General features: G+C 37.0%; 56 protein-coding genes and 1 tRNA gene (2 of these 57 only partly in view). 29 read left to right on the top strand and 28 right to left on the bottom strand.

The genetic code is table 11. The features are described 5' to 3' along the window. The 4 genes from AAY42_RS06795 to AAY42_RS06785 form a co-directional block, all read right to left on the bottom strand. Positions 1 to 1,822: the 5' portion of a DUF5916 domain-containing protein gene (locus tag AAY42_RS06795; protein ID WP_055393572.1), read on the bottom strand. Its footprint begins 377 nt before the window's first position; only the first 1,822 of its 2,199 coding nucleotides appear in the window; the start codon lies at positions 1,820 to 1,822; its stop codon lies beyond the left edge, outside the window. A gap of 273 nt (positions 1,823 to 2,095) precedes the next feature. After that, on the bottom strand, positions 2,096 to 2,269 hold the full coding sequence (locus AAY42_RS17940; protein WP_082433351.1) for a type II toxin-antitoxin system antitoxin: 174 nt from the start codon (positions 2,267 to 2,269) through the stop codon (positions 2,096 to 2,098). Between the two features lie 2 nt (positions 2,270 to 2,271). Further along, the gene (locus AAY42_RS06790) at positions 2,272 to 2,772 is read right to left on the bottom strand and encodes a DUF6141 family protein (protein ID WP_055393570.1); all 501 of its coding nucleotides are present in this window, start codon (positions 2,770 to 2,772) and stop codon (positions 2,272 to 2,274) included. A 1-nt stretch (position 2,773) separates the two neighbouring features. After that, positions 2,774 to 3,634 (bottom strand): SPFH domain-containing protein, encoded by an 861-nt coding sequence (locus AAY42_RS06785; protein WP_055393568.1) that lies wholly within the window; start codon positions 3,632 to 3,634, stop codon positions 2,774 to 2,776. Positions 3,635 to 3,783: 149 nt separating this feature from the next. Between AAY42_RS06785 and AAY42_RS06780 the strand changes: the two genes are divergently transcribed. Continuing rightward, the gene (locus tag AAY42_RS06780; RefSeq protein WP_055393566.1) at positions 3,784 to 4,551 is read left to right on the top strand and encodes a S1/P1 nuclease; all 768 of its coding nucleotides are present in this window, start codon (positions 3,784 to 3,786) and stop codon (positions 4,549 to 4,551) included. Positions 4,552 to 4,556: 5 nt separating this feature from the next. Here AAY42_RS06780 and AAY42_RS06775 read toward each other — a convergent pair whose 3' ends face one another. Then, complete coding sequence (locus tag AAY42_RS06775; protein WP_055393564.1) at positions 4,557 to 5,153, bottom strand: alpha-ketoglutarate-dependent dioxygenase AlkB family protein; 597 nt, start codon at positions 5,151 to 5,153, stop codon at positions 4,557 to 4,559. A 1-nt stretch (position 5,154) separates the two neighbouring features. Next, the gene (locus AAY42_RS06770) at positions 5,155 to 6,024 is read right to left on the bottom strand and encodes an AraC family transcriptional regulator (protein WP_082433562.1); all 870 of its coding nucleotides are present in this window, start codon (positions 6,022 to 6,024) and stop codon (positions 5,155 to 5,157) included. A gap of 207 nt (positions 6,025 to 6,231) precedes the next feature. Here AAY42_RS06770 and AAY42_RS06765 point away from each other — a divergent pair, with 207 nt between their 5' ends. Further along, on the top strand, positions 6,232 to 6,612 hold the full coding sequence (locus tag AAY42_RS06765) for a hypothetical protein (protein ID WP_055393561.1): 381 nt from the start codon (positions 6,232 to 6,234) through the stop codon (positions 6,610 to 6,612). A gap of 54 nt (positions 6,613 to 6,666) precedes the next feature. Here the strand turns inward: AAY42_RS06765 and AAY42_RS06760 are convergent, their stop codons facing one another. Together AAY42_RS06760 and AAY42_RS06755 are read right to left on the bottom strand one after the other, a co-directional pair. Next, the gene (locus tag AAY42_RS06760) at positions 6,667 to 7,302 is read right to left on the bottom strand and encodes an MOSC domain-containing protein (RefSeq protein WP_055393559.1); all 636 of its coding nucleotides are present in this window, start codon (positions 7,300 to 7,302) and stop codon (positions 6,667 to 6,669) included. Between the two features lie 61 nt (positions 7,303 to 7,363). After that, positions 7,364 to 7,711: a DUF6249 domain-containing protein gene (locus AAY42_RS06755; protein WP_055393557.1), complete on the bottom strand. Its 348-nt coding sequence runs from the start codon at positions 7,709 to 7,711 to the stop codon at positions 7,364 to 7,366. A 137-nt stretch (positions 7,712 to 7,848) separates the two neighbouring features. Between AAY42_RS06755 and AAY42_RS06750 the strand changes: the two genes are divergently transcribed. Further along, the gene (locus AAY42_RS06750; protein ID WP_055393555.1) at positions 7,849 to 8,433 is read left to right on the top strand and encodes an RNA polymerase sigma factor; all 585 of its coding nucleotides are present in this window, start codon (positions 7,849 to 7,851) and stop codon (positions 8,431 to 8,433) included. Then, positions 8,420 to 8,827 carry a hypothetical protein gene (locus AAY42_RS06745; protein WP_055393554.1) on the top strand — a complete coding sequence of 136 codons (408 nt, stop codon included), beginning with the start codon at positions 8,420 to 8,422 and terminating at the stop codon, positions 8,825 to 8,827. The genes AAY42_RS06750 and AAY42_RS06745 overlap by 14 nt, the downstream gene beginning before the upstream one ends. Positions 8,828 to 8,880: 53 nt before the next feature. On the opposite strand, the gene htpG is transcribed toward AAY42_RS06745, so the two are convergent. Next, complete coding sequence (htpG, locus tag AAY42_RS06740) at positions 8,881 to 10,767, bottom strand: molecular chaperone HtpG (RefSeq protein WP_055393552.1); 1,887 nt, start codon at positions 10,765 to 10,767, stop codon at positions 8,881 to 8,883. 334 nt (positions 10,768 to 11,101) lie between these two features. On the opposite strand from htpG, the gene AAY42_RS06735 reads away from it, so the two are divergent. The 3 genes from AAY42_RS06735 (at position 11,102) to AAY42_RS06725 (ending at position 14,175) form a co-directional block, all read left to right on the top strand. Further along, positions 11,102 to 11,758 carry a TetR family transcriptional regulator C-terminal domain-containing protein gene (locus tag AAY42_RS06735; protein ID WP_055393551.1) on the top strand — a complete coding sequence of 219 codons (657 nt, stop codon included), beginning with the start codon at positions 11,102 to 11,104 and terminating at the stop codon, positions 11,756 to 11,758. A 6-nt stretch (positions 11,759 to 11,764) separates the two neighbouring features. After that, a complete protein-coding gene (locus AAY42_RS06730; RefSeq protein ID WP_055393549.1) occupies positions 11,765 to 13,075 on the top strand; it encodes an ABC1 kinase family protein in 1,311 nt (436 codons plus the stop codon). A gap of 92 nt (positions 13,076 to 13,167) precedes the next feature. Beyond that, positions 13,168 to 14,175, top strand: a complete 1,008-nt coding sequence (locus AAY42_RS06725) for a 3-oxoacyl-ACP synthase III family protein (RefSeq protein WP_055393547.1) — start codon at positions 13,168 to 13,170, stop codon at positions 14,173 to 14,175. 98 nt (positions 14,176 to 14,273) lie between these two features. Here the strand turns inward: AAY42_RS06725 and AAY42_RS06720 are convergent, their stop codons facing one another. Next, the gene (locus tag AAY42_RS06720; RefSeq protein WP_055393546.1) at positions 14,274 to 16,730 is read right to left on the bottom strand and encodes a TonB-dependent receptor; all 2,457 of its coding nucleotides are present in this window, start codon (positions 16,728 to 16,730) and stop codon (positions 14,274 to 14,276) included. Between the two features lie 341 nt (positions 16,731 to 17,071). Here AAY42_RS06720 and AAY42_RS06715 point away from each other — a divergent pair, with 341 nt between their 5' ends. After that, on the top strand, positions 17,072 to 17,431 hold the full coding sequence (locus tag AAY42_RS06715) for a CoA-binding protein (RefSeq protein ID WP_055393544.1): 360 nt from the start codon (positions 17,072 to 17,074) through the stop codon (positions 17,429 to 17,431). Here AAY42_RS06715 and AAY42_RS06710 read toward each other — a convergent pair. Beyond that, the gene (locus AAY42_RS06710; RefSeq protein ID WP_055393542.1) at positions 17,415 to 18,890 is read right to left on the bottom strand and encodes a sodium:solute symporter; all 1,476 of its coding nucleotides are present in this window, start codon (positions 18,888 to 18,890) and stop codon (positions 17,415 to 17,417) included. The genes AAY42_RS06715 and AAY42_RS06710 overlap by 17 nt on opposite strands. 76 nt (positions 18,891 to 18,966) lie before the next feature. Here AAY42_RS06710 and recR point away from each other — a divergent pair, with 76 nt between their 5' ends. The 14 genes from recR (at position 18,967) to AAY42_RS06645 (ending at position 29,231) form a co-directional block, all read left to right on the top strand. Further along, positions 18,967 to 19,587 carry a recombination mediator RecR gene (recR, locus tag AAY42_RS06705; protein WP_055393540.1) on the top strand — a complete coding sequence of 207 codons (621 nt, stop codon included), beginning with the start codon at positions 18,967 to 18,969 and terminating at the stop codon, positions 19,585 to 19,587. Between the two features lie 93 nt (positions 19,588 to 19,680). Beyond that, on the top strand, positions 19,681 to 21,033 hold the full coding sequence (locus tag AAY42_RS06700) for a dihydrolipoamide acetyltransferase family protein (RefSeq protein ID WP_055393539.1): 1,353 nt from the start codon (positions 19,681 to 19,683) through the stop codon (positions 21,031 to 21,033). Between the two features lie 65 nt (positions 21,034 to 21,098). Next, positions 21,099 to 21,881 carry a carboxylesterase family protein gene (locus AAY42_RS06695; RefSeq protein WP_055393537.1) on the top strand — a complete coding sequence of 261 codons (783 nt, stop codon included), beginning with the start codon at positions 21,099 to 21,101 and terminating at the stop codon, positions 21,879 to 21,881. Positions 21,882 to 21,890: 9 nt separating this feature from the next. Beyond that, a complete protein-coding gene (locus AAY42_RS06690; RefSeq protein ID WP_055393535.1) occupies positions 21,891 to 22,667 on the top strand; it encodes a 3'-5' exonuclease in 777 nt (258 codons plus the stop codon). After that, positions 22,668 to 23,573, top strand: a complete 906-nt coding sequence (locus AAY42_RS06685) for a carboxypeptidase-like regulatory domain-containing protein (RefSeq protein ID WP_055393533.1) — start codon at positions 22,668 to 22,670, stop codon at positions 23,571 to 23,573. Between the two features lie 9 nt (positions 23,574 to 23,582). After that, complete coding sequence (locus tag AAY42_RS06680; protein ID WP_055393531.1) at positions 23,583 to 24,194, top strand: fumarylacetoacetate hydrolase family protein; 612 nt, start codon at positions 23,583 to 23,585, stop codon at positions 24,192 to 24,194. Beyond that, positions 24,194 to 24,532, top strand: a complete 339-nt coding sequence (locus AAY42_RS06675) for an Hpt domain-containing protein (protein ID WP_055393529.1) — start codon at positions 24,194 to 24,196, stop codon at positions 24,530 to 24,532. Before AAY42_RS06680 ends, AAY42_RS06675 begins: the two co-directional genes overlap by 1 nt. Then, on the top strand, positions 24,533 to 25,780 hold the full coding sequence (locus tag AAY42_RS06670; protein WP_055393528.1) for a competence/damage-inducible protein A: 1,248 nt from the start codon (positions 24,533 to 24,535) through the stop codon (positions 25,778 to 25,780). 73 nt (positions 25,781 to 25,853) lie between these two features. Continuing rightward, positions 25,854 to 26,081: a 50S ribosomal protein L28 gene (gene rpmB / locus AAY42_RS06665; protein ID WP_055393526.1), complete on the top strand. Its 228-nt coding sequence runs from the start codon at positions 25,854 to 25,856 to the stop codon at positions 26,079 to 26,081. 26 nt (positions 26,082 to 26,107) lie between these two features. Continuing rightward, entirely contained in the window at positions 26,108 to 26,290 is a 183-nt protein-coding gene (gene rpmG, locus AAY42_RS06660) for a 50S ribosomal protein L33 (RefSeq protein WP_031444791.1), read from the top strand. An 8-nt stretch (positions 26,291 to 26,298) separates the two neighbouring features. Then, positions 26,299 to 26,451 carry a DUF4295 domain-containing protein gene (locus tag AAY42_RS17935; protein WP_082433350.1) on the top strand — a complete coding sequence of 51 codons (153 nt, stop codon included), beginning with the start codon at positions 26,299 to 26,301 and terminating at the stop codon, positions 26,449 to 26,451. A 130-nt stretch (positions 26,452 to 26,581) separates the two neighbouring features. Beyond that, the gene (gene ftsY / locus AAY42_RS06655; RefSeq protein WP_055393524.1) at positions 26,582 to 27,538 is read left to right on the top strand and encodes a signal recognition particle-docking protein FtsY; all 957 of its coding nucleotides are present in this window, start codon (positions 26,582 to 26,584) and stop codon (positions 27,536 to 27,538) included. A gap of 66 nt (positions 27,539 to 27,604) precedes the next feature. Further along, a complete protein-coding gene (locus AAY42_RS06650; protein WP_055393522.1) occupies positions 27,605 to 28,378 on the top strand; it encodes a response regulator in 774 nt (257 codons plus the stop codon). A gap of 1 nt (position 28,379) precedes the next feature. After that, the gene (locus AAY42_RS06645; protein ID WP_055393521.1) at positions 28,380 to 29,231 is read left to right on the top strand and encodes a DUF2911 domain-containing protein; all 852 of its coding nucleotides are present in this window, start codon (positions 28,380 to 28,382) and stop codon (positions 29,229 to 29,231) included. On the opposite strand, the gene AAY42_RS06640 is transcribed toward AAY42_RS06645, so the two are convergent. Next, entirely contained in the window at positions 29,225 to 30,316 is a 1,092-nt protein-coding gene (locus tag AAY42_RS06640) for a serine hydrolase domain-containing protein (RefSeq protein WP_055397758.1), read from the bottom strand. The genes AAY42_RS06645 and AAY42_RS06640 overlap by 7 nt on opposite strands. Positions 30,317 to 30,442: 126 nt before the next feature. Here AAY42_RS06640 and rimO point away from each other — a divergent pair, with 126 nt between their 5' ends. Continuing rightward, positions 30,443 to 31,762 carry a 30S ribosomal protein S12 methylthiotransferase RimO gene (gene rimO, locus AAY42_RS06635; protein ID WP_055393519.1) on the top strand — a complete coding sequence of 440 codons (1,320 nt, stop codon included), beginning with the start codon at positions 30,443 to 30,445 and terminating at the stop codon, positions 31,760 to 31,762. 22 nt (positions 31,763 to 31,784) lie between these two features. Here the strand turns inward: rimO and aqpZ are convergent, their stop codons facing one another. From aqpZ to AAY42_RS06610, 5 genes are all read right to left on the bottom strand, one after another. Continuing rightward, positions 31,785 to 32,477 carry an aquaporin Z gene (gene aqpZ, locus AAY42_RS06630; protein ID WP_055393517.1) on the bottom strand — a complete coding sequence of 231 codons (693 nt, stop codon included), beginning with the start codon at positions 32,475 to 32,477 and terminating at the stop codon, positions 31,785 to 31,787. Positions 32,478 to 32,568: 91 nt separating this feature from the next. Then, on the bottom strand, positions 32,569 to 33,003 hold the full coding sequence (locus AAY42_RS06625; protein WP_055393515.1) for a BLUF domain-containing protein: 435 nt from the start codon (positions 33,001 to 33,003) through the stop codon (positions 32,569 to 32,571). 58 nt (positions 33,004 to 33,061) lie between these two features. Further along, a complete protein-coding gene (locus AAY42_RS06620; RefSeq protein WP_055393514.1) occupies positions 33,062 to 34,198 on the bottom strand; it encodes a serine hydrolase in 1,137 nt (378 codons plus the stop codon). 9 nt (positions 34,199 to 34,207) lie between these two features. Further along, positions 34,208 to 34,465 carry a hypothetical protein gene (locus AAY42_RS06615; RefSeq protein ID WP_055393512.1) on the bottom strand — a complete coding sequence of 86 codons (258 nt, stop codon included), beginning with the start codon at positions 34,463 to 34,465 and terminating at the stop codon, positions 34,208 to 34,210. 4 nt (positions 34,466 to 34,469) lie between these two features. Then, positions 34,470 to 34,922 (bottom strand): SRPBCC family protein, encoded by a 453-nt coding sequence (locus AAY42_RS06610; protein WP_055393511.1) that lies wholly within the window; start codon positions 34,920 to 34,922, stop codon positions 34,470 to 34,472. A gap of 65 nt (positions 34,923 to 34,987) precedes the next feature. On the opposite strand from AAY42_RS06610, the gene AAY42_RS06605 reads away from it, so the two are divergent. From AAY42_RS06605 to AAY42_RS06580, 6 genes are all read left to right on the top strand, one after another. Further along, positions 34,988 to 35,917: a peptidylprolyl isomerase gene (locus AAY42_RS06605; protein ID WP_082433349.1), complete on the top strand. Its 930-nt coding sequence runs from the start codon at positions 34,988 to 34,990 to the stop codon at positions 35,915 to 35,917. Continuing rightward, entirely contained in the window at positions 35,886 to 37,307 is a 1,422-nt protein-coding gene (locus AAY42_RS06600) for a peptidylprolyl isomerase (protein WP_082433348.1), read from the top strand. Before AAY42_RS06605 ends, AAY42_RS06600 begins: the two co-directional genes overlap by 32 nt. A gap of 4 nt (positions 37,308 to 37,311) precedes the next feature. After that, positions 37,312 to 38,265, top strand: coding sequence for an AAA family ATPase (locus AAY42_RS06595; protein ID WP_055393507.1), 954 nt, complete (start codon positions 37,312 to 37,314; stop codon positions 38,263 to 38,265). A gap of 102 nt (positions 38,266 to 38,367) precedes the next feature. Further along, entirely contained in the window at positions 38,368 to 40,638 is a 2,271-nt protein-coding gene (locus AAY42_RS06590) for an aconitate hydratase (protein ID WP_055393505.1), read from the top strand. Between the two features lie 76 nt (positions 40,639 to 40,714). Continuing rightward, positions 40,715 to 41,275, top strand: coding sequence for a TlpA family protein disulfide reductase (locus AAY42_RS06585; protein ID WP_055393503.1), 561 nt, complete (start codon positions 40,715 to 40,717; stop codon positions 41,273 to 41,275). A 42-nt stretch (positions 41,276 to 41,317) separates the two neighbouring features. Then, a complete protein-coding gene (locus AAY42_RS06580; protein ID WP_055393502.1) occupies positions 41,318 to 42,025 on the top strand; it encodes a hypothetical protein in 708 nt (235 codons plus the stop codon). Here the strand turns inward: AAY42_RS06580 and AAY42_RS06575 are convergent. The 11 genes from AAY42_RS06575 to AAY42_RS06525 form a co-directional block, all read right to left on the bottom strand. After that, a complete protein-coding gene (locus AAY42_RS06575) occupies positions 42,014 to 42,655 on the bottom strand; it encodes a carotenoid biosynthesis protein (RefSeq protein WP_055393500.1) in 642 nt (213 codons plus the stop codon). The two genes, AAY42_RS06580 and AAY42_RS06575, sit on opposite strands and share 12 nt — an antisense overlap. Further along, positions 42,633 to 44,123 (bottom strand): 1-hydroxycarotenoid 3,4-desaturase CrtD, encoded by a 1,491-nt coding sequence (gene crtD, locus AAY42_RS06570; RefSeq protein ID WP_175288737.1) that lies wholly within the window; start codon positions 44,121 to 44,123, stop codon positions 42,633 to 42,635. The genes AAY42_RS06575 and crtD overlap by 23 nt, the downstream gene beginning before the upstream one ends. After that, the gene (locus AAY42_RS06565) at positions 44,123 to 44,572 is read right to left on the bottom strand and encodes a sterol desaturase family protein (protein WP_055393497.1); all 450 of its coding nucleotides are present in this window, start codon (positions 44,570 to 44,572) and stop codon (positions 44,123 to 44,125) included. Before AAY42_RS06565 ends, crtD begins: the two co-directional genes overlap by 1 nt. Further along, on the bottom strand, positions 44,573 to 45,412 hold the full coding sequence (locus AAY42_RS06560) for a phytoene/squalene synthase family protein (protein ID WP_055393495.1): 840 nt from the start codon (positions 45,410 to 45,412) through the stop codon (positions 44,573 to 44,575). Between the two features lie 3 nt (positions 45,413 to 45,415). Continuing rightward, the gene (locus tag AAY42_RS06555) at positions 45,416 to 46,870 is read right to left on the bottom strand and encodes a phytoene desaturase family protein (protein WP_055393493.1); all 1,455 of its coding nucleotides are present in this window, start codon (positions 46,868 to 46,870) and stop codon (positions 45,416 to 45,418) included. A gap of 16 nt (positions 46,871 to 46,886) precedes the next feature. Further along, positions 46,887 to 47,786, bottom strand: a complete 900-nt coding sequence (locus AAY42_RS06550; RefSeq protein WP_055393491.1) for a MerR family transcriptional regulator — start codon at positions 47,784 to 47,786, stop codon at positions 46,887 to 46,889. 426 nt (positions 47,787 to 48,212) lie between these two features. Continuing rightward, positions 48,213 to 48,296 (bottom strand) — tRNA-Leu (locus tag AAY42_RS06545). 126 nt (positions 48,297 to 48,422) lie between these two features. Then, a complete protein-coding gene (locus AAY42_RS06540; protein WP_055393489.1) occupies positions 48,423 to 50,204 on the bottom strand; it encodes an alpha-L-fucosidase in 1,782 nt (593 codons plus the stop codon). A gap of 147 nt (positions 50,205 to 50,351) precedes the next feature. Continuing rightward, a complete protein-coding gene (locus AAY42_RS06535) occupies positions 50,352 to 53,657 on the bottom strand; it encodes a VCBS repeat-containing protein (protein ID WP_055393488.1) in 3,306 nt (1,101 codons plus the stop codon). Between the two features lie 74 nt (positions 53,658 to 53,731). After that, entirely contained in the window at positions 53,732 to 55,258 is a 1,527-nt protein-coding gene (locus AAY42_RS06530; RefSeq protein WP_055393486.1) for a RagB/SusD family nutrient uptake outer membrane protein, read from the bottom strand. 32 nt (positions 55,259 to 55,290) lie between these two features. Next, positions 55,291 to 57,671, bottom strand: the 3' portion of a protein-coding gene (locus AAY42_RS06525) for a SusC/RagA family TonB-linked outer membrane protein (protein WP_055393484.1). 673 nt of this gene lie beyond the right edge of the window; the window shows 2,381 of its 3,054 coding nt (coding positions 674–3,054); its start codon lies off the right edge, out of view; the stop codon is at positions 55,291 to 55,293.

Raw genomic sequence — 57,671 nt, 5'->3', positions numbered from 1 at the left:
CAAAACCATATGAAAAGACTTTCCTGCGGTCACTTTGAAATTCTACTTCAAAATTGGTGTAATAATACCCTTGGTCTGCTGGAAGTTCAAGAGCTCCATCCGTGTCTGTGGGGTCAAAAGAGTCGGTTAAAAAAGTGTATCGGTTAAACATTTTTATTTCAAATCGCTCCTGTGATTTCCACTGTGCCGCCCAACTTGAAAAAAATCTATAATCTGTATTTTTGTAATCCATCGTGGGCATCCAAATCACCTCTGGGTACAATTGAAACCCATGGAAATTTAGTTTCCCTTTTGCAGGCCAAAAATTGAACTCGGCAAAGGGTCTGGCTGCCACTATATCTTTTCTACGGACAAAGCCTAAATCTGCTCTATAGTCGTTGCCCACAAAATTGCCCCGTAAACCAAGGTTCATTTTTCTGGAATTGTATTGGAGGTCAACTCCACCTGTACTGTTATCATCACCAATTTCATGTGCAAAGGATTGATGATAAAAAAACTTTCCTACCCAGGTATTGTCTGAAGATGCCAAATTATAATCTAGACCGACCACCCGATTATATCTTTCAGTTTCTTCCAAAAAGTCATAGTCCTTAAAAGTTTCGCGGTTTACAAATATGAAGCTAAGGTTAGATCTTGAAAAAAGCTTTTTCTGCAATGCAAAAACAGTATTGTTATTGCTGGGAATCTCATTTTCCAAATCTTCCTCGGTCTGTATGTTCAACAGGCCCAAACGCCAATTTTCATTTAGTTTACCACTTAAACGGATTCCACCAATAATCCCATTTTCTATGGTTTCTTCATCCAAATCCTCTGCTATACCAATTCTTCTGGAGAAAAAAGGATTGGAATCCCTACTACTTCCAAATGTTCCAAATAGGTCATTATTATCAACAAAAAATTGTCTTCTTTCTGGAAGTGAAACTTCGAATCTGGTTAGGTTCGTGAAAAAATTATCCACTTCTACATTGGAAAAATCAGGATTTAAAGTTACATCCAAGTTCATCCCGTTTCCAATTGAAATTTTGGCATCGCCCCCAAAATTAATGTCATTTGTACTTTCACTGTTTTCATAATCTTTGAGCGACAACGCATTTACATAGGGTATTATCGCTATAGGGGTTCTAGATTTGCCCAGTGGTTTTTCAAAAACCATATCGCCCATAAAGGCAAGGTTAAAAATGATTTGGTTTTGAGGGACTTTCATCCATGTACTTGTTTCATTGGATTGTGTATCAAATCGATAACTATTCAACCTCCACTTGGTCTCTCCTTCCTTAAATTTAAATGATGTTAATGGAATTGCCCATTCGGTGATATAGTAGCCATCATAAATTTTTGATTCTCCCCGCCATTTAACATCCCACGATGTGGTAAAGTCCTCAATTTGGAAACCACCGCCTGATATTAGTGCTTCTCGCCGTACCCCATATGGATTTGAGCCAAACAAAAATGCATTGGTACCATCGTTGAAGGTGTCGAACATTAAACTTATATTGTCATTGCCACCAGCTCTGTAATCTCTTTCTAAAGAAGGAATCACATAATCAGCCCCTTCGGTTGAAAGTTTTATGCCCACATACAATGTGGTTTCGCTATATAAAAATTTCATGTCCGTTTGCTGTCTGGCCAAAATAGAGTCTGAAGGAAAGTACTGTTGAAAATCATGCGCGCTTTCCGCTGTCTGCCAAACGGATTCATCTAGAACTCCATCTATTTTAATGGGTTGGTCAATAAATTTTACAGTGAATTTTTTGTTGTCTGTTTGTGCGAAGAATAGAAAGGGTAGGAGTATTGTAATGAATACAAAACGAAATTTGGACATAGGATAGTTTGAGTTAGCTGCCCAAATTTAATAGGAAGCATAGTTAAAAAAATCCCAAAATTTCTCCAAACCTCTCTCTTTTATTGGATTAACAATAAAAAATGGAATGGATTGTCTTAAATGATATTAGCCTTCATTTTTTTTGAGCTTTTGGAACATTAGCGCAAGGGGTACAGCGGCAATATAAAATAGGATTTAGTGATTTCTGGATGGTGCCAATGTATTGGGCAGGGAAGTTTACTTCACATAGAGTATCCTAAAAAACGCGGGAATTTAATCATTGTCCAAGTTCTTTTTTTTTGGTTCCCGCTTTGCATCCTTTAAACTTTTCATAAGTATCCACTCTATTTGCCCATTGGTACTGCGAAATTCATCAGTAGCCCATTTTTCTATGGCCTTGAGCATATCTTCGTTGAGTCTAAGGGCAAATGCCTTTTTTTTACTCATTTTTAAGTCTTGAAGTACCTATTAATTATATTTTGAGCCTCATCGGATTTTTGCGTACCTACTAAAATATTTTCCCCATTTTTCAATACAACCTGTATTCCCATAGTACCCTTTGTGGTGTATGCCTTACTATTTTTTGAAGGAACAATTTTTATGCCCCACCCTCCATATTCGCTAATGGGACTGTATTCTCTTATATAGCATTCTTGAACATTGTACCAAGAGATTTTCTTAAAGTTTAAATGAAAGGGGATAAACCTGTAGTGTATACCGTTTTCGTCAATTTTTGTCCGTAGACTGAACAAATAAATTAATGCAAAAGCAAAAATAAGTGAGCCAGATACCACGGCCTGACCATAAAAATCATCTGGTTTTACCTTATCCACAGCTTTCCCCAGCACATACCAACGATAGAAAAAAAATACTAAAATACCAAGGACACTAAAGTTTATAAGCTGCATCCACCACTGATTGAATCGTTGTATTTCTGTGAACAATGTCATATTAATGATTAAGTGTTCCTGTATTTACAATTGGGGAAGCATCTTTATCCGAGCATAGCACTACCATTAGGTTGCTTACCATAGCAGCTTTGCGTTCTTCATCAAGATCAACAATTTCTTTTCTACTTAATTCTTCCAATGCCATTTCCACCATGCTTACCGCACCTTCAACAATTTTGTGTCGGGCAGCAACTATCGCTGTTGCTTGTTGCCGTTTTAGCATAGCGTTGGCAATTTCTTGAGCATAAGCAAGATAGCCGATTCTTGCTTCCAAAACTTCAATTCCGGCCATACCCAATCTTTCCTGTACTTCCTTTTCTAATGCTTCACTTACCTCGTTTAGACTGGAACGTAGCGTAATGTCTTCCTCAATACCTTCATCCGCAAAATTATCATAGGGGTACATACTTGCCAATTTTCTAACCGCTGCATCGGTTTGGACCCGCACAAAATTTTTGTAGTCATCAACATCAAAAGCCGCTTTATAGGTGTTAGTAACTCTCCAAACCAAGATTGTACTGATCATTACAGGGTTCCCCAGCTTGTCGTTTACTTTTAGCCGCTCACTATCAAAATTACTGGCCCGCAATGAGATTTTTCGTTTGGAATATAAAGGGTTTACCCAATAGAGACCGTTCTTTTTTACAGTGCCCACGTATTTCCCAAACAGCAAAAGAACCCGTGAGCTATTAGGGTTTACCAAAACCAAACCAAAGGCCATTACCAAACCAATAAAAATGGCGATAGTTGGCCATGCAGATTCTCCTAATATAATAGTGGCAATTCCTCCAAAAAATAAAGCTAAGGAGATAAAGAGCATGAAATAGCCATTTAAAGGAGTGATTATTTTCTCGTTCGTCATAATAATTGATTTAGTGATATTAAAATGATATCATAAATATATTATATTAAAATAATATTTCCAAATATGATCTTAGATTCCATTAAAATGCTTGTATTAATATATAAGTAATCAATTGCAGTTTTCTATTTTTGGAAAAAACATCAATAATGAAGAATCTCACCCTCCTTTTTTTGTTAATTCCAATAGTTGGATTTAGTAATTACTGGGGAAAAACAGGACATAGGGTCACCGGGCATATTGCCGAAAACCATTTAACAGGAAAAGCCAAACGGGCTTTGAATGATTTGTTGGATGGGCATAGCTTGGCATTTGTATCCACATTTGCAGATGAAATAAAGGCGGATCGCAGCTTTTCCAAGTTTTCCGCTTGGCATTATGTCAATTATCCACTGAATATGCGTTATGAAGATTCTGAAAAAAGTAAGTGGGGAGATTTAATTGTAGCCATAGAAAAATGTACTTCCATTGTCAAGAATGAAAATAGTCCTCGAGAAGATCGGGTATTTTATTTGAAAATGCTGGTTCATTTAATTGGGGACCTGCACCAGCCCATGCATGCGAGTAGGGCAGAGGACAAAGGAGGGAATGATATTCAATTGCAATGGTTTGGAGAAGGAACCAATCTTCATAGGGTTTGGGATAAAAATTTAATTGAATCCTATGGTATGACCTATACCGAACTTGCCACAGAGCTTGATATTGTTTCTAGAAAAGAACGAAAAAAAATACAGGAAGGGACCATCTACGATTGGGTTCAAGAATCCCACGAAATATGCGGAGAGATTTATGGTTCGGCAAAAGTTGGTGATAAGCTTGGTTACCAATACGGATACAAATACAATGATGTATTGTTTCAACAGTTGCAGCGTGGAGGGCTGAGGTTGGCCAAGATATTGAACGACCTTTTTGATTAAAAAATCTATTTAATTGCCCGAAAGGTCAGATTAATGCGTTCTCCAATTTTTTTGGCGGTTTTAGGAATTTGATGTTGCCAATGATGCTGTGTTTCTCCTTTCATGACCAAAAGACTGCCATGTTCCAATACTATTTTGTGCTTCAACGTTTTGTCTGAAATGTTTCTTAGATGAAAAAAACGTTCGGTCCCCAGACTAATTGAAGCAATTGGCGGATTTTCACCCAATTCCTTTTCATCATCTGAATGCCATCCATTGCTATCTTTCCCATCCCGGTAATAATTTAAAAGACAGGTTGAAAATTCTATCTGGATTTCTTTTTCAACCAATGTTTTTATTTGATGCAATTCTTGGGTATATGGATTTGGCCGCATGGTAATATTGGAATAGGTGTATGTTTTCCCATTATTTCCATAAAGGGCCGTTAATCGGGGTTGGGCATATGTTTTTCCAAAGACTGTAATTTCATCCTGTTGCCATGAAATGGTTTGTTTCAATAGATTGAAATATGTGGTGGCTTTTTCCGAAGAGAAGAAATTTGGGTAGTAAACAATATCGCTTTGAGGTAAATCCAGAATCATTTTTTCTGAAAATAACCCCATTCTATTTTAATACTGTTTTTAACTGATTTCTGTAATCCGAAGGATTTTGTCCCGTAAAAGCTTTGAAGGATTTATTAAAATGTGAAAAATTGTTGAATCCACAGTCATAACATACCTGTGTAATACTTATGGGTTGTTCTGCCAAAAGCTTGGAAGCGTGCACTAATCTATATTCATTTACAAATTGAACAAAGGTCTTGTTGGTAATTTTTTTAAAGTAACGGCAGAAGGATGGAACCGTCATGCTAACCATATCCGCAATCTGATCCAAGCTAATGTCTTCCTTAAAATTGGCCTTTACATGGTTAAAAACAATATTGATACGGTCGTTGTCCTTAACTTCGGTCTCCATTGAAAAACCTTCGGCATTCAATACATTTATTTCCTGTGATGTGGCCAACTGGTTAAGGATGTTTAGAATGGAAAGTAATCTTTGAAAATCGGTCTGGTATTCCAATATTTCCATTTTTTCACCAACCTTCATTTTGGTCTTTCCAGAGAAAGCTATTCCACCTTTGGAAATCTCGAGCAATTTCTGAATGTTCTTCATTTCTGGAATGTTGAAGAAATCATTCCCCAAGAAGTCAAGCTTCATTTGAACTATTGTTTCGCTCTTGTTTCCAGTAAGCTTGTCCGTAAAACCACAATGGGGTAGGTTGGAACCTATAAGAATAAGGTCTCCATTTCTATAATAGGAAACGTGACTGCCAATTTGCCTTTTTCCAGAACCGCCATTAACATAAACAAGTTCCAATTCTGGGTGGTAATGCCAACCGTTATTCTTGTTTTCTTGACTTTCACTAAACTTTTGATAAGTAAATGAATGTCCAAAATTTGGTGCAATTGCCTCAAAAGCAGGTTTTTGATTCATTGTTGCCATTTTCTATTAGTTATGTAAAGGTATACTGGGTTTTTAGATAGCATCTATGCAAAATTAACTAAAATATGTTCTATTTTAACCTTAATACTATATTAACATTGCCTGTGTGGTAATATTGCATAGAAACTGGAAAAAATTGTGGTGTTCCAAGGAATAATCCCATAGTACATTTGTCTTGTAATCTTAAAAACGAGTGTTATGAAATCAGTTTTAAATTATGTTACAGTAGCGGCATTCCTATTAGTATCTACAGTAGGGTTTGCAAATGGATCAGAAGGAACTTTTGGTAAAAGAGGTATTGCTAAAAGTGAGGTTGAGAAGAAGTTGATTGAGGTTAAGTTGGATCCTGTTTTTATTAAGAGAGGTGAAAAGATGTTCATGAATCTGTTGAATCTTTCCCAAGGGAGGGTGATTCTTAAAGTATATGATAGCCAAGATAGACTTATTTACAATGAATCAATTGAAGGTGAAATGGTTGTTGAAAAAGCGTTCAACTTTGAAAAAGCTTTTGAAGATGAGTACACCATCGTTGTAGTTGATAAGTTGGGAACTTATGAAAAGACTATCAGTGTAAAATAAAACGATTTGTTTAGTTAATTTCAGTGCAAGGGGGCCCATTTATATGGGCCTTTCTTATTGTAAGTGCTTTTTTAAACGATTCCTTTTATACTCGGGCAATGCCTCATTGGCGACTGCTAGCCTAATCAAATCCATATCCTTGGATCTTGAAAAAAGTAGTTTATAAAATTGTTGCACGGTCAATGTGTTTTCTGATTCCTGGACCAGTTCTAAATTGTCCCCAACTTTAACTTCTCCAACTTCCAATATTTTTATATACGCACCTGGAAATCCATGGTCAATGAATTGCTTTAATATTTCCTGTGTACCGAACCGAATTCCTAATTTATAACAGGGTTCTCGAGGTTGGGTAATTTGAACAAGGGCAGTACCTATCCTGTAAACGTTACCTATCCGTATTTTTGACTCGTCTAACCCTTCTACGGTTAGGTTTTCCCCAAACATTCCCCAATCCCATTTTAAATCAGGGTATTTTTCTTTCCAAAAGGGATACTGATTGGCAGAAAAAAGATAACACGCCTTATGTTCTCCACCATGGTGTTTACGGTCAATTATGGTATCCTTGAACACATCATTCTTTTCCAGGACTATAGAGGTTCTAACAGGATATTTGAAAATCCCGGTTTGTTCTTTTTTGCCGTTCCACAAAATTGAGGTGGCTTTGCCAAGGTTGGTGGAGATAACTTTCATATCTAAAAATAAAAAACCATCATAATTAAATGATGGTTTAAAATGCTTTTAACTAAAAATTTTATTCCTCCCGGTCCAATTTTTTGGTAAGGAAAAACCCTATCAATAAGCCTGTACCTGCCATTAGAAATATAGAACCTGGCATTGCAATATCATCATCAACATTGAAATTGCTCCAAAGAATACCGCCAATAATAACGCCAGCTCCTATTCCCATTAACAAAAGCGCTAGATTTAATATAAGGATTTTCCAAAAAGGAGCTGCTTTTTCACGTTTTCCTTTTACAAAAATACTGGCGTCTGCACCTTTTTCTATCAAAGCCATACGCTCTTTGTTTCTTGTGGAGAAATACAGGTAACAAATACCGAATATGACCAGAAACAAACTAATAAATACTAAAACCTCCATAAGTTGATTACTTTTTAATTGATTTCAAATTCTTTTCACTTATTAAGACGACGTTTTTTGTTTGTAGGTTACATTTATGTTGATTTTTATTAAAATATATGTAACCAAGCAAGATTTTTTCACGTCATATACCTTAAATGAGCCTAAACCAAGACCAACACTATATAGACAAAGTCCTAAATGGAAATGTTGGGTCTTTTGCCGTTTTGATCGACCGCTATAAACATATGGTGTATACCTTGGCAATGAAAATACTTAATACTAAAGAGGAAGCTGAGGAGGTTTCCCAAGACGTTTTTGTTAAAGCGTATCAGATGTTGCCCAGTTTTAAAGGGGATTCCAAATTTTCTACATGGCTGTATAGAATAGCGTATAACCGTAGCTTGGATTACCTAAAAAAACGGGGAAGAAGATTGACGACCAGTTCAATTGATACCGACAAGGACTATTATTTGGATAGTATGGATAATATTTTGGACCAAATGCAAAGGGAAGAACATAATGTAATTATTAAAAATGCGTTGGGCGAATTATCCGAAGTGGATACCGTTATTATAACATTACATTATTTTGAAGAGTTATCTTTAAAAGAAATTTCCAAAGTTGTAGGTCTAAAGGTAAATGCTGTTAAAGTACGTTTGTTTAGAAGTAGAAAACAGTTGGCGCAAATTTTACAGCATAAACTAGAACCTGAAATTATTGAAGGTTATGGAAGAAAATAGAGACAAGGAGTTAGACGTCTTTCTTAAAAAGAACATTAAGGGAATAAGATTGGAGGAGCCTTCTTCCAATTTTACAACGGATGTATTTTCTAAAATAGAGACCTTGCAAACCAAGGATGCTTATGTGCATAAACCATTAATTTCCAAATGGGGTTGGGGCCTTATTGGTCTTTTGGTTGTGGGAATAACCTTCTTTCTTTTTGATTCCGGGTCTTTACAGGAAAGTTGGTTCAAGTATTCAAAACTGGAATTTTTCACCAAGCTTTCTATTTTTGATAGTTTGAATTTTATTTCGAATACTATGGTATATGGGCTTATAGCACTGGTTATCTTTATCTATGTTCAAATTTTTATTTTAAAGCGTCATTTTTCAAGTACATATCAAATAAAATAAAAAACCGCTTCTTTAAAGGAAGCGGTCTTCAAAATATAATTCCAATCAAAGGATTATTTTATCATTTCGTAACTGCGCGAAATAAAATTGGTGAGTTCCTCTCCTTTTAACAATCCTTTGGATAGTCTTGCCAAATCAAGTGATTGATTGATCAATCGTTCTCGTTTTTTGGAAGTTTTAGTGTTCAAAATTTCGCCCACCAATTCGTGATTGGTGTTTACAATAAGATTATACATTTCTGGCATATTGCCCATGCCAAACATTCCACCGCCCCCAGTTTGCTGCATTTCCTTCATTCTACGCATAAACTCGGGTTCCGTTATTATAAACGGTGATGCAGTACTGTCCATGGCTTCCATTTGAATAGTGTACCCCTTATCAGCTACAACCGTTTCAATTTCACCTTTTAAAGTCTCCTTCTCTTCATCTGATAACTTGGAGATGGCAGTCTCCTCTTTTTTAATAAGGTTATCCACGTGATCGGCATCAACCCTGGCAAAAGAAAGTTTTTCCTTAGAAGTCTCCAGCTTTTGCATTAGATGTGAAATAATTGGAGAATCCATTAATAAGACTTCATAGCCCTTGGCCTTGGCAGCTTCAATATAGCTGTGTTGTGCGTCTTTGTCCGAAGCATAAAGCACTACCAGTTTTTCATCCTTATCGGTCTGGTTGTCCTTTATTTTAGCCTCCAATTCCTCATAGGTGAAGAACTTTCCATCAACAGTTGGGTAAAGTGCAAACTTATCTGCTTTTTCGAAGAATTTTTCTTCAGAAAGCATTCCATATTCAATTACTACCTTAATATCGTTCCACTTTTGTTCAAAGTCTTCACGGTTGCTTTTGAAAAGAGAACTCAATTTGTCCGCGACTTTTCTGGTGATATAGGAAGATATTTTCTTCACGGCCCCATCAGCTTGCAGATAAGATCTAGAAACATTCAATGGAATGTCTGGAGAATCTATGACTCCACGAAGCATGGTTAAAAACTCAGGTACAATTCCCTCTACATTATCAGTTACAAAAACCTGATTTTGATACAATTGGATTCTATCTTTTTGTATGTTGAGGTCGTTGGACAGTTTTGGGAAGTATAAGATTCCGGTGAGGTTAAAAGGATAGTCAACATTCAAGTGAATATTGAATAAAGGCTCTTCAAATTGCATGGGATACAATTCCCTGTAGAATCCTTTGTAGTCTTCATCTTTTAAATCTGCTGGTTGCTTCGTCCATGCTGGAGTTGGGTTGTTGACGATGTTATCCACTTCTTGTGTAGGTGCTTCATCTTCTTCTTTGGCACCTTCTGGTTTGGGAAGCGTTTCGGTTTTAGTCCCAAACTTAATGGGAATGGGCATGAACTTGTTATATTTCGTCAACAGCTCACTAATTTTAGAATCTTCTAAAAATTCAATAGAGTCCTCAGCTACATGCAGAATAATCTCCGTACCCCTGTCTTTTTTCTTTGCTTCTTTTAAGGTGAATTTCGGTGATCCATCACAACTCCAATGAACAGCTGGTTCATCTTTAAAACTTTTTGAGATGATTTCTACCTTGTCAGCTACCATGAAAGCGGAATAGAACCCAAGTCCAAAATGACCTATAATACCGGCATCTTTGCCAGCATCTTTATACTTGTCCAAAAACTCCTCGGCACCGGAAAAGGCAACCTCATTGATATACTTTTTGACTTCATCCTCTGTCATTCCAACACCTTGGTCCGTAATATGGATTCGTTTTTTATCCTTGTCAACTTTTACTTCAATCAGCGGATTGCCATATTCAACTTTGGCTTCACCAATAGAGGTAAGGTGTTTAAGTTTTAATGTTGCATCTGTAGCATTGGAAATTAGCTCTCTCAAGAAAATCTCGTGATCACTATAAAGGAACTTTTTAATTAAGGGAAATATGTTTTCTACTGAAACATTTATTTTACCTGTAGCCATTGTTTAATAATTTTCTTTTAGTTTTTTATGTATGACAAAAAAAGTACCATAACCTCAAATATGACAAACTGACATTGAAACCCATTTCTTGGAAATATATAACTTTAACATTTTTTTGTTTATTCTTTCTAAGTAATTGATAAACAAAATTGATATATTTGTATCGTTATGAAAATATTGCTGTGAAAAAGTAAATGTCATAACAAGTTTGTTTATTTATTGGTTAGGTTGTTGAAAACGCACTTTCGCCCGAAAGTGCGTTTTCCTTTAAACTTCTTAAGACTCTTAATCAATTTGTTATGTAAATTAGATTTCTTATTAAACAAAATATACTATGGCAAACACACCTAATTCTAAAGTAACCGAAGAAAAAATCATTAATTGGTTCATGAATACTGTCTTGGAACATGAGGCAATACCGAAATCAATTTTTAAATTCTGTAAAGAGAACAAAATCAAAGAAGAAGATTTTTACAATTATTTTGGATCTTTTGAAGGATTGCAGCATGCTATCTGGGAAAAATTTTATGGAAATACCATCTCTATCATGCAAAAGAATGAGGCATATGATGGTATGACAAATGAAGAAAAAATGCTGACCTTTTTCTTCACATTTTTTGAATCGTTGACACTGAATAGAAGTTATGTGCTTTTTGTACTCAAGGAGAGCAAAAATACCATGGATAAGATGGGTCAATTAAAAGGTTTGCGGAAAAACATTAAAGAATTTGCTTCCGAGCTTATTGAGGAACGGAATAGTGAGAAAAATTTAAAAATTCTCAATCAAAGCCCACAGCTATTTTCTGAAGGTGCATGGGTGCAATTCTTATTCCTTTTAAAATTTTGGATGGATGACAATTCCGCTGGTTTTGAAAAAACCGATATAGCCATTGAAAAATCCGTAACCACTATATTCCAAGTTTTTGAAAACACTCCTTTGGAGAAAATCATCGATTTTGGAAAATTCCTCTACAAAGAAAAATTTGCCTAACTATTTATGAAAACATTAGACAGCATTCCCACGGGAAAGATTGAAAGAGCCGGAAAACTGGTAAAGACAGGGGTTAAGATTGGTGGGAATTATGTAAAGTATTATGGAAAAAAATTGGTCAATTCCCAAACTGCCAAGGATGAGTTGGATCAAGATAATGCGGAAGATATTTATGATGGTCTAAAAAGCCTGAAAGGAAGCGCACTCAAGGTGGCCCAAATGCTCAGCATGGAAAAAAACTTGTTGCCAAGTGCCTATGTGGAAAAGTTTTCACTATCGCAATTCTCCGTGCCACCCCTTTCCGCTCCATTGGTACGGAAAACATTCAAAAAATATTTGAACAAATATCCAGAAGATATTTTTGACTCTTTTGACAAAGACTCCATTAATGCCGCAAGTATTGGACAGGTACATAAAGCAAAAAAAGGAGATAAGGATCTAGCGGTAAAAATTCAATATCCAGGAGTTGCAGATAGTATTAGCAGCGATTTGGCTATTGTAAAGCCCATAGCTATCAGAATGTTTAACCTAAAAGGGAAAGATTCAGAAAAATACTTTAAAGAGGTTGAAAACAAATTGGTAGAGGAAACCGATTATATTCTGGAGTTGGCACAGAGTGAAGAAATTACCCAGGCATGTGCAGTGATTCCTAATATGGAGTTCCCCAAATACTATAAAGCCCTTTCAAGTGAGCGTATCCTTACCATGGACTGGATGAAGGGAAAACACCTTAGTGAGTTTACCCAAATTGATTTTGATCAGCATCTTGGAAACAAGTTGGGTCAGGCGCTTTGGGATTTCTACATGTTTCAAATTCATAACCTGCGCAAAGTACATGCAGATCCACACCCCGGTAATTTTTTGGTAAGTACCAATGAAACGCTTATTGCAATAGATTTTGGTTGTATTAAGGAAATTCCTGATGAATTCTACATTCCTTATTTTGAGTTGGCAAAAGAAGATAACATTAATAATGATGTTGTTTTTATGGAAAAATTATACGAGCTGGAAATTTTGACCAAAACAGACTCAAACAAAGAGTTGGAGTTCTTTAAAGTACTTTTTAAAGAAATGCTTACCATATTCACTTCACCATTTAAAGAAGAGGAATTTGATTTTGGGGCAGACGAATTCTGGATTAAAATTGCAGAATTGAGTGAGCGCTATTCCAAAGACGAGCAGATAAGAAAAATGAATGGAAATAGAGGATCCAAACACTTTCTATATATGAACCGTACTTTTTTCGGACTTTATAATCTGCTTCACGATCTCAAAGCCAAGGTAAAAGTGAACGACTTTAGAAAGTATATGGACTAATTTTTTTGATATATTCCTCGTTCTTTGAATATATTTTTTACTTTTCCATGAAATAGCCTTTGCTTTTTTAATAATCAACAAGACAGAATAGTATGTATAACTCAAGAATATCGGGATTGGGATTTTATGTGCCTGAAAATGTGGTCACCAATGATGATTTATCAAAAATGATGGAGACCAATGACGAATGGATTCAGGAGCGTACGGGAATCAAGGAGCGAAGACATGTTGTTAAGGGAACTGATACTACTACCTCTATGGGCGTAAAGGCAGCTAAGGTTGCCATTGATCGCGCAGGTATTGATAAAGACGAAATTGACTTTATTGTTTTTGCCACCCTAAGTCCAGATTATTATTTTCCAGGACCTGGTGTTTTGGTGCAACGTGATCTGGGAATTAAAACCGTTGGTGCATTAGATGTTAGAAACCAATGCTCTGGATTTGTGTACGGGATTTCTGTTGCCGACCAATACATTAAGAGCGGTATGTACAAAAAAATTTTGGTCATAGGCTCTGAGCTGCATTCCCATGGTTTGGACATGACTACAAGGGGTAGGGGAGTCTCAGTAATTTTTGGTGATGGAGCTGGTGCAGCAATTTTAACAAGGGAAGAAGATACTTCAAAAGGAATTTTGTCCACTCACTTACATTCAGAAGGTCAGCATGCAGAGGAGCTTTCTCTGATTGCGCCAGGAATGGGAAAACGGTGGGTTACAGATATTATTGAGGAAAAAGACCCAGACGACACTTCGTATTTTCCGTATATGAACGGACAATTTGTTTTTAAAAATGCTGTAGTTCGATTTAGCGAAGTAATCATGGAGGGTTTGCAGGCCAACGATTTAACACCGGAAGATATTGATATGTTGATACCGCACCAGGCAAACTTGCGGATTGCACAATTCATCCAAAAGAAGTTTGGTCTCTCTAATGACCAAGTGTTTAATAACATAATGAAATATGGAAACACTACAGCTGCTTCTATTCCTATTGCGTTAACGGAAGCGTGGGAAGCTGGGAAGGTCAATAAAGGGGATTTGGTGGTTCTCGCCGCTTTTGGAAGTGGCTTTACATGGGGCAGCGCCATAATAAAATGGTAAAAAAACAAAACCCCTGTTCCATTTGGAACAGGGGTTTTTATTGATAGACCTTGACAACTTAACCAACCAACATGCCATCAAGGAACATCAAATTTTGTTTAGAGAAGACCTCCGCTAGATTGTTTGGTATTACTGTCTCTTCGTTTTCGTTGTTTAGCTCTATTTTTTCCACTTCCAAACCTGTAGGAAAGACCAGCATACAGATTATTGCTCTCCCAGTTAAAACCACCAACTTGTGGATAAGGTCGCTCTCCGTCAAAAGCAAATCGCATAGTTTTGAAGATGTCATTGTAGTTTAGGCTAATTGTACCTTTTCCTTGAGCAAAACTATACCTAGCACCCAGATTGACAAAATACATAGGTTCCATCGTAAATTGGAGGTTTCGGTTATCACCTCGGTAAAAACCGAACAACTGTAAAGTCAATTTTTTGTTTAGGTTAAAACTATTGTTCATCCGTAAATTCCAAGCGGTATTGTCTACCTCTACATCTTCAACAACAATATCGTCTTCGGTTGGGTTTGGATTGTCAGTACCCAAACTTTCAGTAATACCACGTTGGGTTTGTGAATAAAAATCAAAACTACCATTTATGCTCCACCATTTTACGGGTTTGTAATTGGCAGATAATTCAAAACCATAAGCGGAGGTATCATCAAAATTATCAAACGTCAAAATCAGTTTATTGAAATCCAATCGGTCCACATAAACCGCCCTGTTTATTTCATCTGAGATAGACCTATAGAATACGCCAGTGGTTATGCTACCTCCTTTAACTCGTTTTGTATAATTGACTTCATATGAGTTTGTAAACTGTGGCACCAAACTTGGGTTTCCAAAAGATGAAATAAGGGGAGTGGCCCATTCGCGTATGGGATTAACTTGTTGTAGCCCTGGTCTGTCCACACGTCTGCTATAACTGACCTGAAATTGGTCTTTTTCATTTGGATTATAAGTTAGAAATGCTGAAGGATACACTTGGGTATATTTATCCGTGAATGATCTAACCCTATTGGTATCCGCCTTAACTTCAACATCCTCAATTCTTGCTCCTACTTGGTATGACCATTTGTCTCGTGTTTGACCAAAGGTCACATAAGCAGAATAGATGTCCATTGAATAATCAAAATCTGTACTTGGCGTTGGAACCAGATTCCCTCCTTCATTAAATGATAGACCTGTTGAAGAATAATCCACATTGGTTTCAAAGATTCTTGATTCAAGACCGATTTCCAACTTTGAAATACTGTCCAGTGGATTCACATAATCTAAATTGGCAATGGTTTGGGTACGTTCCGTATCTACAAAATCCATATAATCAGGGAACAATGAAGCTCCGGTAGATCTAAAATCAGCATCTTGATCATTGTTAAATACGTTATGATCCACTTCCAATTCTATATTATGACCTTCTTTTTTGAAATCCAGTTTGTAATCAAAATTATATTGCTCACTTTGGTTTTCACTAACATCCGCAAAAAACTGTGTTAGATTTCTAGAGAGATCATCATTATAGGTTACTGCCGTAATTCCCTCACCCTTACCATCAAAAATGTTTTGATTGGTAAAAAATGAGATGGTGTTTTTATCGTTCAAATAAAAATCTACCCCAACTTTGTATAGGTGTGACTTATTGTTATTGAAAAAGTCAAATTCCTGAAGCGAGTTTTCATCAATTCTTAAAATGGTACCATCATTTACATATTTACCAATGTTGTTTCCATAGTTCCCATAAAAATTGAACTTTCCATTTCTATAATTCAAATCGATGGAACTATTGAATTTTGCTTCAATTGCTTGGGTAAGACCCGTTGTAATACTACCATTGAACCCAATATTTGCGTTTTTGTGTAATATTATATTGATAAGACCACTCATCCCCTCAGGATTATATTTAGCGGATGGGTTGGTAATCAACTCAATGGATTTTATAGATGTTGATGGTATTTGTTGAAGTAATTGGGCTACTGGAACATTGGATAATTTTCCATCCACCATCACCCTAACGTTTGAATTTCCCCGTAAAGAAATATCCCCGGTCTGTGAATCCACATTAACAGATGGTATGTTGTTCATAATGTCCGATGCAGTAGCTCCCGCGGTAGTAAGGTCTTTTCCAACGTTTATTACCTTGCGGTCCACACGTTGTTCAATGGTTGTACGCTCTGCAACTACTTCAACCTCTGAAAGTTCTTCGGTGTCTTCCAGTAAAGCAATGGTTCCAACATTTACTTTTTGGTTTTTTTTAGTAATGACCAATTTTTGTGAATGCGTTTTATACCCAATAAACTGTACTTCCAAAATGAACGAACCTTCGGGAAGTTTTTCAATTTGAAAATTCCCATCTTCAGTCGTAATCCCACCTGTAATGGTCTGTGTTCCATCTTCAGATTTAACTACAATGGCGGCATAGGCGACAGGTTGCTTATTTTGATCGTCCACTACGGTACCTGAAATAGAGCCAATGGGCGGTTCAGTGTTTGTTGAAGCGAAACTAAAACTTGTGGAAAAAAAAGTAAAATAAAGAAGCGCAAAAAGTGAGATTGCTCTTTTCATGAGTTAGATTGTTTTTTGATTGATTGAATTGTGCTTACAAGACGATAAAATTCTATTGATGTTACATTCAAAAGAAGCTTTAACATTTTTTAACAAAACGGTAAGGTGATATAATTTGTAAGCTGAAATGATTTTTGGGACAAAAGAGAATGAAAAAAGAAACCCTGACTCCCGATATAAACCGAAACGCCAGGGTTTTGTACATTGATAAGCTATACTAAACACTAACCATTAACTATAAAAAATACAGTCTTACCAATGATTATCTTTACTCATACAATAGACGAGTTTTTTTTGGAATAGTTACAATCTTTGATTTAGTTTAACATTTAAATTAACAAATGGTTAAGACACTTGTTTTGGGAGCATCTTTAAACCCAAATAGATATAGCAACATTGCAATTCATAGGTTGATTGAAAACAAGACCAAAACGGCTGCGTTCGGAATAAGGAAGGGGGTAGTTTCTGGAGTGCAAGTTAAGGACAACTTTACCGATTTTCAAAATATTGATACGATTACTTTATACTTGAACCCCAGCAGACAAGTAGAATATTATCAAAATATAATTGACCTAAACCCCAGAAGGGTGATTTTTAATCCCGGAACTGAAAACCCTGAGTTCTATAAATTATTGGAAGAAGCAGGAACTGAAGTTGAGATTGCCTGCACTCTAGTTTTGTTGGCTACGGGGCAATACTAGGTGTTTTCTCACGAATCAGCCACAGCCCAAAGAAAGTTAATAACCCATTTAAGGGAAGTAATTCATAGCCCAGAATATATCCTCCCAAATAGGTTGATGGAATATTTGCAACAATGACAATAATTATCACGCTAAGGATAGTAACCACTAAAACATATTTATCTTTTAATCTATGTTTTGTAAAAATTCCAAAAGCAAATAATCCCAGCAATGGACCATAAGTATATCCTGCAACGGTTAAAAGGTTATCAATTACATTTCTGCTCAAAATGTATTTAAAGGAAATAATGACTAAAACAAGCATGACGCTCATTGCAATATGAGTTCGCTTTCGCACTTTCTTTTGCTCTTCTTCATCTCGTTTTTCTACATTCAAAAAATCAACACAAAAAGAAGTGGTTAGTGAGGTCAATGCACTATCGGCACTACTGTAAGCCGCGGCAATGAGTCCCAACATAAAGGTAATGGCCAAGGAAATGCTTAAACCACCATTCAATGCTATTTCGGGAAACAATAAATCAGATTTTGGAGAACCATCCATTAAAGGAATCGATATTCCATTTTGTCCGGCATAAATGAACAGTAGGGCTCCGAGCAACATAAATAAGAATGTTACCCCAACCAAAACCAGACTAAATGAAACCATATTCTTCTGCGCATCTTTTAAGGATTTACAGGTAAGGTTTTTTTGCATCATATCTTGATCTAGTCCTGTCATACAAATGGTAATGAATATTCCGCCAATAAAAGATTTTACAAAGTGGTTTCGTTCCAGAAAACTGTCCAAAACAAGAAATGAATTATATTCTTTTAATTCTTCTGAGGCTAAAAACTCTCCAAAGCTCCAGCCCAATTCTTGGTTTATCAAAATAATGGATAAAACAACGGCCAAAATCATGAACAACGTTTGTAAGGTATCCGTCCAAACTATAGTTTTAATTCCACCCCTATTGGTATAGATCCAAATCAATGCTATTGAAATAACAACAGTTAGTTCAAAACGAATCCCCAAATCATCAAAAACAAATTGTTGCAATACTATGGCTACCAAATAAAGCCTAAAAGCAGCACCTAAAACCCTAGAAATAAAGAAGAAAAAAGCTCCAGTTTTATGGCTTACAGAGCCAAAACGGTCTAACAAATATTCGTATATGGAGGTCAGGTTGTGTTTGTAATACAGAGGTAGCAAAACATAGGCAACAACAAAATAGCCAACTAAAAAACCTAGAACTACTTGCATATAGCTAAACTCCGAAGCTTCTACCCATCCAGGAACCGAAATAAAGGTTACCCCTGATAATGAGGCCCCAACCATTCCAAAAGCAACCAAGTACCACGGAGATTGTTTGCCTGCCTTAAAAAAATCTGAGTTTGAGTCGTTTTTGCCTGTGAAGTATGAAATCAACATCAACACCAAAAAATAGGCGCCAATGAGCAAAAGAATCTGTGTTGCGGACATGAATGAAATTTGATTTGCAAAGTACAAAAGTAAATTGGTAACTGTAAAATCGTAATTTTGTTGGATAATTGGAGATATGGAATTTTCGTCAAAGCTTTTGGAGGATGCAGTGTATGAAATGTCGCAATTACCTGGAATTGGTAAACGAACTGCATTAAGATTGGTATTGCACCTTCTTAAACAGCCGGAACAGCGTACGGAACTATTGTCCAATGCACTGTCCCAATTAAGGAATTCAGTTAATTTCTGCTCTAGTTGCCATAATATTTCGGACACCGAACTTTGTGAAATTTGTTCCAACTCCAAGCGAGATGAAACCTTGGTGTGTGTTGTTGAGGATATTAGAGATGTTATGGCTATTGAAAATACATCACAGTATAATGGACTCTATCATGTGCTGGGTGGAAAAATATCCCCCATGGAAGGTGTTGGGCCGCAGGATTTAAACATTGTTTCGTTGATAAAACGGGTAAAAGAAGGAACTGTCAATGAGCTTATTTTTGCATTAAGCTCTACCATGGAAGGAGATACCACCAATTTTTACATATATAGACAATTAGAAGGTCTTGCCGTTACCACTTCCACAATTGCCAGAGGAATATCTATTGGAGATGAATTGGAATATGCGGATGAAGTGACTTTGGGTAGGAGCATTTTGAACAGGGTTCCTTTTGAAAGTTCAATAAAGGCAAGTTAGATAGCGTTAATAAATGAATAAAAACTAATAATAAGTATATTTCTTTAGTATTTTTGCAAAATATAAGTCGATAATACTTCGTTAAATAAGAATATGTCAAAATTTGAATTAAAATTACCGCAGATGGGAGAGAGTGTTGCAGAGGCAACATTGACTACTTGGCTAAAAGAAGTTGGCGAAACTATTGAGTTGGATGAGGCTATATTTGAAATTGCCACGGATAAGGTAGATTCGGAAGTGCCAAGTGAAGTTGAAGGTGTTTTGCTGGAAAAGAGATTCAACGTCGATGATATAATAAAAGTGGGTGAGGTGGTTGCCGTAATACAGACGGATGGAACAGAAGAAGTTACCGTTGCTTCCAATGGTACAGATTCTGTAGATGAGATTGAAGATGTTGTTGAAGATTCCGCAATTGCCATAGAAACTGAGATTACCCAAGTTCAAGAATCGGTTACTGCTTCAGCACAAGACTTTTCTAGTACAGAACGATTTTATTCACCATTGGTTAAAAATATTGCCAAGGAAGAAGGAATTTCAATGGACGAATTGGAAGCAATAATAGGAACTGGTAAAGAAGGTAGGGTAACCAAAAATGATATTAAGGCATTTTTAGAAAATCGCTCCACAAATGGGAGCATAACATCTATTTCCAAGGAAGAGAATATAGCGACAGTTCAAACGGAAACTGCCAAAATAACAACTGAGAACACTAAAGCGGTACCTGTTGCCGCATCAGCAGACGATGAAATAATTCCGTTAACACGAATGGGAAAATTGATTGCCCAACATATGGTTGACAGCATTTCGACTTCGGCACATGTTCAGAGCTTTGTTGAAGTAGACGTTACCAATTTAGTTAATTGGAGAAACAAGTTCAAAAAAGCTTTCGAAGAACGAGAGGGTGAAAAGTTGACTTTTACCCCAATCTTTATGGAAGCAGTGGCAACGGCATTAAAAAAATATCCATTGATGAACATTTCTTTGGATGGAGACAAGGTCATAAAAAAGAAAAACATCAATATTGGAATGGCGGCTGCCCTTCCTGATGGAAATTTAATTGTTCCTGTGATAAAAAATGCGGACCAACTCAATCTGGTGGGAATGGCCAAGACGGTTAATGATCTTGCAAATAGATCAAGGAACAACCAGTTAAAGCCAGATGAGGTAAAAGATGGTACATACACCGTTACCAATGTGGGTTCATTTGGCAGTGTTTTTGGGACTCCAATAATCAACCAACCACAAGTAGGCATTCTTGCCTTGGGAGCCATTCGGAAAATACCCTCTGTAATTGAAACAGATCAAGGCGAATATATTGGAATCCGCAGCAAAATGTTTCTTTCCCATAGTTATGACCATAGAGTCGTTAATGGTGCTTTAGGGGGAATGTTTGTAAAAACCGTTGCCGATTATCTCGAAGCTTGGGATATAAACAGGGAAATCTAGCATAAAAAACATTTGTAATCATTCCACTATTATTAACTTAGAGGTTTAAACAAATTCATTTGCAAATGAAGTTTATAACCTCCTTATGTGTGGCTTTACTTTTTCTATCCTATGGTAATATGAAGGCACAAGATCTTTCGGTCTATAAAAAAAAAGTCTTCGTAAAGAATGGTGATAAGATGCCTTATCGCATAGTATTTCCCAAAGATTACAATCCAAAAGAAAAGTACCCTTTGCTATTTGTGTTGCATGGCTCGGGTGAGCGGGGAGATGATAATGAGTCACAATTGGTTCATGGCTCAGACCTGTTCCTAAAGGAAGAGGTTAGAAACAACCATCGTGCTATTGTAGTTTTTCCGCAATGTGCTGCAGGCAGTTCATGGGCAAAAGTAGATGTGAAAGGAGACATTCCCAATAGGAAATTTGTTTTTTATGAAGATTCAGAGCCCACGAAAGATATGTTATTGTTGGAAGGATTAATAAAAGATATTAGAAAAACCTATAGGATTGATAAAAATAGGATCTATGTTGGTGGGCTATCAATGGGTGGTATGGGAACATTCGAATTGGTTCGAAGAAACCCCAAGCTATTTGCTGCCGCCTTTCCTATTTGTGGAGGGGCCAATCCAAAAATAAGTAAGAAACTCAGCAATTTGGATTGGTGGGTGTTTCACGGGGAAGCTGACAATGTGGTTCCAGAAAAGCTTTCGGCAACAATGGTTAAAGCAATGCAGGATATTGGAATCAATGTAAAATATTCAGTGTACCCAGAAGTAGGTCATAATAGTTGGGACAATGCCTTTTCAGAACCAGAATTATTAACATGGCTATTTTCTAAATCGCGCTAAAATTGTTTTATGGAATTAAAGCTGACAAAACCTATTTGTTTTTTCGATTTAGAAACCACCGGTATTAATGTGGCCAAAGATAGAATTGTAGAAATTTCAATACTCAAGGTTTTTCCAAACGGAAATAAAGAAAGTAAAACATGGTTGGTAAACCCAGAAATGGAAATACCCCCAGAAGTGGTCTTGGTACATGGTATTTCCAATGAAAAAGTGGCCAATGAGCCTACCTTCAAACAATTGTCCAAAGAAATCTATAAAATGATAAAGGACAGTGATTTGGCAGGGTTTAATTCAGATAGGTTTGACATTCCGCTCTTGGCAGAAGAAATGCTTCGTTCCGATGTGGATTTTGATATGAAGCACATGGTATCTGTTGATGTTCAAACCATCTTCCATAAAATGGAAAAACGGACCCTGGGCGCAGCGTATAAATTTTACTGTGATAAAAGTTTGGATGATGCCCATAGTGCAGAAGCGGATACTATGGCCACATACGAGGTCTTGCTGTCCCAACTGGATAGATATCCTGAATTGGAGAATAACGTAAAAAAACTATCTGAATTCACTACTCGAAAACAATCCCTGGATTTTGCCGGATTTATTGGTGTCAATGAAGATGAGCAGCCAACTTTCGCTTTTGGAAAGCATAAAGGAAAAACTGTGGATGAGGTCATGGAGAAAGAGCCGGGGTATTTTGGATGGATTTTAAATGCAGATTTTCCGCTCTATACAAAAAAAGTGCTCACAAAAATTAAGTTGAGTAAATTCGGAAATAAATTGGGGTAAATGCGTTTTTTTCTCCTGGTATTGCTTTTGCCTTTTGTATCATTTTCACAAAATATAGATTTTGATGGATACGTATTGGATGCAAAAACAAACGAACCAATTCCATATGTAAATATCAGTTTTTTAAATACGCTAAAAGGGACATCATCTGATGAGAAGGGGCATTATTTTTTGGAAATACAGAAAGAGTTTCTAGAGAAAGATGTTCATGTTTCATCACTAGGATACAAAGATGTTGTTATTAAGGCCTCTGATCTGTTTAATACTAAATTGATACTTCTGGATGCGGCGACTTTTGAGTTGGAAGAAGTTGTTGTGATGGACAATTTAAGCAATTCTCAAGTTCTCAATCCTATAGGAAGTAACAAGATTACCGGTGGTTTTAATTCATCATCAACCCCTTGGATATTAGCTTTGTATTTTCCGAATATGGATTCTTCAAAAAAGTATGTGGAAAAGGTTACTATTTTTTTCAGGAATAATACAGGTCAAACATTAAGTAGTTCTAAATTCAGACTTAGGTTATTCAATGTTGATTACACCCATAAAACTCCAAATGACGATTTGGTTCAGAAAAGTTTGATTTTAGATGTAAAGAAAAATCAAGAATATGTATCAATAGATCTTTCCCGATTGCGTATAAAAGTTCCTAAAGAAGGAATATACAATGGATTGGAGTGGTTGTTTATCCCATCAAATTGGTATAAAAAAATTAATAAAAATGAAGTAACTCAAAAAGAAATTTGGGAAGACAGATTTGCTCCAACTTTTGGTGGTATCTACACTAAAAATAGAGACTATAGATTTATGGTTTATGGAATGGGAGAATGGAATGATTTTACTATCAATTCTTTTTCCAATCAAGAAAAATTTATCCCGGCAATTAGCCTTAAAATATCAAAATAACGTTTGAATATGAAATTGATTTGTATTGGCAGAAACTATGCTGCCCATATTGAAGAGTTGCAGAATGAAAGACCAAAAGAACCTGTTGTTTTTATAAAACCAGATTCTGCAGTATTACCAAAAGAACAGGATTTTTACATCCCTGAATTTTCTGAGGAAATACATTACGAAGTAGAAGTGTTGGTCAAAATCAAGAAGGTTGGAAAGCATATATCAAAACAATTTGCCCATACTTATTATGATGAAATTGGTCTTGGAATAGATTTTACCGCAAGAGACCTTCAATCCAAGCTTAAAGCTAAAGGTTTGCCCTGGGAGAAAGCGAAGGGATTTGATGGTTCGGCCGTAGTAGGTAAGTGGAACCGTAAAGAAAAGTACGAAAATATTGATAAACTGGGGTTTTCCTTGTTAAAAAATGGGGAAAATGTTCAAAATGGAAGTACTTCCTTGATGCTGTGGAAGATAGATGAGTTAATTTCATACGTATCCACCTATTTTATGCTCAAAAAGGGGGATATTTTGTTTACAGGCACCCCGGCGGGGGTTGGTAAAGTAAGTCCAAATGACTACCTTTCTGGTATCCTCGAAGGAGAGAAGATGTTTGAAATTAATGTGAAATAATGATTTACAGCCTCGACAAAATAAATGAAATGGCAGAGGGAGACCAAGATTTTATAATCTCTGTAGTTTCTGTTTTTTTAGAAGAAGTCCCAATAGATTTAGAAGGTTTGGAAAAAGCCATAGACGAAGAGGATTTTGAAAATATATACAAACTGGCCCATAAAATTAAACCCAATGTAGATTTACTTGGGATGGAACAAACCCGTGCCATCGCACTGGAAATTGAAACTTTGGGTAAGAGTGATGCCAATATGGACGCGATCAAGGAGAATTTTCCCATGCTCAAAAAAGATGTGCACCAGGTTATCTCAGAACTCCAAAAAGATTTCGACCTATAGATGCAGGCAGAAATAATTACCATTGGGGATGAAATCCTCATTGGACAGATTGTAGATTCCAATTCTGCATTCATTTCCAAAGAACTTAATAAGATAGGTGTTGCCGTATATCAGATTACCTCGGTGCAAGATGACCGAAGTCATATTTTAGATGCTTTGGAAGTTGCGGGCAAAAGGTCATCAATAGTGATACTCACCGGGGGCTTAGGGCCTACCAAAGACGACATCACCAAGCATACGCTATGCCAGTTTTTTAACGATGAGCTGGTTCAAGATGATACTGTATTACAGCATATAGAGGAAATTTTTAAGAAGTATATTTCTACCCCCATATCAGATTTAAATAGAAAACAAGCTTTGGTGCCTGCAAAGGCTACGGTATTGCATAATGCCAATGGAACGGCACCAGGGCTATGGATGAAGAAAGGAAAAACAGCCTTTATTTCGTTACCAGGGGTGCCTTTTGAGATGAAAAACTTGATGAAGAATGAGGTGCTCCCTAAAATCATAAAAGAATACAAGCGTCCTCACATTTTTCACAAGACCATCATGACCTATGGTTTGGGTGAAAGTGCCATTGCCAACAAAATTGAGGAGTGGGAAAATAACCTCCCAAGCTTTATCAAATTTGCGTACTTGCCCAATTTGGGTAGGGTGCGTTTAAGACTTACTGCCAAAGGGGAGGACAGAGAGTTTCTACAAGCCACCATTAATATAGAGGTTAAAAAACTATATCCTCTAATCGGTGATATTATTGTGGGAGAGGAAGAAGATGAGTCCATAGAAAACCAGGTAGGTAAATATTTGACCCAAAAGCAAATGACCCTTGCAACAGCCGAAAGTTTTACTGGAGGCAAAATCGCACAACAAATAACTACTATCCCTGGCGCATCATCCTATTTCAAGGGTAGTGTGGTGAGCTATGCCACTGAAACAAAAATTAAAGTGTTGAATGTCCCAGAAGATTTGGTAAAAAAACATTCTGTGGTAAGCGAAGAAGTTGCTATTGCCATGGCTGAAAATGTAAAAAAGATACTGGGCACGGACTTCTCAATAGCTACAACAGGAAATGCTGGGCCAACAAAAGGGGATTCAGATGCTGAAGTGGGAACGACCTATATTGCCATTAGTACTCCAGAACATACTTTTGCGCAGAAATTCAATATGGGGAATCATAGAGAACGCATTGTCCAGAAGTCTGTAAACAAGGCATTTGAATTATTACTAAAAGAAATTCTAAAATTCTAAAAAAGAATTTTGTGCGTCCCATTAAAATGCTATAAATTTGCAGCCTCAATAAAATCACTCAAAAGTTAGGGAGATGTCTAAGATTTGTGAAGTTACAGGAAAAAAGGTGATGTTTGGAAACAACGTTTCCTTTTCCATCAATAAAACCAAAAGAAGATTCGATGTAAATATTTCCAAAAAGAAATTTTACATTCCGGAGGAAGATCGTTGGGTAACCCTAAACGTTTCAACTAGAGGTTTAAAGATTATCAATAAAAAAGGAATCTCTGCTGTTTTAAAGGATATCGATTCCAAAAAATAGTAGCCTAAGATTTTAAGTACGATACAATGGCAAAGAAAGGAAATAGAATTCAGGTTATTTTAGAGTGTACTGAGCACAAGGAGTCTGGTATGCCAGGTACTTCAAGGTACATTACAACCAAAAATAAAAAGAACACGCCAGATAGAATGGAGATCAAAAAATTCAATCCTATTCTTAAGCGTATGACTGTTCATAAAGAAATTAAATAAGTTAGGTCATGGCAAAGAAGACAGTAGCATCACTACAGAGTAGTTCAAAAAGATTGACAAAGGCCATTAAAATGGTAAAATCCCCAAAAACGGGAGCTTATACATTTGTTGAGTCAGTAATGTCGCCAGAATTGGTCAATGATTGGTTGAATAAAAATTAAATCAATCTTTGTTGTAAAAATTAAGGCCGCTTTAATAGCGGCTTTTTTTATTTCCCTACTTTGAAAATGGCTCCAACTTTAACAAAACTCCCCTTACTTTCCTATCTTTGAAGTGTATTGAAGTACAACTATGAGTTTATTTAAAAATATATTTTCTTCCGATAAAAAAGAGACCTTGGATAAGGGCCTTGAAAAGTCGAAAAGCAGTTTTTTTGGCAAATTGAGCAAGGCGGTAGCCGGAAAATCCAAAGTGGATGATGAGGTTTTGGATAACCTGGAGGAAGTCTTGGTAACTTCAGATGTTGGGGTTGACACAACTTTAAAAATTATTGACCGCATTGAGGCTCGGGTTTCCCGTGATAAATACCTGGGAACCGAGGAACTTAATGTTATTCTACGTGAGGAAATTGCTGGATTGCTCTCAGAAACCCATATAGGAGAGGATACTGAATTTTTGGTTCCCACGGATAAAAAACCTCATGTTATTATGGTAGTGGGTGTAAATGGAGTTGGTAAAACAACAACTATTGGAAAATTGGCACATCAGTTTAAGAATCAGGGGCTAAAAGTAGTTTTGGGAGCTGGAGATACGTTTAGGGCAGCAGCCATAGACCAATTGGAAGTTTGGGCAAAACGGGTCGACGTTCCCATAATAAAACAAAAAATGGGGAGTGACCCTGCATCAGTTGCTTTCGATACCTTGAATTCTGCCGTTGCAGATGACGCAGATGTGGTTTTGATAGATACGGCCGGTAGATTGCACAATAAGGTGAACTTGATGAATGAACTTTCCAAGGTGAAGCGGGTAATGCAAAAGGTAGTTGATGACGCCCCGCATGAAGTATTGCTGGTATTGGATGGTTCAACAGGGCAAAATGCATTTGAGCAGGCCAAGCAATTCACCAAGGCCACGGAGGTAAGTAGTTTGGCCGTAACCAAATTAGATGGGACCGCAAAAGGTGGGGTGGTCATTGGTATTTCAGACCAATTTCAAATACCCGTTAAATATATTGGAGTAGGCGAAGGTATAGAAGATCTCCAGGTCTTTAATAAATATGAATTTGTAGATTCGTTTTTTAAGATTTAGAGCTATCTAAGTAGTTTACATAATTTAAAGTGTTCCCTAAATTTATAATCTAAATATGGATGAGTTATGGGAAGAATACATCTGTTTGAGTTTGAGGACCAAAAATGGTTTCCAAAATTTTTAAGGGATTATGGTACGGATTTTCTACAATTTTTATCCAATAAGACAAAACTTTATAAACCTGCAATTCCAATTCTGGAAAAGGGTATTAAGGCTGATGGGTCTAGCACAATTGTGGATTTGGGCTCCGGTGGTGGAGGTGGATTACTCTGGTTGAATTCGGAACTGCTAAAAAACCACCCAGATTTAAAAATCATATTGACAGATTATTATCCGAATCTGAATGCCTTTGAGTATACTAAAAATCATGCAGATAACTTTGAGTTCATTACCACGGCCATTGATGCACGTAAAGTACCTGAAAGTTTAAAGGGGTTTCGGACTCAATTTTTATCCTTACATCATTTTAAACCAGATGATGCCAAGCAGATTTTACAAAATGCAGTAGATTCCCATAGCGTAATTGGCATTTTTGAAGCACAGGAACGAAGTGTTCCAAGCATATTGGCCATGTTGTTCTCGCCCATAAGTGTTTTGCTTACCACACTCTTTATTAGGCCATTTAAATTTGGACGTTTAATTTTTACCTACCTGATACCAATTGTGCCCTTATTTGTACTTTGGGATGGAGTAGTATCCTCCTTGCGTACCTATTCCGTGAAAGAAATGAAGGCGTTGGTAGATAGTTTAGAAAATAGTGAGTCTTATAACTGGGAAATTGATAGGGTAAAGTCAGGACCTGGAGTAGTTTTGTATCTTTTGGGAACAAAAAAGGATTGAGATGCTTTTCAGAACTCTAATTATTTTCCTTATATCATTTACTGTTAAAGTCACTGCTCAGATTACCCATCCAAAAGCCAGTCCATTTGCTACCGTAGAGCAGGAAATAGGATTGTCTGAAATTTCGGTAGAATATTCCCGTCCCGCAGCCAAAGGCCGAGAAATTTTTGGTGGATTGGTTCCTTATGGTCGCATATGGCGGGTTGGAGCCAATGAGTCTACAAAAATCACCGTTGATACGGATATGGTTGTCATGGAGAACATTCTGCCTAAAGGTACTTATGCCTTGTATGCTTTTCCAGAAGCTTTGGAGTGGCAAATGGTATTTCATACCAACACGTCACATTGGGGGGATGGACGTAAAAATTACAATCCCTCTGAAGATTTATTCCGAGTAAAGGTCAAACCACATAAAACGAAGTTTCATCAAGAAAACTTTTTAATTGCTTTTGATTCCATTACCCATAATTCTGCGAATATGACTTTGACCTGGGCAAACACCCAAGTAAACATTCCCTTTTCTGTGGATACCCATGCTCAAATGGAAAAGGAAATCTTAAGGCAAATAACTTCAAACCCAACCGCCCAAACTTATTATGAGGCTGCTCGTTATTTGCAAGAACAAGAAAAGGACTATGAACGTGCCTTAGCGTACTTAAACAAAGCGTTGGAGTTAGGAGGGGATACGTATTATTTCCATAGGGTAAAGTCTTTGGTAGAGGCAGCACTTGGTGATTATAGGTCGGCTATTAAATCTGCTGAAAAATCTTTGGAAATTTCCAAATCCCTTGAAAAAGATGAGTTTGTTAGAATGAATGAAAGAAATATTGTTAGATGGAGAAGACTCTACTGAATAAATGCATTCAACTTTTCCCAAAGTTCATTGTCAAAACTTGAAGGCCCCAATAGACCTTCACCAGCATCTTCCCCCATTCGGGCAATGACTAAACCTTGGCTTGGAACAATGAATAGTTTTTGGTCATTCTTGCCAAGTCCGGCATAAGTGTCGGAGGGTGCATTGGGAATCAGTTCACCTTGGAACTCTATTTGTAAAGATGGTGCCCTATAACTTCCCTTTCCATTTAGCCACCAGAGGTATCCATAGGATTGATTGAGATTTTGGGAGGTATTTTTCATCTCTGACAGATAGTCTGCATCCCCTAAAATAGTTTCCTCATCCCATTTTCCGTTATTTAAATTTAGCAATCCAAAGCGAGCCATACTGCGGGCAGTACTAAAGAAAACATTATTGGAGCCGTTTGTGGTCAACCAAAACCCGTCCATTCCAATTTTATCCCGTAGTTCTGCATTAAAGTAATCTTTCCATTCCATTCCGGAAGCACTGGAAACAACACTTTGCAGAAGGGTATAGGGGCCATTATGGTATGCCCAACGTGTGCCGGCATCAGCAATATAGGTAAGGCAATCGGATGTAACACAATCAAATTGCACATCATCCATACCGCTTGTCATGGTCAATTGATGCCAAATGGTAATCAAGTTTTCTTTTTCCAATGGGGTATCTGTCCAGCCTTCACCCAAATAGTCCGAAGTTTTATCGTCGATATCCAAAATGCCATCTTCTTGAGCCAAACCTACAGTAAATGCGGTCAAGGTTTTTCCTGCGGATGCCCAATACCAGCTCGTATTTTGGGTGTGGTCATCAAAATACCATTCCACAACCATTTTGCCATCCTTTAAAATGATAAACGCTTTGGTGTCCTTTTCATCCAAAAAATCAAAAAGGTCTTGTTCCGCACTTGCGTTCCATTCCAATTCTTCAATAGAGAATGTTTCCCATTCTACGGATTGGGAAGGAGGGAAGTAAAGATCTCCAATAATGGGGTCATCAATGATTTCTCCATTTCCGTCTCCTGAATCAGAGCAGTTCCAGAACAAAAAACTAAAAAGAAAAACGGCGAAAATTGAGCTTTTCATGATTCGGGATTTTAGCATTAGACTGTGGGTATGTGTAATAGTTTAACGCCGGATTTGGAAAAATATTCATGCAAATCGATGTAATGCTGGGTCTTGTTGTATTTTTGCACACTATTTATTGAACATATGCGGACAAAATCGCTTAAGAAGAACAAAATCAACGTAGTAACTTTAGGATGTAGCAAGAATGTTTACGATTCTGAAGTACTCATGGGCCAATTGCGTGCCAACAAGAAGGAGGTAGTACATGAAGGGGAAGGTAATGTGGTGGTGATTAACACTTGTGGATTTATTGCCAATGCCAAAGAGGAGAGCGTAAATACCATATTGGAATATGTTCAAAAGAAAGAGGCGGGTGATGTGGACAAGGTTTTTGTTACCGGGTGCTTGAGTGAACGTTATAAACCGGATTTAGAAAAGGAAATTCCAAATGTGGATGAGTATTTTGGGACCAGTGACCTACCTAATTTATTAAAAGCATTGGGTGCTGATTACAAACATGAGTTAATCGGGGAACGCTTAACTACAACCCCAAAAAATTATGCATATTTAAAGATTGCTGAAGGTTGTGATAGACCGTGTTCTTTCTGCGCCATTCCAATAATGCGGGGAAAGCATAGAAGCAAGCCTATCGAGGAATTGGTTTCAGAGTCTGAAAAGTTGGCTGCAAATGGGGTTAAAGAACTGATTTTGATTGCTCAAGACTTGACCTACTATGGTCTGGATCTGTATAAAAAAAGAAATTTGGCACAACTGCTTGAAGCCTTGGTAGCAGTTGACGGTATTGAGTGGATTCGATTGCACTATGCTTTCCCAACCGGGTTTCCAATGGATGTTCTGGAAGTGATGAGGAAGGAGCCTAAAATCTGTAATTATATTGATATTCCTTTACAGCATATAGCGGACCCCATTTTAAAAAGTATGCGTCGTGGAACCACCAAAGCAAAAACTACCAAATTGCTCAAAGATTTTAGAGCTGCTGTTCCGCAAATGACCATACGAACCACCTTGATTGTGGGATATCCCGGTGAAACCGAGGAAGATTTCCAAACCTTGAAAGATTGGGTTGCAGAAATGCGTTTTGAACGTCTGGGTTGCTTTACGTATAGTCATGAAGAAAACACACATGCCTATACACTTATAGATGATGTTCCCGAAGAGGTAAAGCAACAACGCGCCAATGAAATTATGGAGGTACAGTCACAAATTTCTTGGGAATTGAACCAAGGAAGGATTGGTAAAACATTTCGATGTATAATTGACCGAAAAGAAGGGAATTACTTTGTTGGCAGAACTGAATTTGATTCTCCAGATGTGGATAATGAAGTATTGATTGATGCTACCAAATACTATGTGAAAACTGGAGATTTTGTTAATATTGAAATCACGGAAGCTTCAGATTTTGATCTGTACGGAAAACCTGCAAAACAAACCCCGAGTATTTAGCTCGGGATTTAATCAATTAATTCTAATCGTTTGATTCAGGTGATAAGTATTTGTAAACCACACCTGCTATAATAGCGCCCAGAATAGGTGCTATCCAAAAAAGCCATAATTGGGGAATTGCCCATGAACCGTCTGCAAATAAGGCTTGACTGGTACTACGTGCAGGGTTTACGGACGTATTGGTTACTGGAATGCTTATTAAGTGGATAAGGGTCAATCCTAGACCAATGGCCAAACCTGCCATCCCTTTTGGAGCTTTTGAATGTGTTGCTCCTAAAATTATTATCAAGAACATAAAGGTCATTGCAACTTCGGTTATGAAAGCTGAAATCATATCATACCCTCCGGGAGAATGTTCGCCAAAACCATTTGCTGCAAACCCACCAGCTTCAAAACCAACTTTACCGCTTGCAATAGTATATAAAATCCCCGCTCCGGCAATAGCCCCCATTACTTGGGCAATAATGTAGGGAAGGAGGTCCTTTTTGTCAAAACGTCCGCCAATTGCCAAACCAATGGAAACTGCTGGGTTAAGGTGGCAGCCAGAAATATGCCCAATGGCATAGGCCATGGTTATAACGGTGAGCCCAAAAGCAAGGGCAACACCTACAAATCCAATACCCAATTCGGGAAAGGCAGCTGCCAAAACAGCACTTCCACATCCACCTAAAACAAGCCAAAGTGTACCGATAAACTCGGCAATCAATTTTTTCATAATCTTTCTAATTTAGTTAGTATATGTATTAGAAACAGATAGGGGAACAAAGTCACATAAGAAAATGGACTATGAGAGATTAAATATGGAGTTATGCTTTTTGGGAAACCTTAGCAAGGTCATCCATTAGTTTAAAAAGCTCATCTTGGGTATTCTTGGATATGTTCAAGTGATTTTCCCCAAAAATTGACATTGTTTGTATAATCGTGGTTTCAATAGTACTATTATTGAACATCAATTCGGCAATATTTTTCATGCCCCAATCTGGAAAGCGTCTTTTGGTCAAATCTTTTTTTTCAATCAATGCTAAAAGTTCATGTCTTTCGTCATGGGAAATTTTATCAACCATTTCATCTATGATATTAGCTTCACCCTCCATGTATTGTAGAAAACAATTGTTTTCGAAATACAAATAACCGCTTATTCCTTTTTTTTGATTATTGATTGTAGAGGTTGTGGAAAGATGTTTTAAATCATCTGTTCTAAACGATTTAAGAGCTTTGCTAATGTATAAAACGCATTTCATTGAATTTAATTTGTAAGATTATAACTACAAATTAAGATAATTATTATTTTGAGGGGAACTATCTGTCCCTGTTTAGCTCTAATTTGTAAATTTCCCTTCCCAATTGTGCTAAAAATGGTATTCCAATCTCATCATACTCATAAACATTGTCATTGAAAATTCCATCACTGTTGACCAAAATAGTAGCGGTAACCATAAAATCTACGTTGTTCTTGGTATCTTGAATGTAGGCACAATCCGTTAATGTGCCATAGGCGTATCCAACTTTATTATAGATTTTAATATGGTCAAGAATTGGTTCTTGACTATCACCAAAAACAAGAAATTTTACATAGCTATCATAATACTCCTCCTTGTCATATCCTAAATCCTTTGGAAGTGTATGCATTGCTTTTTTGAGGAACTCATGTTGGGCATTATTCAGGTTAAATCTTTTGTTTGTTGGAAAAACTTCGGGGAAAATAATTCGCTTAAGTAAATTATGTTGTGTTTCAATAGGATAATAGTTTTTTAAGGAGAAATCAAATGCCCCTACCAGTTGAGACCCATCGGCATAAAAACCTGTACCCTTCTCAATCTTATTCAATTTTAAAGGTTTGGGATATGTGTTTATGGAAACTGTACTGGTTGCCGTGGTAGAATCATTTAAGTAGATTACCAATGGTTTTGTAGTTGGGTCGTCCGCATTTGAGGTTGAAAGACGGTGGGCAATACGAATGGGACCTTCTGTTTTAGCAACTATACGTTTATTAAGTTCATCTTGTCCTAAAAACTCAATCAATCTATTGTTTGCAGCATTATCCGAAACAGCAAAGATTTCAGAAACCGCTTTAGCGAAAGTAGTTTCAATGGAATCTCCTTCAACATAAAATGTGGTATTCATGGAAAGTGAATCTACTTCGTTTAATTTTTCCAAGGTGGCCACGGCTGCTGGAAACTTTACTGTACTGGCCGGGTAGAAATAGTTGCTTTTGCTTACTTGAAAATCATAATCTGTAAAAAGAACACTGTCATTTACTCTATCAATCTGGGTATATCGTATCTGAACTTCATATTGCTCTAAACTGTCCATTACGGTTTTTATCAACGGACTATCCGAAGCCAATACCCTTTCCAAAGGGTTTCCATTTATTTCTTTGTTGCAGGAAAGAACTAATGGTCCAAATACCAGAAAGAAGAGTAATCGTTTTAACATAAACTCATTTTATTGTTCATCCAAGTATACTTGTCCTCTTTGTGGTTTCAGTATTTCTCTAACTTCTTTCACCTCAAATTCTGCTACAACCAAATAGGCAATACTATGCATGTCGGTTATATATTGAAAACCAGCTATGTCAAACTTCAATTCCTCAATAATTACAAATTCTGCCAGGTGTTTTGCATAATGTTCTGCGGTGCTAGCTGCACTGGGTCCTCGAAAATCCCAAATCAACTTAATTTTTCTATCTAATATTTTCTCCATTGCACTATAAACTTAAAACTGATGTGTTATGTTCCGCATATGCTTTAAAATCCTCTAAATATTTAATGGACTGTTTTTTAAAGGCGCCGGGCATTAAAAATCCCATTAGTTTCATTCCAAATCCAGAAAACTGGAACTCACTTTCAGAAATCCATTTGGTTTTCCCTTCAACTTCCTTAAAATAATTTTTTTGGATGTTATGCACACCTTTGGTGTCGTATGTGGTGTGAAGTTCTTCGGGAAGATTTCTTTTTATGATAGTTTCTACCATTTCCAATTCACGCTTACCCATTTTATATTTTAAATTCATTTGAGCACCTTCCTTGGTGGGTTGATTGGATAACAGTTCATAACTAACTAAACCTCTTTGCCAGTGTTTCATATTTTCTGGATTGTCCAATATTTTTAAGAATTCATTTCGAGGCAGATCGATGGTTATTTCAACGGTATACTTCATTTTGATTGGTTTTGCACTAATGTAAGAAATTATATGATTTGAAACAGTCTACTAAAAATCTGTTAATGAGAACAAAACCTTCTTGTTTGGCTTTAAGTAATTGTTACTTTTGCGGAATGCTTTTTTTACAAAAAAAGATATTTCTAATACCAGTACTCGGACTTTTTGTTTTTTCTTCCTGTGATTCATTGTTCAAGGAGAAAACAGAGAAGGAACCTTTGGCAAGAGTTGGCGAAACTTTTCTGTACAAGGAGGATATAGCTTCTTTTATTACTAACGATATGTCTGAGCAGGATAGTATCCTCTTTGTTACCAATTACATTAATAACTGGGCATCAAAACAGCTGTTGTTGTCCAAATCCAAAATCAATTTACCTGAGGAAAAATTAAAGGAGTATGATCTTTTGGTTGATGATTATCGTTCGGATCTATACACCAGGGCCTATGTTGAAGCATTGGTGCTTCAATCCCAGGATACGGCGATAACCACTTCCCAATTAAGAGAGTATTACGAGAAGGAAAAGGAAAATTTCAAGTTAAACGAGAAATTGGTCCAGTTGAGATTTGTTGGACTCCCCGGCCAATTCTTGGATAAAAATCAGGTAATAGAAAAAATAAAAGGCTGGGAAGAGACCGATAAAAGTTATCTGGATTCCATAGCGGTTCAATTTAAAAAAATCCATTTCAATGATTCCATTTGGGTAAGCGTTACTAGGGTCATGGAAGAAATACCACCGCTTACACCTCTCAATGAGGAAAAGTACTTAAAAAAATCACAATTTTTTGAATTACAGGATTCCATAGGGGTATATTTGGGAATGGTGACCGATGTGTTGGAAATTAACAGCACCGCCCCGTTTGATTATATTTCGCCTGATATTCGACAGCTTATCTTAAATAGGAGAAGATTGAATCATATCAGAAAACTGGAAACTGAAATAATTGACGAAGCAATACAGAAGAATGAATTTGAAGTATATGGAAAAGATGAATAGCAAAATATTGACCTTGGTATTTTTTGTGGCATTTGGTTTTATACAAGCACAAGATGTTGATGAGGCAGCACTGACCAAAAACGATTCCACAAACACAACTAAAAAGGTTAAACTGGATGGTATAGCTGCCGTAATCGGTGATTATGTAATCCTGGAGTCGGATATTGAAAAGACACTGATAGATTTAAGAAGTCAAGGCGCCTCAACAGAAGATATCACAAGGTGCAGTCTTTTGGGCAAGTTGATGGAAGATCGTCTTTATGCACACCAGGCGGTTCAGGATAGTTTGTTGGTATCTGATGACCAAGTGAATTCACAAAGTGATCGTCAAATACAACAACTAGTTTCCCAAGTTGGTTCAATGGAGAAAGTGTTGAAATTTTATAAAAAGCAGGACGTTGAGAGTTTTAGAACAGAGCTTTTTGAAATCAACAAGTTGCGCATGCTTTCAGAAAAAATGCAAGGGAACATTGTTGAGGAAATACAGGTTACTCCTGAAGAAGTTCGACAATTTTTCAATAAGATTCCAGAAGAAGAGAGACCCGTTTTTGGTGCAGAGCTGGAAATTGCTCAGATTATAAAAGAGCCTAAGGCTCCACAAGAAGAAAAACAAAAAGTGATAGATCGGTTAAAACAGATAAAGCAGGATGTTTTGGAAAACGATGCTAGTTTTAATGTTAAGGCGATTCTTTACTCACAGGACCCAGGATCTAAATCAAAAGGAGGGTTTTATAGTATGACAAGGGAAACCCCTTTTGTAAAGGAATTTAAAGATGTGGCCTTTAGTTTACAGGAAGGAGAAATTTCAGAACCTTTTGAGACCGATTTTGGATATCATATTATTTATGTTGAAAAAATTAGAGGTCAAGAAGTGGATTTACGTCATATTTTGATAGCCCCTGAAATACCTCAAAGTACAATGGACAAGGCTGTGAGGGAATTAGACACTATTCGTAAGCACCTTTTGGAAGGTAAGTACACGTTTGCCCAGGCGGCATTGAATTTTTCCGATGAAAAAGAAACGAAGTTTGATGGCGGATTACTTCGCAACCCGATTAACTTTGATTCTCGATTTGAGTTGACCAAAATGGACCCAACACTTTATAACCAGGTAAGGAATTTGAAAGATGAGGAAATTTCCAGACCTATTAAGGAAGATGATCCAAGAGGAGGAGCTCCTAAATTTAAGATTATGAAAATCTCCAATCGGTATGATGAACACAAAGCCGATTTTGCCCAAGATTACCTAAAAATCCAGGAACTTGCGCTAAGGGAAAAACAGTTCAAAACCATAAAGGAATGGATGGACGATCACATCGATGATACATATATTCATGTAAATTCAGAAAACAGGGAGTGTGATTTTGCTAACAACTGGATAAAGGAATAAGTGCATGTCAGATGTTGTTGCTGTTGAAAATCTTGTAAAAAAACATAAGGCCCTAAAGAAAGAGATTGCAAAGATTATTGTTGGTCAAGACAAAGTAATCGAGCAAATTTTACTTTCCATATACACGGGTGGACATTCGCTTTTAATTGGTGTTCCAGGACTTGCAAAGACCTTGATGGTAAACACTATTGCCCAAACTTTGGGATTGGATTTTAAAAGAATTCAATTTACCCCAGATTTAATGCCCAGCGATATTTTAGGTAGTGAGGTACTAGATCAAAATAGAAATTTTAAATTTATTAAGGGGCCGGTTTTTGGTAATATTATTTTAGCGGATGAAATCAATAGAACTCCTCCAAAAACCCAAGCAGCTCTTCTTGAGGCCATGCAAGAAAGAGCGGTTACCATTGCAGGACAGCAATATAAATTGGATATGCCCTATTTTGTACTTGCTACACAAAACCCTATTGAACAAGAAGGTACTTATCCACTTCCAGAGGCCCAATTGGACCGTTTTATGTTTGCTATAGAATTAAAATATCCCTCAATAGCAGAAGAAATACAAGTTGTTAAGTCCACAACTACTGATGAGAGTGCACAAATAAACACGCTGTTCAATGCCGATGAAATCATAGCTGTGCAACATTTAATACGAAGGATACCAGTACCAGACAACGTAATTGATTATGCGGTTAAGTTGGTCAATAAAACACGCCCTGGAATGGATGGTTCATTGGACTATGTCAATAATTATGTAGATTGGGGTGCAGGGCCAAGAGCATCCCAAAATTTGGTTTTGGGAGCCAAAGCGCATGCAGCAATCAATGGAAAGTTCTCTCCCGATATAGAAGATGTAAAAGCCATTTCCATGGGAATTCTTAAGCATAGAATATTAAAAAACTACAAAGCTGAGGCAGAAGGCATTTCTGAGGAAAATATTATTTCAGAATTGTTATAAATATCAAATCATTCCCATTTATTTAGGTTAATTCTAATTCCTTAATCGTAGGTATTTCACTAAATTTGCCTTATTACTGAAATCTTAAAATCCAATTGTAGAATGGCATTTGACATTGACATGATTAAAGGGGTTTACGCTTCAATGGGAGAGCGTATTGAAAAGGCCCGTGAATTAGTGGGAAGACCTTTGACCCTTTCAGAAAAAATATTGTACTCGCATTTATGGGAAGGAACACCTACCAAACAATTTTCAAGAGGTAAGGATTATGTTGATTTTGCCCCTGACAGGGTAGCTTGTCAAGATGCTACGGCCCAAATGGCGTTGCTACAGTTCATGCATGCCGGAAAACCTAAGGTGGCAGTGCCCACAACGGTACATTGCGATCATTTGATTCAAGCCAAAGTTGATGCAAAGACAGATTTAAAGAGAGCAAACGAAACCAGTAATGAAGTTTTTGACTTTTTGGAATCAGTCTCCAATAAGTATGGAATTGGTTTCTGGAAACCGGGAGCAGGGATTATTCACCAAGTGGTACTTGAAAATTATGCATTCCCTGGTGGAATGATGATAGGAACAGATTCCCACACGGTAAATGCCGGTGGATTGGGAATGGTTGCTATTGGTGTTGGAGGAGCAGATGCAGTGGATGTAATGGCAGGTATGGCTTGGGAATTGAAGTTCCCAAAATTGATTGGAGTAAAATTGACCGGAAAACTATCGGGTTGGACAGCGCCAAAAGATGTAATCTTAAAAGTGGCAGATATCCTCACAGCAAAGGGCGGTACAGGAGCCATTGTTGAATACTTTGGAGAAGGCGCAACATCAATGTCCTGTACTGGTAAAGGTACCATTTGTAACATGGGAGCAGAAGTTGGTGCAACCACATCTACTTTTGGGTATGATGAATCCATGGATCGCTATTTAAGAGCTACAGATCGTGCAGATGTAGCTGATGCAGCATTTGCAGTAAAAGAGCATTTAACTGCTGATGCTGAAGTGTATGCAAACCCAGATGACTATTTTGATCAGTTGATAGAAATTGATTTAAATACTTTGGAACCACATTTAAATGGACCTTTCACTCCAGATTTGGCAACACCAATTTCCAAGATGAGTGAGGCGGCCAGAGAAAATGATTGGCCATTAAACGTTGAGGTCGGTCTAATAGGTTCTTGTACCAATTCTTCTTATGAAGATATTTCAAGGGCAGCATCTTTGGCAAAGCAGGTTTCAGAAAAGAATCTAAAGATGAAATCGGAGTTTACCATAACTCCAGGTTCAGAACAAGTGAGATATACCATTGAAAGAGATGGTTTCATAAAGACCTTTAACAATGTAGGTGCTACTGTATTTGCAAATGCATGTGGGCCTTGTATTGGAATGTGGGACCGCTATGGGGACAAAGCTGCTGATGGTCCACGAAATACCATTGTGCATTCGTTCAATAGAAACTTTGCAAAACGTGCGGATGGTAATCCAAATACCCTAGCTTTTGTAGGATCTCCGGAGTTGGTGACCGCAATTGCGATATCTGGAAGGTTGGATTTTAATCCAATGACAGATAAGCTGATTAATGAAGATGGTGAAGAGGTATTATTAGATGAACCAAGAGGATATGAGTTGCCACCAGAAGGTTTTGCAGTTGAAGATGCCGGGTTTATTGCACCAATGGAGGATGGAAGTGGAGTACAAGTGGTAGTTTCACCAACATCCGAAAGATTACAGCTTTTAGATCCATTTGTTCCAATCACTCCTGAAAGCTTACAAGGCGTGAAATTACTGATTAAACCATTTGGAAAATGTACAACTGACCATATTTCCATGGCAGGCCCCTGGCTTCGCTATAGAGGACATTTAGATAACATCGCCAATAACACCCTAATTGGGGCGGTCAATGCTTTTAACAAGCAAACGAACTTTGTTAAAAACCAATTGACTGGAGAATACGGTGCTGTTCCAGATGCACAACGTGCCTATAAAAAGGAAGGAATACGAACTATTGTTGTGGGTGACCATAACTATGGGGAAGGTTCTTCACGGGAACATGCCGCAATGCAACCAAGACATTTGGGTGTTGCAGCTGTATTGGTAAAGTCGTTCGCAAGGATTCACGAGACCAATTTGAAGAAACAAGGTATGTTGGCCTTGACTTTTGTCAATGAAAGTGATTATGATTTAATTCAAGAAGACGATACCTTCAACTTTGTTGATATAACCGATTTTGCTCCTGGAAAACAATTGACCTTGGAAGTTGTGCATGCTGATGGAAGTACGGATACTATTAAAGTAAACCATACCTATAACGATTCGCAAATTGAATGGTTCAGGGAAGGTTCTGCTTTAAATGTCATTAAAAAGGAGAATGCATAGAACAGTTTTAAGATAATTCGAAAAAAACTCCTGATATTGCATCAGGAGTTTTTTAGTTTTAATCAAACCCATATAAATGAAAATAAATAAAAAGACCATATTGAATATTGCAGTGATGCTTTTTATACTTTCATTTTTTGTTACTCCAATGGGACATTATGGCAAGATTCTCCTGAACAGGATATTCTCATTCTCACCTCCGGTGATAGAAGAAGCCAACAGGGAAAAAATAGCGGATTATGATTGGAAGTTAAAAGATGCCGAATGGAACTTCTTTAATTTTGATAAATCAGAAGGCAATGTAGTTTTTATTAACCTTTGGGCGTCATGGCGCTTGCCTTGTGAAGCAGAGTTGGCAAGTATTCAAAAAATGTATGATAGGTATAAGGGAAAGATGGATTTCTATATCATAACCAATGAGAATAGACCACCAGTTGAAGAATTTATGGCAAAACATGGGTTTACCTTCCCAGTTACATACTTAATTATAGGTGAAAAAACACCGATTAACCCAGATGAGGTACCTTCGTCTTATTTGATAGATAAATCGGGTAATATTGTAATCTACAAGCAAAGAATTGCAGATTGGAATACCAGTAAAGTATATTCATTACTGGATAATTTAATTGCAAAATAACTGTATACAATTTTCACAAGGCAGGCTATTAACAGGTTTTAGATGTCTCAAGTAACTACTATAACATTATTTAAATACACATCTCTCAGGGATAAACTTTGGGCTTTTGGTATGATGCAATTTGCGCATGCTACCCTTAAAAAAGTACGGGGTTTACAATTTTATAAGCTATGGGGAAGTGGAAAAGAAGGGTTTAATCCATTACCTGATTGGAGTACATACGCTTTATTACAAGTTTGGGAAAGTGATAAGATGGCAAATCATTTTTTTGAAGAATCCCCATTAATGAAAAAATATGAGAAACACAGCAAAGAATACTGGAGCGTCTATTTAAAAAATAGTATTAGTAGAGGGAAGTGGTCTGGGGCTAATCCATTTCAGAAGAGTGAGGAAATAGATGATGGAAACCCTTTTGTCGTTGCAATAACCAGAGCAACCATAAAAACTCGATTGTTATATCGATTTTGGAAATACGTACCTATTTCCCAACAGCAACTACTTGAAAATAAGGGTCTCATTTATACAAAAGGATTTGGCGAAGTGCCCATAAAACAGATGGCTACCTTTAGTGTTTGGAAAGATCAGAAATCGTTGGATGGTTTTGCTTACCAAAGCAAACCGCATGCAAAGGCCATTGGATATACCCGGGAGCTAAAATGGTACAAAGAAGAATTGTTTTCACGTTTTCAACCCTATCGTTCTGTAGGTAGTTGGAATGGGAGAAACCCATTACCGAATTTAGATAACTGAGAGTAGGTAAAAGAACCCAAAGAATATTAAATGTGCCAAATAGAGATTGTATGAGACTGAAGTGTTCCCTTTTATTTTGGTCTTCCAAATTACTATATGCATTAACAATCCCATAATGAACCAGGTGACATAATTTTTAACGGGTACATGGCCTCCAAAATACCAGAAATTAAATTTGGGAGCATTTTGTTCCATGAAGAAATCCAAAAGGACCATTAATGAAGAAGACAGCATTAACTTTATCCAAATAGGTAATTTTAAAGGCTCGGTCATAGATGCAGTTATAAAGGCCAATAATGCCCAAAAACAACCAATAAGTAAAGGAACCCCATCCACCTTAGGTCCAAAATTTGAACCATAATAATATTCGCCAAAAAGTAAGCCGTAGTTCACACCAAGCCACTCAGAGAACATTCCCAAAAAAAAGAATGCTATAAACACCAGTATTTTTTTTTGGGTGTTCATAGGAAATGTCCATAAAAAGAGTATCAAGCATATGAAAAGATTCAATGGAGTTTTGGTTATAAACCAATCTTGATATCCTAAACTAACACCAATAATTCCCGATAGGTGAAAAAGCCAAATCAATCCTATGGCAATCCATATCTTATTCTTTATTAAAAATTTCATGTTCTACTGCTGGGGTTATGTCACTTATAATTTTTGCAGATAACAGACATAAAGGAATACCACCTCCTGGATGTACGGAACCTCCGCAAAAAAATAAGTTTTTAATTGTTGAACTAAAGTTGGGATGTCTTAAAAAAGCGGCAAATTTTGAATTGCTGGCAGCTCCATAAAGTGCTCCTCTATATGAGCTTGTATTGCTTTCAATATCCATTGGATCTAATACAAACTCTGAAACAATATGCTTTTCTATATCTATCTCGAGTATTTTATTGAGTTTTGCTATGATATTTTTCCTGCTTTGTTCTTTTAGGGCTGTCCAGTTTTGATTGTAATTACCGGGAGCGTTAATCATTACAAACCAATTTTCATGGCCTTTTGGAGCATCATTTGGTTCTTCCTTGCTGGTGATATTTATATAAACTGTTGGATCCTTGTAGAGTTTTTTTTCTTTAAAAATATGTTCAAACTCTTTTTGGTAGTTGGAAGTAAAAAATATATTGTGCAGATCTAATTCTTCAAAACTTTTGGAAATACCCCAATAAAAAATTAAAGCCGAGCTGGAACGTTCTTGTCGAAGTATTTTTTCTGGTTGCTTTTGTCCAGAGAGTAATTTTTTGAAAGTTGGATAAATATCCATATTGGAAACTACAACATCAGACGCATAATTTCCTTTAATAGATTTTACACCGCTAGCTTTTCCGTTATCTATTTTGATTTCTTCAATGGGCTCATTAAATTTAAACTCGACACCTATGTCTTCTGCTAGTTTAAAAAGCGATTGTGTTATTTGGTGCATTCCACCCTTTGGAAAATAAACACCATAATGCATTTCTAAATGTGGAATCATTGACATTATTCCAGGTGTCTGATAGGGTGACGAGCCATTATAAGTTGCATATCTATTGAACAATTGAACTAATTTGTTGCTCTTAAATACTTTTTTGTTGAAACTGTTCAATGATTGATTTATACCCAATTGGCCTATTTGAAAAATGGCTTTTATAGTATCTGTGGAGATATAGGTTCTTAATTTATGGAGTGAATTTTCTAAGAACAATGGTGCAGTTAAATCATATTTTTTACCGCTTTTAGAGAGATAATCTTTAATATGTTTTTGCGGCTCATCAAATGTTTTTGAAGCTTCTTCTATAAAAGCTTCTTTTTGAGCTTTTGCAGAAAATACGGTGCCATCATCCCAGAAATAATTACAAAGCACCTGTTTTTTGCTGTATTGAAAATAATCTTTTGGGTTTTTTTGGTGCAATTTAAAAAGCTCATCTATATATTGGGGCATGGTGAATAGGGAAGGGCCTAGGTCAAATCGATATTTCCCTAGTTTTTTATAATGAAGCTTTCCACCGGGGTAATTATTTGCTTCAATCACTAAAACCTCATATTTTTTGGCCCTTAATCGAATTGCAGTGGCAATTCCACCAATACCAGCACCAATTATAATGGCTTTTGCCATTATTTTTTAAAGTATTTGAAGGGCACGAAAAGCATTCCAAAACACTCCCCGTCTTCTTTGCCCAAATGTTTATGGTGCATTTTATGGGCTCTCCTAACTCCACGGGCATACCAATTATTGGCATTCCTAAATACTTTAAAACGTTGATGGATGAAGATATCATGTACCAAAAAATATGCTATTCCATATGCTAAAATACCAAGACCAATTGGCCATCCATACCAAAATGCTGTATTGTTGGCAACCATAATAAATGACATACTCACTACTGCATAAAAAATAAAAAAGAAATCATTACGCTCAAACCAGGAATCATGGTCTTTTTTATGGTGATCTTTATGCAGACTCCATAAAAAACCATGCATTACATATTTATGCGTAAACCATGCCATAAATTCCATCACGGAAAAGGTTCCAAAAAAGATAAGAATCCAAAGTGCAATTTTCATTTAGACCAATTGTAGTTTGTAATTAACATAGGACTTTGCCAAAAGCCCAAATTTTTGATAATTTGAAACACGAATCCGTTTGTTTTTTATTTCTAACGGAGGAGTGTTTTGAAGTTTATCAAGAAGCTTCCGGTAATACTTATAAGCTGTATAAACACCAAATTTAGCTTCTTGGGGCAGATTCACAATACCGGTATAGCCCATCGCAAAATCCGCTTTTATCTCATCTACGATTCTTTTCTTGGACTCTTCATCCAACTTCATCAAATCTGTATTGGGAAAGTAGCTTCGTTCCAACTCCTCATAATCGGCTTTTAAATCCCTAAGAAAGTTCACTTTTTGAAAGGCCGACCCCAAGGCCATTGCAGGCTCTTTCAACTCTTCATACTTTTCTTTATCGCCATTCACAAACACACAAAGACACATTAAGCCAACCACATCTGCCGACCCATATATATATTCCTTGTATTCTTCAATAGTGCTGTATTTCTTCTTGGAGAGATCCATTCGCATACTTTTCATAAATGCTTCCACTAAATGGTGAGGGATGTTGTATTTATGATAGGTATGTTGAAAAGAATTAAGGATTGGGTTCAAACTAATCTTGCTTGAAATGGCATCTTCCAGTGCTTTTTCAAATTTTCCGAAAAGCTCTTTTTTGTTGTATTCATGAAAGGTGTCAACAATCTCATCCGCAAAGCGAACAAACCCATAAATATTATAAATATCCTTTCTAATAGAGGTTGATAACATTTTGGTGGCTAAAGCAAATGAAGTACTATATGTTTCAGTAACAATTTTGCTGCAGTTGTAGGATACCTGATCAAAAATAGTTTTCATCTGCTAAGTCTTTTTAATTATCAAATCAGATACTAATTTTCCGGAAATCAAGGAAGGTGGGACACCAGGCCCCGGAACTGTAAGCTGACCTGTAAAAAACAAATTCTTCACTTTACTACTTCTAAGGTTGGGTCTTAAAAAGGCAGTTTGTTTTAGTGTATTTGCCATGCCATATGCATTGCCCTTATAAGAATTGTATTGTTCAATAAAGTCATTTACACAAAAGCTCTCTTTAAATATAATGGAATTTTTAACATCTTGCCCTGTGCGTTTTTCAAATCTATCCATAATAATGTCGAAGTATTGCTTCCTTAATTGGGGAGTATCTTCCAAGTCTGGAGCTATGGGAACAAGGAAAAATCCATTTTCACATCCATCGGGAGCCATTGATTTGTCTGTGATGGACGGAAAGTTTGCGTAAAATAATGGGTTACTGGGCCATTTGGGGTCGTCATAAATTTCTTGGGCGTGTTTTTCAAAATCGGTGTCAAAAAAGAGATTATGGTGTTCTAGGTTTTTTAATTTTTTATCAAAACCAATATAAAAAAGCAAGGAGGAAGGGGCATAGACTTTACTATCCCAATAGTTTTCAGAATATTGCTTGTATTTATCGTCCAAAAGAGTCTCCGAGTGGTGGTAATCAGCACCACTGATAACAAAATCTGCCACTACATTTTTACCATTGGTATGTATTCCAGATACTTTTCCTTCAGAAACCAAGATTTTGGTTACGTTATTCTCGGTATGTATTTTCACCCCTAATTCTTCCGCCAAATTCTTCATGGCCTTAATGATTTCATACATGCCCCCTTTTGGATGCCAAGTGCCTAGTCCAAAATCAGCAAAATTCATGAAACTATAAAAAGAAGGTGTCTTACTCGGTTTGGCTCCTAAAAAAAGTACAGGAAACTCTAAAGTTGAAATTAATTTTGGATTCTTGAATCTTTTGCGGACTTCTTGACTGATGGTCTTAAAAAATTGGTCTACTCTAAAAACGGTTTCCTTTGTAACCAATTCCAAGGGGGATAGACCGGGTTTTAAAACAACTTTATTTATAGCTATATCATAATTTTCTTGCGCCTTACCTATAAAATCCCTTAAATGGGAGCTACTACCTGACTCAATTCGCTCGAACTCCCTACAAATTTTATCCATTGAATCTTCAATGGTGATGATGTCGTCATCAAAAAAAATTTTATAGGCTGGGTTCAATTTATCCAGTTGGTAATAGTCTGAAGTTTTTTTACCAAAATCCGCGAAAAACTTATCAAAAATATCGGGCATCCAATACCAACTAGGCCCAATATCAAACGTAAATCCTTCTCTTTTTAATTGTCTTGCACGCCCACCAACGGTACTGTTTTTTTCAAAAACAGAGACATCATAACCAGCTTTTGCCATATAGCAGGAAGCAGATAGGGACGAAAAACCAGAACCTATGATGATTACTTTCTTCATTTTAAATCGTCTTCTCTTAGATTACGCTTATTAAATGTTCAAGGGAATTGAAAGTCTTTATGGTGTTTGGAAGAAGATCTCTGTCTATATACTGGATCTGATGACCCAATACATAAAGTTTAGAGTTACCAGATGTGTTTAAGGTTTTTGAAAACTGATCGAAATATGCGGATAGTTCGTCTTTGGTGGGAGAAACTGTAAAATAGGATACAAAATGCACATTGTCATAATATTTCAATAAATCCACCAGACTTTCAATGGGCATGGTCTGTCCAAGATAGATGGATTTATAACCCCTTAGCACAATTTCGTAATTGAGATACAGCAAACCAATTTCATGAATTTCATTTTCGGGCAGAAAAAGTGCAAAAACCTTATCTTTTTGCGTAGGTTCCACCATTTGGAGTTTTTCAGTATTGATGTATATCTTTTGCTTTATCAAATGCGATATAAAATGCTCATGTGAGGGACTAATGGTATCTGTTTGCCACAAAAGCCCGAGCTCATTCAAAAGAGGAATAAATACTTCGTTGAAAATATCCCTGAATGATCTTTCTGATAGTAAGCTATTATAGGTGTTTTGAAAAAGTGTTTGGTCAAAGTTTACCATTGCTAATTTAAAAGCATTTAGGGCATGACTTTTTTCACTGTTATTTGAAACAATTTCCCTTACAAGTACAGGTATGTTGGATTCTTCTATTTTGGCTATTTTGGAAATCTTATAGCCATTATTATAGAGCAACGTAATATTCAATAGCTTTTGTAAACTTGGTAGACTGTATGTCCTAATGTTTGTACTTGTGCGTTCCGGCGTAAATAGATTATATCTTTTTTCCCAGATTCTAATGGTATGGGCTTTGATACCGGAGAGATTTTCCATATCCCTGATGCTGAAAGATTTTTTTACATTGTTCATCTTTTGAATATAAACGTTAAACAAATTTACAATTTATATGACATGAACCTAACTTATAATGATAAAACTTGCTTACTATTTTCATAAATAAAATAGAAAAAACCTCAGTTTTGGAAGAATTAACATGCAATTCGGGAAATGTGCAAGTGCCTAGGGATTGCTTTCCAGACCTTTTGGCGCTTATTAAAAGGACGGCCGATGTGTTGGGGTTCCACAATAACATCTAATGACAACGATAGGGATTAATGGGGATGTATTAAAGCTTATAAAACCAAAATCCATACTTGTGATGACCATTTTTAGAATAGCCTTTGGTTTTTTAATGTTGCAATTTCTTTGGAACGACTGGGTTCAAGATTGTTTTACGATAGTCATTATTTAAAAAACAAAACCCATTCAAAATAAGCAAATTTGAATGGGTTGAAGTGCCCACGACTGGAGTCGAACCAGCACGTCCTTTCGAACACTACCCCCTCAAGGTAGCGTGTCTACCAATTCCACCACGTGGGCTTTTTAACAACGAAAAGTAATTGAATGACTTAGAGTCAAAAAATTACTTTAGGTCGCCAAAAATACTAATAAATAGCTTTTGGATTTTATTTTATTAGTGGATAGTTTAAAAAACCTTTGACAGTATCAATTGGTTGGTTTTAATAGCATTGATTTTAAACTTGATGTATTCCTGTTGCCTTCAACCAACGATGCAGTTAGTGTATGGGTTCCCGCTCCCTTAAATTCAACAATACCCATATTATAACTTACATACTTTTCAGTTGCTGCCTGTTGGTTCTGTACCACAACTCCCTCATCGGTTACCACTTTCCATACTAACCTGTCTTCGCCTTTATAATTAAGGTCAATATAATAATAGCCAGCTTTTTGAACATTTACGGTCCAAGTTACGGAGCCATTGTCTTTCCAATTGCTTACTTGATTAACATGCTTCCATTCCCCAAATTTTTCCATCCATTTAATTTCCTCTTGTTCTGCATTGGAAACTTCTCCAAAATCCACTAGTAGGGTGGCCGCTATATTCGGATAAACCCCAAGATCGTTTTTGACCTTGGTTTTGCTTGCCTCATTCTTCATTTTTAGTTCAATAACGGAAACGGGTTTAACGGGTTTTTTGTGTGGAATTTCAAAAACAGTCCAATCTTGTTTTTTTTCAAATACTATCTCCTTGTTGTTGCTTCCATCCAAAATTCGTGCAGATTCAATCTCACTTTCCAAACCTGGTAAATATAGTTTTCCATCCTTGGGCCAATCGAAAACAGAGAGAAACAGGGAGTTGCCACTTGTAGTTACATCTCCCCAGGGTAGTGCATGACCCCAAGGTGAACTACCTGCTGCATAAACTACCTGAGGATATTTTTTAATCCAATCTCCCGCTTCCTCCAAAAATTCAACACCTATATTTGGAATATTACCTTTACCATCCGGCCCTACATTGAATAGATAGGAACCTCCCCTTGCAACTGTTGCTATAAGCCTATGAAGTATTATTTTAGGACTTTTAAAGTTATTGTCATACCAAGCATAGGACCAAGAATCATTATTGGTGTCACAAGTTTCCCATAAACCTTCAATATTTCGGGTAGGAACTTCCATATCGCCTTTACTTGCATAATCTCCCATACCATGTCCAACTCTGCTACACATCATGGCATTGGGCTGTAGTTCCTTTACTAAATCTACCAATTCAATTACATACTCTTTTTTCATATCGCCAGGTGTATCGAACCATACAAAATCTATGTCTCCGTAATTGGTGCAAATCTCCCTCACTTGTGGTTTACACTTGGAATAGAAGTAGTCTTTGAAGTTAACCTCTTTTCCCTTGGCATCTTTTTTAGGTCCCCCACTTGCGCCGGGAGCTGTCCAATCTTGATTATGGGAATAATAGAACCCAAAACCAAGACCAATTTCCTTACAGGCAGCGGATAGTTCTTTCATGGGGTCGCGTGCAAAAGGAGTTGCATCTACAATATTAAAATCACTTGCTTTGGAATCGAACATTGCAAAACCTTCATGGTGTTTGCTGGTAATGATAATATACTTCATGCCAGCATCTTTTGCCAATTGGGCAATTTTTTTGGCATTAAATTCTGATGGATTAAAATCCTCCGCGGTCTTTTTGTATTCCTCTGGTGGAATATTGGCTACCCTTGGATTCATTATCCATTCCCCAATTCCGTAGTAGGTTTTATCATTCCAGATTCCTCCTAAATTTGAAAACAGTCCCCAATGAATGAACATTCCAAAATTGCCCTCGTCAAATAGTTTGCCCTTTCCATTTTTTAATGCTTCCAAGGAGGCTTTTGACTCTCCCCACATCTCATTCATCTCCTTTGTTTCATTGATTTGAGATTGAAGGCTTAGACAAATAAATAAACCTAATATTGTATATTTTTTTCTCATCTATTCTCTTTTAGTTTTGTAATTCGAATGTGCGTTTTACTTTTTTTATGGATTTGATTTTCAGTGATTTTACTATAAAATTGGCCTGTTTATCAGAATCGTAAACTAATTTTTTTGTCAATGTGACTGTGTATAGCTTTTCTGAAATTATTCCATAGATATTTGATTGTTGTGTTGCAATAGCTTAGGCTCACCATCATTCATTCCAATTAAAAAGCCCAAAGTTCCGTTTGCAAGTTTTAAGGATTCAACATCTTTTGCATCACCTCGTGCAAACAATCCACTTTTGTTGGATGTTATGGCTTCAAAACCTTTGGCTGATCCAACCAAAACCATTCCCAAGCTCGAATCTGATCTTGGGGTTTCCGCTTCAGCAGTATATAGATTACCTACGATAAATAAATCTGGGTATTCATCATGGTTATAGTCAAACTCCTCTATGGCATTAATACTAGAAAATTGGGATTGTTTTGGCAACAAATGCATCTTTTTAAATTTGCCTTCAACGTTTTCAAACCAATGATGTCCAAAAGTGCTCACTTTATAGTGTAGCGAATTTTCCAACATATACTTACCGTAAATTTCTTCTAAGTCTGCCCCAGCAAAAGATCTATAGCTTGCAAAGCGTTTGGCAATTGCGGGTACCTGTTGCGACGAACATTCCCTACCTCTAAGAGGAACAGATTTTTCTTCCTTATTATAGCTGAGCACGATATCATTTTTGCCATTTTCGTCAAAATCATTAGCGTATACTTCAAAAGGAGAATCATTACTTGCCTGATACTTGTGGTTTAGCCCAAGGTTACCCGCTACAATATCTAAATCCCCATCATTGTCTACATCCAAACTTTTTATGGAATACCACCAACCCGTATGTTTGGATAAACCAAAATCTTCGGTTTTGTTGATTAGTTTCCCTTTGTCATTCTTGAAAATCGTTATGGGCATCCATTCTCCTGAAAGGATTAATTCAGGCCATTTATCCCCATCTAAATCAACCCATTCTGCATCGGTAATCATTCCAATTTCATTTAGTTCAGGGCAAGTGGAAGTTGTAACATTTTTGAATACCATTTCATTATCCACGCCGCCCATATTTTTTAAAAGCATGCTAGAAGCTGGGAAGGGATAATTTCCTGGCTGGTTTCTGCCTCCAATAAATATATCCATCAGTCCATCTTGATCAAAATCAGAGACCGCAATTGCTTTTCCTGCGGTTGTTTCTTTTGACAATGACGTACTAAGTTTTATAAAACCGTTTGGAGTATTTATGTACAAGCGATCAGAATGGTCCGCAAATTGGTTTCCGTGTGACACCACGTAGAGGTCTTGATCACCATCATTATCAAAATCGCCAAACACGGCACCTGCATCCTCTTGTATTTCATCTTGTTCCCATGGTCCTTTTAACTCAGTAAATCTTGAATCGGTTCCCTGTATAAAAAGTTTACCGGATTTTCTGGTTGCATTTCCGATGAAGAAATCATCCAGCCCATCATTGTTCACGTCTCCTTTTGCTAGACCTGGTCCTATTTTCGAATATTGATAGGGGAGAAGAGGTTCGGACAGATAGTCATCAAATAAGTCTTCTTCATGATTGAAATCAATCCCAGTATAGTTTGTCACATCAACAAAAGGGTAGGTTGGTTTCTCTTTTGAAATTGCTGGTCCATTTGCATGCGAATGTTCAATTATGATTTGTTTGTTGATGGCAGGCTTTTCAATAAGTTGTTCTTTTCCATCTGGCCAAACAATCCGAAGATTTTTAACAACTTTAGTGGTACCCAGGCCAAAATGTAAAATAGGCTCTACACTTGACTGAAAACCACGGGTAAGGGTCATCTCCTGCGTTTGTATACCATTTTCATTTTCTACTACTACTTTTGCGCCAAGTCCTATAGGATTTTCTTTTGGCCCGGTTAGACCAACCCTTATATAATTGGTGTTCTCCGTTTTATTTTCATAAAGTGTGGCTGCTTCGTCAATATTGTTGATTACTAGATCCAAATCCCCATCGTTGTCCAAATCCCCGTAGGACATTCCGTTAGAGAAGCCTTCTAAATCCAGATTCCATGCTTTTCCAACTTTTTTAAAGGTATTGTTGCCTTGGTTCTGATATGCATAATTTGCTATAGGCTCGCTGGCATAATCTGTAATGGATATGTTGAATGCTTGCTTAAAGGATTTAACCCCACTTCTATTGTTGATGTCATTATCATTAACGTCGCGTTTCATACCATTGGTGATGTACACATCTTTCCATCCGTCATTATCCAAGTCGGCAAAAAGTGTGGACCAACTCCAATCAGTTGATGCCATTTTAGACAACCGAGATATTTCACTCATTATGGGGACACTATCTTTATTGATTCCATTATTGATTTGAAGACTGTTTTGCATGTATTGGTAATGGAATCCGAGTTCAACACCTTCGTTGAAGCTTTGAGGGTTCATGCTGGCCATGTTTACACGTGCCCGCACGTAGTCTTCAGGTGTCATGTCTGCCTGAATCAAATCTATAAGACCATCGTTGTTAAAATCAGACGCATCTATGCCCATTCCAAACATGGAAGTATGCCCAGTAGCTGTTTTAACTACTTCCTTGAAGGTACCGTCTTGGTTGTTGATATAGAAGTAATCAGGTACATTAAAGTCGTTGGATAGATATAGATCCGGCCATCCATCGTTATTAAAATCTGAAGCAATGAGCCCTAGCGTGAGTCCAAAGTTTTGTACCCCGGTCTCACGGGTCACATCGGTAAAATGTTCATCTCCATCATTCCGGTAAAGATGACCACTCTCATTGAGCAAATTCTCCTCCATTTTAGAGCTATAAAACATATTGCCTTGGCTTAGAGGAACGAGTGGATAATTTGCCACAAACAAGTCAATGTCACCATCTTGGTCATAATCAAAAAAAGTGGACTGAATGGAGTTTGATGCATCATCAATGCCATATTCAGACGCTTGCTCAGTGAACGTTAAATCACCATTATTCACATAAAGTTCATTTTCTGTGTTTCCAAACTTTCCAGAAACGGAGACGTAGATGTCAAGCCATCCATCATTATTAATATCCGTCATGGTTACCCCAGTATACCAGCGGTCATCTCCCTCTACTTTTGCAGAAATGCTGATATCTTCAAATTGCATATTGCCTTTATTGAGGTACAGTTTATTGGGTACCATGTTTCCTGTGAAGAACACATCTGAAAACCCATCATTATTAATGTCGCCTATGGCCACTCCTCCTCCCATATAGATATAGGGAAATTGGAAATAGGTCAAAGAGTCGTTCTCCGTGATGGTATTGGTAAATGAAATTTTCGAATCTGAACCAGAAACTGAACTAAATACTGTTTCAGTTGTAGTGGATGTGTCTCTTGAATGCGTACAAGAAGTGAGTACGACTAAAAGACAACAAAAAAAAGTACAGCAATGGAAAATCTTCATTTTACAGTATAGGTAACTAAAAAAAAACACAAAAGCCCGCCCGTATTAAGGAGGGCTTTTGTATTGAGAAGGATTTAATTATATCCTTCATTTTGTGTATTCCAATTCGGGTTTGTATTTAGTTCTAATTCAGGAATTGGCAACAACTCTCTACCAGGTTGATAAAGAATAACAGCTGGTCTGTATTCTGGATGAGCTAAAAATGTACTTGACAAAATACCCCATCGTTTAAGATCTAAGGGCCTATGTGATTCATTACAAAGCTCAAGAACCCTTTCATCACGAACTCTCTGTCTGAAATCAGCTTGGCTTAGGCCGGAAGGAATATCTGGCATAGTTGCTCTTGCTCTAACCCTATTGATTGAAGTATATGCATCTGTTGTAGGTCCATTTGCTTCATTTTCGGCTTCGGCATGCATTAACAGTACATCAGCGAATCGTATAACTCTTTTATTGTTTGGTGAAGTGTTAAAAGCAGGTATTGCACCAGTTATATCAACATACTTAGCATTCTGCAAAGGCATTCTCAATGTGGGGTCTAGGGCATATGCTGCTAGGTCAGCTTCATACACATCCGCAAACAACCTGTCATTGAAAAATGGCGCATCTGGGTAATCCCAGACAAGTGTTTCAAAAGCACGTGGGTCAATATCACCATCTATATTAGTTTCTCTTGTAAAAAGTTCAAAAACCCAAGTATTCATTCTACTTGCAGACCTTGTTGATAAGTCAGCTTCATAAGAATTGTATCTAGCTGTTGATTGAACGTCTGACCCCCAACCTGCAGTCCAGGCTCCGGTTGCGTCAAATTGTATTTCAAATATGGACTCTGAGTTATTTTCCGTGGTTGATTTGAAGTTGTCTCCATAATCGTCCATTAGCTCAAATGTGCCGAACTCTCCATCAATAATCCGCTTAAATTGGGTGGCTGCATCGCCCCATTCTTCCAAGAATAAATGAGATTTACCTAACATGGCCGCCGCCGAGGCTTTTACAACCCTACCTTTGTTGTCATTGTCCCATGATGATGGCAGCAATGTGATTGCTGCATCCAGATCATCTTTAATCTGTTGCCAAATTTCAGCTTCTGAAGCCGGTGCCTGTTGGGTCTCCGCCAAACTTTCTGCTGGTTGAATAACGAGGGGCACACTTCCCCAATGATTGACCAACGTAAAGTATTGCAATGCCCTTAGAAAGTATGCTTCTCCAAGAATATTGTCCTTAAGCGTGGCATCCATATCTATATCGGGCACATTTTGTAAAACCAGATTGGCCCGGAAAATAACTTTCCACATTTCAGAGAAAGAGGCGGTAAAGTTACCATCTGTAGGGTTTGTATTAAAAATAGAGGTTGCCGAAGGGAAATCACCTTGAAAAAAAATCTCATCAGATCGAGAAATCTCATGCCCAGACCATATTCTACCATGATAGAATATAGTTGACAATGGACTGTATGCACCTACTATGGCACTGGTGGCATCTGCCTCAGTTTGCCAAAAATTATCTGGTGTAAGCGTATTGGGATTGGTTTGGTCAAGCGTTTTATCACAGCTCAAAACAAGTGCTAAGCAACAAAACGATTTAAAAATGTACTTTTTCATTTTTGTAATTTTAAATTTTTTAATACTATGGCTTAAAACCCGATTTGAATACCCATTATCATTGTTCTAGGAGTTGGATAGGCCGATTGGTCTATACCTGCAAAGAAAAGTACGTTGGTATTTGGTACTACAAGATTTTCATCATCCCTACTTCTACCAATTTCAGGATAGTAACCTGAGTAATTTGTAATAGTGAAGAGGTTTTGGACAGAGCCATAGATTCTTAATTTTCTTAGTTTAAGTTTCTCAATTGTCTTAGCTGGTAATGAATAGCCTAGTTGAATATTTCTTAACCTAAAATAGCTACCGTCTTCTACATAGAAAGAAGATGATCTCGCATTGTTGGCTCCACCACCAATTCTTGGTAAACTTGCATCTGTATTTTCAGGAGTCCAGAAGTCCAGTGCATCTCTTAGCAAATTACTATTCAAGGATAGTAAATTAGCCTGTCTTGTTGCATTCCAAATCTCAACGCCCGCTACGCCATTGAAAATCATGTTCAAATCAAAATTTTTGTACTGGGCATCTATGGAAAATCCATATTCAAATTCGGGAATATAGCTTCCCAAGGAAGTTTGATCTTCAAGATCTAAAATACCATCATTGTTGGTATCTTCATATCTAAAATCACCTAGTTGTGCATTTGGATCTGCCAAACCGGCAGCGAGGTCAGCGTCCAATTCATTTTGGTCATTATATGTGCCCGTTACTACATATCCATAGTATGCAGCAACTTCGCCACCTACGTCCGTTCGGGTAACTGTGCTTGTGGAGTTAGGCCCTGCTGTTATTGGTGCAACATTTTCTCCAAGGGAAAGTACTTCGTTATTTATAAATGTAATGTTTCCACTAACATTGAAATTAAAATCACCGAAACTGTTACTATAAGAAGTGGCAAGTTCTAACCCTTTGTTTTGTATTTCAGCAGCATTTTGAGCAACTGGGATAGTGGTTCCTGATGTGGGCGGAATATTTAGTGCAACCAAAATATCCTCGGATTGCTTATCAAAATAATCAGCCGTAAGTGTCAATTTATTATTAAAAAGACCAAGATCCACCCCTAAATTATATGTCTTTGTGGTTTCCCATACTAAATTAGGATTTGCAAATACAGTCTGTGAAACACCTGATGTTCTACCTTGGCCAGTACCTAAAACCGCATCACTATTAATATTCAGTACGGGTATAAAGGCATAATCCCCTATGCTTTGGGACCCAAGTTCACCGTAGCTTGCCCTAAGTTTTAAGTTACTGATAAGTGAATTATCCGACAGAAAATCTTCATTGGTAACTATCCATGAAGCACCAATTGAAGGGAACACTCCATATCTGTTTTCTTCAGAGAACCTAGAAGAACCGTCACGTCTAATGGTAGCTGTAATAAAATACTTTTCTGCAAAGTTATAGTTAAGTCTTCCAAAAGTTGATATCAGGGTATTAACAGCTTCAGTACCCCCAGTTTGTACAAGGGTACTTGCAGCACTTGCCTGCCTAATGTCATTTGAAGGGAATCCAGAAACCCATATCAGGCCTTGGTTTGTTGTTGTTTTCTGTGTAGTAAAACCTCCCAGAAGTTCAAAAGCATGTTTGTTAAAAGTCTTTTTATAATTTATAGTTCCTTCACCCAATAAGTTCACATACTTGGTTGTTCTATCAATTAGAGCGGCTTCGTCTAGATTGGCATTGATGGCATCTGAAATGAAGAATGTTGGAGTAAAAGTGTAATCTGAGGAAACAAAATATTGAAGCCCCAGGTTGGCTTTGACCGTTAAGCCTTCTATAATTTCGTAGCTGGCATTGACATTGCCAAGTAGATTATCCTTTGTCTCATGTCTATCTTGAAGAAGAGCCCGTCCAATATGGTTACTCCCATCAAAACCATGGTCTTCCAGATTGGCTCCACCAAATCCTCCATCATTGTCAGGATTTCTAAAAGGGATAGTAGGTAAAATATTGTTCCCTAAATTCCAAATAGTGTTTTTATTACGATAAGTAGAGGTAAAAGTCAAACTCTCCGATAATTTGAATTTACCCTTATTGATATTCATGTTGGCCCTAAACGTTTTTCTATCAAAATCCGATGCTACTATTATACCATCTTGATCAAGCCAGTTAGCAGAAACATCATAACTGATACCTTCACCACCACCAGCTACTCTCACAGACATATTCGTTACTGGAGCGGATGATATAGCGATATCGTCAATTATGGTATTTACGGTGGGGTCTAACTTTTCATTGAAACCTGGTAGCAAAAGTGGAGTTTGACCATCTGGAGTATTGGCAATAGTTTGTTCATTACGCAACTGCGCATATTCAGCGCCTGTAAGCCAATCCAATTTTTTAATTTGAGATTGAAAACCAGTACTAACTTCCAAATCAACGGTCATTCCGTCCCTTCCCTTGCCGTCAT

The sequence above is a fragment of the Flagellimonas eckloniae genome (assembly GCF_001413955.1).
GTDB classification, from domain to species: domain Bacteria; phylum Bacteroidota; class Bacteroidia; order Flavobacteriales; family Flavobacteriaceae; genus Flagellimonas; species Flagellimonas eckloniae.
Note: the sequence above shows the minus strand (reverse complement) of the source record. Positions and strands in the feature narration are given on the sequence as shown.

Excerpts from the sequence above, each read along its gene's own strand:
- AAY42_RS06685 (WP_055393533.1), top strand. The coding sequence starts at position 22,668 with ATGCGTTTTTTTCTCCTGGTATTGCTTTTGCCTTTTGTATCATTTTCA.
- AAY42_RS06575 (WP_055393500.1), bottom strand. The coding sequence starts at position 42,655 with ATGAAATTTTTAATAAAGAATAAGATATGGATTGCCATAGGATTGATT.
- AAY42_RS06670 (WP_055393528.1), top strand. The coding sequence starts at position 24,533 with ATGCAGGCAGAAATAATTACCATTGGGGATGAAATCCTCATTGGACAG.
- AAY42_RS06595 (WP_055393507.1), top strand. The coding sequence starts at position 37,312 with ATGTCAGATGTTGTTGCTGTTGAAAATCTTGTAAAAAAACATAAGGCC.
- AAY42_RS06750 (WP_055393555.1), top strand. The coding sequence starts at position 7,849 with ATGAGCCTAAACCAAGACCAACACTATATAGACAAAGTCCTAAATGGA.
- AAY42_RS06755 (WP_055393557.1), bottom strand. The coding sequence starts at position 7,711 with ATGGAGGTTTTAGTATTTATTAGTTTGTTTCTGGTCATATTCGGTATT.
- AAY42_RS17935 (WP_082433350.1), top strand. The coding sequence starts at position 26,299 with ATGGCAAAGAAGACAGTAGCATCACTACAGAGTAGTTCAAAAAGATTG.
- AAY42_RS06710 (WP_055393542.1), bottom strand. The coding sequence starts at position 18,890 with ATGTCCGCAACACAGATTCTTTTGCTCATTGGCGCCTATTTTTTGGTG.
- AAY42_RS06560 (WP_055393495.1), bottom strand. The coding sequence starts at position 45,412 with ATGAAAACTATTTTTGATCAGGTATCCTACAACTGCAGCAAAATTGTT.
- AAY42_RS06675 (WP_055393529.1), top strand. The coding sequence starts at position 24,194 with ATGATTTACAGCCTCGACAAAATAAATGAAATGGCAGAGGGAGACCAA.
- AAY42_RS06765 (WP_055393561.1), top strand. The coding sequence starts at position 6,232 with ATGAAATCAGTTTTAAATTATGTTACAGTAGCGGCATTCCTATTAGTA.
- AAY42_RS06550 (WP_055393491.1), bottom strand. The coding sequence starts at position 47,786 with ATGAACAATGTAAAAAAATCTTTCAGCATCAGGGATATGGAAAATCTC.
- AAY42_RS06530 (WP_055393486.1), bottom strand. The coding sequence starts at position 55,258 with ATGAAAAAGTACATTTTTAAATCGTTTTGTTGCTTAGCACTTGTTTTG.
- rpmG (WP_031444791.1), top strand. The coding sequence starts at position 26,108 with ATGGCAAAGAAAGGAAATAGAATTCAGGTTATTTTAGAGTGTACTGAG.
- AAY42_RS06700 (WP_055393539.1), top strand. The coding sequence starts at position 19,681 with ATGTCAAAATTTGAATTAAAATTACCGCAGATGGGAGAGAGTGTTGCA.
- rimO (WP_055393519.1), top strand. The coding sequence starts at position 30,443 with ATGCGGACAAAATCGCTTAAGAAGAACAAAATCAACGTAGTAACTTTA.
- recR (WP_055393540.1), top strand. The coding sequence starts at position 18,967 with ATGGAATTTTCGTCAAAGCTTTTGGAGGATGCAGTGTATGAAATGTCG.
- AAY42_RS06535 (WP_055393488.1), bottom strand. The coding sequence starts at position 53,657 with ATGAAGATTTTCCATTGCTGTACTTTTTTTTGTTGTCTTTTAGTCGTA.
- AAY42_RS06745 (WP_055393554.1), top strand. The coding sequence starts at position 8,420 with ATGGAAGAAAATAGAGACAAGGAGTTAGACGTCTTTCTTAAAAAGAAC.
- crtD (WP_175288737.1), bottom strand. The coding sequence starts at position 44,123 with ATGGCAAAAGCCATTATAATTGGTGCTGGTATTGGTGGAATTGCCACT.
- AAY42_RS06540 (WP_055393489.1), bottom strand. The coding sequence starts at position 50,204 with ATGAGAAAAAAATATACAATATTAGGTTTATTTATTTGTCTAAGCCTT.
- ftsY (WP_055393524.1), top strand. The coding sequence starts at position 26,582 with ATGAGTTTATTTAAAAATATATTTTCTTCCGATAAAAAAGAGACCTTG.
- AAY42_RS06785 (WP_055393568.1), bottom strand. The coding sequence starts at position 3,634 with ATGACGAACGAGAAAATAATCACTCCTTTAAATGGCTATTTCATGCTC.
- AAY42_RS06715 (WP_055393544.1), top strand. The coding sequence starts at position 17,072 with ATGGTTAAGACACTTGTTTTGGGAGCATCTTTAAACCCAAATAGATAT.
- AAY42_RS06720 (WP_055393546.1), bottom strand. The coding sequence starts at position 16,730 with ATGAAAAGAGCAATCTCACTTTTTGCGCTTCTTTATTTTACTTTTTTT.
- AAY42_RS06565 (WP_055393497.1), bottom strand. The coding sequence starts at position 44,572 with ATGAAAATTGCACTTTGGATTCTTATCTTTTTTGGAACCTTTTCCGTG.
- AAY42_RS06650 (WP_055393522.1), top strand. The coding sequence starts at position 27,605 with ATGGGAAGAATACATCTGTTTGAGTTTGAGGACCAAAAATGGTTTCCA.
- AAY42_RS06580 (WP_055393502.1), top strand. The coding sequence starts at position 41,318 with ATGTCTCAAGTAACTACTATAACATTATTTAAATACACATCTCTCAGG.
- AAY42_RS06605 (WP_082433349.1), top strand. The coding sequence starts at position 34,988 with ATGAGAACAAAACCTTCTTGTTTGGCTTTAAGTAATTGTTACTTTTGC.
- htpG (WP_055393552.1), bottom strand. The coding sequence starts at position 10,767 with ATGGCTACAGGTAAAATAAATGTTTCAGTAGAAAACATATTTCCCTTA.
- AAY42_RS06645 (WP_055393521.1), top strand. The coding sequence starts at position 28,380 with ATGCTTTTCAGAACTCTAATTATTTTCCTTATATCATTTACTGTTAAA.
- AAY42_RS06775 (WP_055393564.1), bottom strand. The coding sequence starts at position 5,153 with ATGGGGTTATTTTCAGAAAAAATGATTCTGGATTTACCTCAAAGCGAT.
- AAY42_RS06730 (WP_055393549.1), top strand. The coding sequence starts at position 11,765 with ATGAAAACATTAGACAGCATTCCCACGGGAAAGATTGAAAGAGCCGGA.
- AAY42_RS06620 (WP_055393514.1), bottom strand. The coding sequence starts at position 34,198 with ATGTTAAAACGATTACTCTTCTTTCTGGTATTTGGACCATTAGTTCTT.
- AAY42_RS17940 (WP_082433351.1), bottom strand. The coding sequence starts at position 2,269 with ATGAGTAAAAAAAAGGCATTTGCCCTTAGACTCAACGAAGATATGCTC.
- AAY42_RS06615 (WP_055393512.1), bottom strand. The coding sequence starts at position 34,465 with ATGGAGAAAATATTAGATAGAAAAATTAAGTTGATTTGGGATTTTCGA.
- AAY42_RS06600 (WP_082433348.1), top strand. The coding sequence starts at position 35,886 with ATGAATTTGAAGTATATGGAAAAGATGAATAGCAAAATATTGACCTTG.
- AAY42_RS06695 (WP_055393537.1), top strand. The coding sequence starts at position 21,099 with ATGAAGTTTATAACCTCCTTATGTGTGGCTTTACTTTTTCTATCCTAT.
- AAY42_RS06770 (WP_082433562.1), bottom strand. The coding sequence starts at position 6,024 with ATGAATCAAAAACCTGCTTTTGAGGCAATTGCACCAAATTTTGGACAT.
- AAY42_RS06585 (WP_055393503.1), top strand. The coding sequence starts at position 40,715 with ATGAAAATAAATAAAAAGACCATATTGAATATTGCAGTGATGCTTTTT.
- aqpZ (WP_055393517.1), bottom strand. The coding sequence starts at position 32,477 with ATGAAAAAATTGATTGCCGAGTTTATCGGTACACTTTGGCTTGTTTTA.
- AAY42_RS06690 (WP_055393535.1), top strand. The coding sequence starts at position 21,891 with ATGGAATTAAAGCTGACAAAACCTATTTGTTTTTTCGATTTAGAAACC.
- rpmB (WP_055393526.1), top strand. The coding sequence starts at position 25,854 with ATGTCTAAGATTTGTGAAGTTACAGGAAAAAAGGTGATGTTTGGAAAC.
- AAY42_RS06555 (WP_055393493.1), bottom strand. The coding sequence starts at position 46,870 with ATGAAGAAAGTAATCATCATAGGTTCTGGTTTTTCGTCCCTATCTGCT.
- AAY42_RS06625 (WP_055393515.1), bottom strand. The coding sequence starts at position 33,003 with ATGAAATGCGTTTTATACATTAGCAAAGCTCTTAAATCGTTTAGAACA.
- AAY42_RS06680 (WP_055393531.1), top strand. The coding sequence starts at position 23,583 with ATGAAATTGATTTGTATTGGCAGAAACTATGCTGCCCATATTGAAGAG.
- AAY42_RS06760 (WP_055393559.1), bottom strand. The coding sequence starts at position 7,302 with ATGAAAGTTATCTCCACCAACCTTGGCAAAGCCACCTCAATTTTGTGG.
- AAY42_RS06735 (WP_055393551.1), top strand. The coding sequence starts at position 11,102 with ATGGCAAACACACCTAATTCTAAAGTAACCGAAGAAAAAATCATTAAT.
- AAY42_RS06725 (WP_055393547.1), top strand. The coding sequence starts at position 13,168 with ATGTATAACTCAAGAATATCGGGATTGGGATTTTATGTGCCTGAAAAT.
- AAY42_RS06790 (WP_055393570.1), bottom strand. The coding sequence starts at position 2,772 with ATGACATTGTTCACAGAAATACAACGATTCAATCAGTGGTGGATGCAG.
- AAY42_RS06780 (WP_055393566.1), top strand. The coding sequence starts at position 3,784 with ATGAAGAATCTCACCCTCCTTTTTTTGTTAATTCCAATAGTTGGATTT.
- AAY42_RS06590 (WP_055393505.1), top strand. The coding sequence starts at position 38,368 with ATGGCATTTGACATTGACATGATTAAAGGGGTTTACGCTTCAATGGGA.
- AAY42_RS06610 (WP_055393511.1), bottom strand. The coding sequence starts at position 34,922 with ATGAAGTATACCGTTGAAATAACCATCGATCTGCCTCGAAATGAATTC.
- AAY42_RS06640 (WP_055397758.1), bottom strand. The coding sequence starts at position 30,316 with ATGAAAAGCTCAATTTTCGCCGTTTTTCTTTTTAGTTTTTTGTTCTGG.